Source organism: Aliiroseovarius sp. D2-2, from assembly GCF_055809455.1.
The window spans coordinates 1,539,927-1,597,597 of record NZ_CM147913.1 but is presented as its reverse complement, the minus strand read 5'-3'; the positions used below and the strand labels follow the sequence as shown (position 1 = coordinate 1,597,597).

The window sequence follows — 57,671 nt, the reverse complement described above, 5'->3', positions numbered from 1 at the left end:
TCGCCGCGCGGGCGCGGGTGATCATATCAGCCGCCAGTTGGCGGTCGTCGTCAGTAAGCTCTTTGGCCATCTGTCTGAGTGCTTTCTTGTGTAGGAATGGGATTGGTGCGCCGCTGGGACCGGACATCCCCAAACGTGCGTTTGGCGTGATGCAGACACCGCCGCGCGTGTTCTTCAAAGCCCAGCTCGGTCACGCGGGATTGGTTCGGAAGCTCTACCGAGTAATCCACGGGCGGCATGCGTTCGATGATGCCCGCAAAATCAATGCAGCCCTCGCCGGGATATAGCCGTGCGTCGCGGGCCAGTTGGATCATGCCCTCACGGGTGTCCGCGATGCCGGGCAAGGCGTCAGAGATGTGAAGGAAATTCAGCAGATCACCGGGGACGTGTAGCAGCTCGGCAAGGTCCACGCGGCTGAGGTGCAGATAAAGCGTGTCGACAAGGATGCCCCCGTTTGGCTGATCGGCAGCACGAACGATATCCAGCACCTCATCAAGTGTGCGCAGACGACTGAAGCTTGGGAATTCAAGGTCAACAGAGAGGCCATAAGGGGCCGCGACTTCACATGTCTCGGCATAGCAATCGACGATGAAGTTGCGGTCATCGCGCGTGGGTGTCCAGGCGGACATGATCATTCTGGTTGCGCCCAACTCTCCACCCAGCTCGCAGGCCGCTTCGAAACTTCGCGGATCGCAATCTTCGGTGATGCGGGCAAGCTCGACATCCAGAACCTTCAGGCCCGTGGTCTTCAGCGCTGTCTTGGTGGCCGACACCATCGCTTTGTCGATCGGGCTTTCACGGAATTCACCGGGCACATTCATCTGGATAAAGCGTGGCGAAACAGCATCATACCCTGCACGGGCGGCGATGTAGATCAGTTCGGGTGCAGTCGCATTGATGAGGGTCAGATGCGCAAGGGAATAATACGGAGCGCCGGTTTCGTCGGGCATTTCGGAATTACCTTATGATGTCTGCAATCAGCATTATCATAATATGTATTCTAAAATCTATGATATTTTATATTTTGTCATATTTTGGCAGGTAAGCAGGCGGCATCGGCCCCTTGTTGCGACCCCCTTGCTGCATCTGCTCCCACGCGTGGGATAAAATTCCGACAGAGCGGGACAAGCAAAACAAGCCACGCGACAGCGGTGCAGGAAAGCCGAGTTCGCAGAAAATCACCGCGGTCGCTCCATCAATGTTCATCGCAAGTGGCTTGCGTGCGCTCAGGTTGGCCTGAACCGCCTCACCAATATCGGCATAGCGACCCGAGACCGTGCCTGCCACAGCGGCCTCGCGGACCAGGGCCATCAAGCGGGGCGCGCGGGAATCCACAGGCTTGTGGAACCGATGTCCAAAGCCACTGACGATCTTGCCGTTCTCGGCCCGCCAAGCATCTAGTCCCGATTGCACCGCTACATTCAGGTCCGCCCCGTCTTCCATGCGTGCGTTGATATCGTAGTAAAGTTCGGCACATTGTTCGCCCGCACCGCCATGGACATCGCCCAGCATGTTTACACCGTTCGCCATGGCGTTGTTCAGACCCACGCCACAGGTTGCCGTCATCCGTGCCGCAGCAATCGACGGCGCTTGTGGTCCGTGATCGACACCCGCCACCAACGCAGCCTCAAGCAATGCGGCCTCATTTGCCGATGGCAGTCGCCCAACAGTCATCAGCCAAATCATTTGTGGAAACGACACATTACCGATCAGGTCCTCAATCGGGTGACCGCGAAAGGCAATTTTGCCGGGCTCCATGTCGATAATAGATGTGCGCCACCATGCGCGGATGGCATCTGCGTCGTCGCTCATGCGGCACCTTTGATATTGTGTTTTCTAGCCTGGCTTTGAGACTGCGCAGCCAGCCGGATCGGCGCATTGCGCGCGCCATACCCGGCATATCGGCCCTTGCGCTGGACAATCTCAAAAAAGAACCCATCGAACAAAGTCTGACCGTAAAGCTGGAAATACGCGCCATGTTCGTCTTCGTCGTAAAGGATGTTGTGACGCTGCATATCCGCGGTCATGTCGTCACTTAGGCCAAAGGCGGCCTGCGTGTCAGCGTAGTAGTTTTGCGGCACAGGCAGCCGGCTGAAACCTGATCTCATCAGCTGTGCCGAGGTTTCAAAAATGTCGTCGGTTTGAAACGCAATGTGCTGCACACCTGCGCCAGGCCGCCCGGATAGGAAAGACCCTGCAAGCGTGTCAGCATCAGCAGCCCCGTTCAGGTTCAACCGCACCTCTCCTTCGGGCGTTTCAATCGCCTGAGAGCGTACGATCCCTGAAGGGTCAGCGACATTGACAATGGGCGACTTCGTCATTTCAAACGTTGTCAGATAATACAGCAACCAGCTTTGCATCTCATCATAGCGCATGGTCTGTGCCACATGGTCGATCCGCCGCAAACCAGCTGGCGGTGTAGCCTTTGTTCGGGTGACCGGTTCAAATTCGATATCCCAAACGCGGTGCAGGTCGGATTGTTCGTCGATGAAGTGAATGACGCTTCCTCCAATGCCACGAATGGCAGGGATTTCAAGCTCTCCTAAACCCACCGATTGCGAGAAATCTTGCGTGCCAAGCGCCTTGGCCCGCGCAAGTGTTTCGGCGGCGTTCTGCACCCGCAATCCCATATCGCAAACACAAGGTCCGTGGTCCTTCAAGGCTTGCGCCGCGTGCCCCGCCCCGTCTTGGTTGATCACAATGTTCACCGCGCCCTGTCGCCACAGCGCCACCTGTTTGGACAGGTGCTTGCGTTCACGGCGGAACGCCATAGAATTAAGGACCGCCTCTAGTTCTGTCGCACCATCCTGATCGACTGCGAATTCGATGAATTCAAACCCATTGGCCGGAACTTTGGGGGGCAAGTCGGGGGTGGCGCCCTGCAACAAAGGCTCGCTCTGAGCTGCGTCAGACAGGGCAGTGACCAAAGATCTATAGGCATTTCGTACCGTGTCGGGGCCTTCGGGAACGGCAGCGACAGACCATGGCCCCTCATACCCGGCGCGCGCCAACACTCGGGCAAAACCACCAAGGTTCAGCGTCCCTTGGCCGGGCAACATCGGCGCATTCGGACCATCCCATAGGGCCACGTGAAACACCCCTGCCCCATCCAAGTCGCGCAACCGTGCTGGACGCGACCCGTCACTGAGGACGTGATAGGCATTCAATGCAAGGCCGACAGCCGGATTGTTTTGCGCATTTACAAAATCCTTTACCGCCGTCTCGGCCTCGCGCAATGGGCGCAGCGCAATCCGGACACCCTGCGTTTCCGGCAGGTCAGCCGGCACTTGATCTACAACCTCAAGGATCAACAAATCCGCACCCAATGACTGGGCCATCTTAATCTTGGCAGCGAGGATTGCTGATGTAGCTCCCGAAGCAATCGGCCCCAAAGATGCGATTTTAAGGTCGGCTTCAGAACAAAGGTGGGCGATTTCATCAAGGGGTCCATCAAACTGGGCCACATCTGTCAGGCATAGGTCGATCGCTTCAAATCCAACTTCCGAGATCGCCCGCAGTTTTTCCGCCAAAGCCCCAGGTACTACATGTGTCGGGATAGTCAGCATCAGCCTTGATAGCCAAACATGCGCGGCAGCCAAAGCACCAGATTCGGTGACAGCATCATCACGATCAGAGCGACGATCAGCACGGCAAGGAAGGCCCAGATTTCCGAGATGATTTCGCGCAGCGGGATGTCCGTTACAGCGTTGATCACGAAAAGTAGGATGCCATAGGGGGGCGTGATTAGCCCGATCATCGAGTTCACGACGACCAGCACCCCGAAGTGGACCAGATCAATGCCAAGCGCCTTACACGTCGGGATAAACAGCGGCACGATAACAAGAATGATCGTCGTCGCATCCAACACACACCCCAGCAATAGGATCAAGATGTTGACCATGATCAGGAACATCAGCGGGCTGATATCGGCACCCTCAAGCGATGCAGAAATCGCTTGTGGGATTTGTTCCGTGATCACGATGTAATTTAGGATAAAGGCGCCACCGATGACGATACCAACTGCAGCCGAAGACCGGGCCGAGTCGACAAACACCTGATAAAGCGCCTTGAAGGACAGCGAGCGATAGAACAAGGCGGCCAGAAGCAGTGCATAGAAGGCTGCAACGGCAGCGGCCTCAGTCGGCGTCGTCACGCCCCCGTATATGCCATAAAGCAGGATCACCGGCATCAAAAGCGCAGGGAAAGCATTCGCTGTGACGCCGGGGAGTTTCTTCAGGGGCACGGTTTCTTCGACTTCGAATCCGCGCTTATGGGCAAGGTATCCGTTCATCCCCATCAACACTGCGCCCATGATCAGGCCCGGCAAAATGCCCGCCAGAAACAATGCCCCAATCGAGGCGTTCGAGATCAGCGCGTACAGCACCATTGGGATCGACGGCGGTATGATCGGGCCAATCGTGGCCGAGGCTGCGGTGATGGCCGCAGCATAGCCACGGCTGTATTTGCCGTTTCGCGTCATCATCGAAATGATGATTTTGCCGATGCCCGCAGCGTCCGCGACAGCAGACCCTGACATACCCGAGAAGATGAGCGAGGCGACCACGTTCACATGGCCCATACCGCCCCTGAAACGCCCGACGACGGCAATGCAGAAATTCAGCAATCGGTCGGTGATCGAACCTGCGTTCATGATGTTCGCAGCAACGATGAACAAAGGCACGGCCAACAAGATAGCACTGCCGTAGAAACCTTGTAGGATTTTCTCTCCGGCCAATGCGACATCCAGCCCTGACAGGCCCAGATAGACGACAGACGCCAGCATAATTGAATAGCCTATGGGCGTACCGATCCCGGCAAGCACAAACAGGGTGACAAGAAGAGAAACGAGTTCAAAGCTCATGACTTGGTCTCCTCGGCTGCGGCTTCTTCCTCAAGCACGATCTCTAGTTCGGTCTTGGGTGGGCCGTGGCGGAATGTGGCAACTGCCAGCCATGCATAGCGTGCGGCGACAACGATCATGAACGCGCCATAAACACTAAAAATTGTGCGCATGGGGATTTTGCCACCCGTGAACGGGTTGCGCACAGTCGAGGTTTTTCGGATCTTCATCCAATCAATGTAGTCAAGCGTGGGCAACAGCGTATAAAGCATGCCCGCAACAATCGCGATCGCCGAGATGATCGCAAAGATCGTGCGCGTGCGACGCGACACAGATAGATAGATGATATCGAATTTAACGTGATCCCATTCGCGCACCACGAAAGCGCAGCTAAAGAATATCACCCAGACCCACAGGATCGCGATCAGCTCAAGCGTCCAGCCAAGTGGCTGAATGGTGCCAAGGGCGGGGAATGTTTCCGCGATTCCAAAGTATGAGATGATCTTGGGCGCATAGCGCGACCCGATCTGCAGCAAGAATGTAAAGAATATCGCTGCCAACAATGTGGCAGCGATTGCGTCGGAGATGCGGGAGATCCACTTGAATAGAAATGTCATGATGGATCTCCCCTTCCCAATCCTTAGTTGCCCAGCGCGTTGATCGCGTCCAGCACACCCTCGGGCCAGCTGGTAGCAAATTCAGAACCGACATACTGCGCCTGAACGTGTTTGCGGAAGGCCGCTGTGTCAGGGGAATAAACCTCTACGCCGTTCTCTTCCAGAAACGCTGTCAGGCTGTTTTCCAAGTCCAACTGACGCAGACGACCGACAGAAGCGGCCGCATCGGCAGCCCGCTGAACGGCCAGCTGTTGTTCTGGTGCCATACCATTGAACGCTTCCGCCGAGATCGCGATGTAGTTCAGGTCAACAAGGTGCGATGTCAAAGCGATCTGCTTTGTCACCTCATAGAACTTTTTGTCTACAACGGTCGGCATCGGGTTGTCTTGGCCGTCAATCGCTCCTGTAGACAGGCCTGTATACACTTCAGTGAAGGCCATCGGTGTCGGGGCTGCACCCAGTGCGGCACCCAAGAACTGCCATGCGTCGGTGCCGGGCATGCGAAGGTTCACGCCAGCAAGGTCAGCAGGTGTCTGCACGTCCAGCTCTTCGCGGCTTTGGCGCAGGTTCACGTGGCGTTTGCCCAGATACATCACTGACAGCAGCTTAACACCCAACTCTTCTTCGACCTTGGCCTTAAATGGGGCCATCAAAGGGTCGTTGAATACGCGCACCTGATGGGCAGCGTCTTGATGAACGTAACCGGTGGCAAAGATCGAAAACTCTGGGAAGAACTGTGCCAGTTCCTGTGCAGATGTGATGGACATTTCCAGGTTGCCACGGCTGATCGCGTCCAGCTCGGTGCCTTGGTCGAACAATGTCGCGTTGTAAGATGGTTCGTAGGATGCAAAGCCAGCGACGGCCGGACCAAAGACTTCGGCGAGCGCAACAGACCGTGCATCGGTTTCAGAACCGGATGTGGACATGCGCAGTTGGATTGCGTTGCTGTCAGCAAATGCTGGTGCAGCTGCGAAAGCGCCTGCTGCGACCATTGCGGCCATCGCGACGCGACGAGTGAGTTTCAGTGTCATGTGTGTCCTCCCAGACGTTTTATGCCCCTCTGGGCAGATCATGCGAAGCATTAATGCCTCATTTTTCTCATTTCGCAATACATTTTGCAAAATATCCGATATTTTATTCAGCGGCGTCGATAGTTTTTCTTTGTCCACCGCCTAGTTGAATCTGCTTCTCAGTCTGAGCCGCAGTTTGGATCGCCTCCACAACTTGCAAGGTTTTTAGGCCCTCTTCCCCAGTGACCAAAGGCTCACAACGACCACGGATCACTTCGTCAAAATGGGCGATCTGATTAATCAGAGGGTCGGAAGAACTGACCGGCATCGCCGTTGCCTTGATTGGATTCCACCAACTAGTGCCACCTTCATGTTGCCAAAGCCGCATGTCGGGAATGCTCAGCGCGCCTTCTGACCCACCGATCAGGTAACAGGATTCGTTTGTAGCAGGGTAGATGGGGTATTCCCGTGACGTCAGCTCCCAACTCCAAGGTGACACCACGCTGTCTGAGACCGTGATGGTGCACACAGCACCGCTTTCAAACCGCAACACAGCCGCTGCCACGTCTTCGTTTTCAAAGCCGCGCAAGGAAGGCGCGCTCTGCGCTTGAACAGTGACAACTTCCCCAAGGAAGTGCCGCATCAGGTCAACGTCATGCACAAGATTAACTGAAATCGGCCCCGCACCTGCCTTTTTACGCCACGGTGCGACGTCAAAATAGTCGTCAGGTTTGTAAAACCAGCAGGTCACTTGCGCAGCACGCACCTGCCCGATCGCGCCGTCTTTGATTAAGTCTGCGGCTTTTTGAATGATGGGATTGTGACGGCGGTGATGCCCTACAAGGATAGGAACACCTTTGGTCCGAGCGGCCACAACCAAGTCTTCAGCTTCATCGGCCGACGCCGCCAAAGGCTTTTCGATAAGCACAGGAACACCGTGCTCCACGCAAGCCATCGCACCCTCTACGTGCAACAAAGTGGGGGTAGACAAGATCACACCATCAACATCGACGGCGTCAAACATTGCCTCCATAGAAGCGAAAACAGGAACGGATTGCTCGGTTGGACCTGGCTCTACCACTGCAGCCAGTTCTACGCCTGGCACTTGGCCAATGGCAGCAATGTGGCGCTGGCCAACGAGTCCGGCCCCAACAACTGCCAGTTTTTTTGAATGCCCCATCTGGCCCTCTTCTTTACGTCTTTTGCGCACGCTAGCAGAGTACATCAGATTTGCAATAATATATGATATTTTTTATTTCAGCATATTTTATCTCCCATTGAGGAATATCGGATGATCGTGTTATTCTCTGACCAACTTGAAACCCATAAGGTCTGACATGTCACAATCCGCACCCACCGTTGGGTCCAGCACATATGAACGTATCAAACATGATATTATCTTCGGTGAACTCGCTCCGGGTACAAAACTCAAATTGGACGGGTTGCGCGATCGCTATGCCGCAAGCGTGTCGACCCTGCGTGAGACGCTCAACCGTCTGGCCAGCGAAGGGTTTGTGCAGGCCGCCGAACAACGCGGCTTCTTTGTACGCCCCGTGTCTGCGGAAGATCTGACCGAAATCGCCGAGTTGCGCATCCTTTTGGAATGCTCTGCCTTAGAAACATCGATAGCCTGTGGCGACGCAGACTGGGAAGGCAGTCTTGTTGCTGCCCACCACAAGCTGCACTTGATCGAACAAAAGATGCTCGACGGCGATACCTCGCAAAAAGAACAGTGGAAGCGTTACGACTGGGAATTCCATCAAGCACTCATTCAAGCCTGTAACTCGCAGAATTTGTTGTCGTTGCATGGCACAATCTTCGATAAATACCTGCGCTATCAAATGTTGGTACTGACCTATCGTGGGCAAGAGGCCGTTCAGGAGCACAAGGATATGTTCGATGCGGCCCTTGCGCGGGACATTCCTAAAGCGACAAAGGTCCTGGAAGCGCATATTCGGCTTGGATTGGAACATACCTTGGCCGCCATGGCCAAGCTGTCAGAGTAATCGAAATCGCCTACTCGACCGCAGGTGACGCTCCACCTTCTGTTCCATGACGCCCACCCAACTTCCCTGATCCCTCGCTTTGGTTGCGCAACAGCCATTACCACAGGTGCAGAAAGCGACTTTGTCCGTCCTGACCTTACTCCGATCGCAAGTAAGGTGACGCTGTTTGAGCAATAGTGGTGTTTCCGGGCAGTTTCATCCTCGTCCGTCATAATAAGTCCAATGTATACCTGAGGACAAAGTCGCAGCGTCAAGACGTAGCCGATCTAACCACCAAGATTCACAGATAAGGTGAGTGTGATGTCTGGAGAAACCGCTGGTTCACGTTAGGCACTTAACCTTTCAGTCTGCTCAACGCGCTTGATGGATCTCAGACTTACAAACACAATTGCTTCACGCTTTATGTCCCTTAGATGAGACCGTCAGTGCTCTAAGCAAAATTAGTGCATCCCGTGCAGATAACTCTGCACTTTCTAGCTTAGTCAAAATCAGAGTTCGAATGCCGTCAGAATGCTTGGCGCCAAGCGCAATTGTATCGATGGCTTCGTTCGCAATCATTTCATCGACCAGTGCATTAAATGAGGTATCGGCATTCGCTTGCATGAGCTGCTTCAGCGCCGTGGCCCGCACCCGGCTGTCCTTGTCATTCAGAGCGCCAATTAGCACTTGCTCATCGGACTGACAGCCTATGGCTAAGGCACGTACCAAAGCGTCTTCGTCGTCCGTAAGTGGGCCCAAGTACTCGTGAAGCATAGGATGGCCAGCCGCGATACGTGTCGCAGTCGATCTGATCACGGCCATTCGGTCCATCAACCCTGCTCGAACACGCGGCAGATCTTCTTCATCCACCGCCCCCACTGCCAGCCGTTTTTCGAGCGCGTTGTAAGCAGCATATCTAAGGCTATCTTTGACAGAATTTGTCATCTCTCGGATCGTAATGCCCAGTTCCTTTGATTGGATGGGACCGATCAGGCCCAACGTGGCACAGGCAAGTCCCTGAACAATTTCAGTCGGCCCTTCGATTGGGCGGCGACGTTGTTTGCTTTTGGCCTTTTTGCTCTGGGGACGGTCTGCGACCCTGCTGATCTGGATGGAGGCGAGTGTTGAGTTTTCGGCCACCACGTCATCGGTGCTCACGATTTCGCCAGCCTCGGTGACATGCATTAACGGAACGGCGGCGTCATCATCTGGTTCCGTGACCAAATCGACCTCAGAGGCCTGCTTTTGCCGATCAGGGGCAAAAAGGGCTTCTTCCGCAGCCATGGAAAGGGCTTCAACAGCCGCCGCATCGCCCTTCTCGGCCCGACGCACAAGCTCGGTCAAAGAAATCAGGCGTACTTGCTGCGCCGGATTTGAAAGAAGCGATATCAGACGCTCAGTTGACGATGAATCCGTCAATGTCGCAATTGCTTGCGTAGCAGCAATCCGTGCCTCTAACGGTCGGTCCTCATTACGCACAAGTACGAGAAGCGGATCTGTGCCTTGTTCTGGCACCAAGCGAAGCCAATTGCGCGCGGACGAGACCGCCAGTGAACCCGTGTCCGTAAGCATCCAAGCCTGCATATTCATCCTCAGCGCCTCGCAGAGGTCGTCCGAGAGCGGACAGCTGAGAAGATCTAGTGCAACGGCCTGCACCTCGCTCGAGGGGTCGGACAGCGCAACCACAGCCAAGTCTGGCCGTGCCATTGCAGCGATGGCCAAAGCCTCGCTACGCAACGAAGGCTCAGCATCTTTCAAAGCCAAATAGGCCAGACGATCATCATCCCCAGAAAGTGATTTCAATGCCAGACGTCTCACTTCGGCGTTGTCGTCTCCAAGCAAGAAATTCAGATGCGGCTCCAACGCCTTAGCGTCCAGCTTCGACATCCTCTCAAGCGCACGTTTGCGTGGAAGTCCACCTTCGGTCTGGGCGACCGCCAAGAGCCACACCATACCTTCATCGCCCATACCTGAAAGTGCCTCAAATACCGGTAGGTCAAGGTTCTGGCCAAATTCATCACGGCGTGCATTTAACAGGTCTTGGATCGCCTCCTCTGCGCCCAGCTTTCCCAGCGCTTGGATCGCGGCAACCTGAATTTCAAGCCACTCATCCCACAGACCTGCTTCGTCTTCCCAAGCAATGTCATCTTCACACCGGTCTACGGCAAGTTTGCGCAAAATCGGTATGGATTCTGAATGCTGAAGCTCTGCCAGCAAGGATACAGCCGCCAGTTTCACTTCGCGAACCGGATCACCGATCAAGCTTTCACGGATGATGCCCGCATCCTCAGCTTGCGCGAACAAGGGCAAGACTTCCATCGCATCTGACCGCACGTCTGGATCTTCGTCGTTCAGCGCAGCCAGCAATGCGACGCGGACGCGGTCATCGCCGGGTGCTGTAGCGGCAATCGCACGGATCGCTTCAGTGCGGATCACGTCATTGCCGTTTTCCAAATGGGTCAACAACGTGGGAACCGGATCTGGGCCATCTGTCATCGAAGGGATCACGCGTTTCAGCATATTGGACCTCATTAGGGATAGTTTTGGATTAGGGCCTCGATCCGCAGAGGACAGGGCCGAATTTCCGATGCCCGACACGAATGCCGGACACCGGGGGAGGTATAATTACGCGATGTCGCGCCGTGCGAAGGACATCGAACGGAATTGCGACTTGTAGGGGCTTTCACCCATCTTGCGCACTTTGCCGACACCCATCTTGTAGTTGTAGTTGCCGCTGATCCAGTCGACGACACGGCCAGACAGCGCATTCGCTGGCTGCGACGTGTGAAGGAAGTCCATGTAACCCATGTTATTCTTCACAGCGGGTGTCACCATGGCCACGGCTGTAATCGAGGCTTTTGTCAGCTCGATATGGCCGTTCTCCATCAGCTTGGCGAAGTCGAAATCATCGCCCTCTACGCCCACGATCGTGTCTTTCTGAACCGGGATACGATCCGAAAAGACCTGCACATAGTCGCCGCTTTCAATGCCGTGTTTTTCAGCAAAGTCGGGATGGATTTCGATCCAGTTTTCCGGCCAGCGCTGCACGATATAGGGGCGACGACGGTCGTCATATCCAGACTGCCAACGTTCGTTGATGCGGCCCGACGTGATCCAGATTTCACCATCATCTTCGTGCGGCTTGAGCCATTCCCAATAGGACGAGAACAGATCCCACGGCGCTTTCTGGATGTTGCACTTACCGGTTTGGGTGTTGAAATGCGTCAACTTCTTGTTGAACATATTCTTACCCGTAGGCCCGGTATCTGGCAGCGTACGTGTGGTGTCGTGCAAGCGTTTGGTACCTTGCAGCGATCCATCTTCCAGCATCAAAACAGGGCCCTGAATACCGGTTGTTCCGAACTCGCCCAGTTTCTCGTGCAGGGTTTTGCCTTCGCGTTTTGCAGCCACAAGAACCATGTTGAAGTCCTTGCGTGATCCGCGCGAATGACGTGCGCCCTCTTCGATCACATCGTTCGAGTTCTGCCAGTCGAAACCTTCGTAACCCATCTTCTTCGACAGCTCTGCGATGATCCACCAGTCTGGCTTCGCTTCTCCGGGCGCGTCGTAGAATTTCGGGTAAACGCGCAGACGCCGTTCGCCGTTCGCGCGGGTGAAAGTGTCTTCGCCCCAACCAGAGGCCGGGAAAACGATATCGGCATAACGTGCGCCAATCGGATCAACCAGATAGATGTCCTGGTTCCAAACCACGGTGCCGCCACTGTCAGCACGCGCTTTCAGCGTGTCGATAATCTCTTGCTTGTCGAAAGACATAACCTGATGCGGGTTGCGCACAGTTTGCTCTTCGAACTTGGCTTGCAGAGACTGCGATCCACACATGGCCTGCACCCAAGTGGTGCCGATCACATGCGCAAGGCGCGTATGGCCCGCCATGAAGTAGCGGTCGCAATCCATTGCGCGGCGACGACGGCCCGGAAGCTTCTCAGGCGACTTGTTGCGGGGATAACCTCCGCCACGTAGACCACCACGCTGGTGACCACCAGCGCGACCAATAACCTGACCCGGGCGTCCGCCAGCACCAACAGTAATACCCAAAGCCGAAATCGCTTGAGTGTTGCCAGTGTTGTTGGACCAATAGAAGCCCTTTTCGATCATGATCGAAGTTTTCGGACGGCTGCCATCCTCTTTTGGTTTCGCCATCCATTCCGCAGCAGTGTAGATCTTCTCGACGTCAATCTGAGCGATCTCGGCAGCTTTTGCAGGCTCGGCATAATCCTGTGCCATCAGCCATTCGACCCAATCGTCAAAGCCGTCTGTCTGGAATTTTCCCCAAGTTGTGCGCCACTGCCATGGGGTGTTGCGCGTACCCTGGCCGAAGCCCGAGCTGCTTTCCCACTTGTTGTTGACCCACTTTTCGATCCACTCTTTGTCCTGCCAACCGTTTTCAACGATGACACGGGCAATCGCCAGTACGACTGGAAGGTCGGTGCCGGGCTGAATGTCCAAAACCAGACCGCCATTGGCTTCGGCGAATGCCGTACCGGATGACCGGCGCGGGATCATGAAGATTGCCTTCTGTCCGTTCTGGATCGCCGGCATGATGTAGTCGGTGAACAAGATCGTCTTGGTTTCGTATGGATCTGTGCCGCACATTAGAAGGGTGTCAGCAGACCCCCAATCCTCGTACGCCGGGCCAAAGTTGTCGAAACCCGCATCCCGGAATCCAGGGGTCGAGGTCACGTCAGACGGTGTGTCGTGGAATGTGAAGTTTGCGGTACGGACATTGCCAAGCGCGTATTTCGTGATGGCATATGTATTTTCCATATAGCCATACGAGAAGGTTTTGACGCCGTAAGCATTGGTGCCGTGCTTCTCAAGCACGTGCTTGCCAACTTCGGCTGCAATTTCCAACGCAAAGTCCCAAGTCACAGGCATCAACACGCCGAACATGCGGATCATCGGAGATTTCAAACGATCACGCGTTGGGGTTTGCGGATTGTAAACTTTCTGCGCAAGCGCACCGCCTCGGATCGAGCTATTCCCCAGCGGGTTCACCTCTTCCGCGTCTTTGTCAGGGATGATGACCACATGATGTGGTTCGCCCTTATGCAGCACAATGTTGTGCTGGTTCGGAGCAACCCAAGCACCCAATGGGTTCACAGGGAAGTCTTCACCAAAGGCGTTTTGATCGGCGGTTGGACCGCCGTTCTTTCCGCCACGAACTGGCCAGCGATAGACTTTGTAACCGCACGCAACAATGCAATAATCGCACGCTGTGGGGATTACCTCGGCATCAACCGGCGGCAGGGGGATGGATTCTTCGGGGACATAATATGGTGTGGACATGATGGTTCCTCCTCAACCCTGAAGATTGTCGTAACGGCCGTAAATCAGGCCAAACATGCCGACGGCGTAAATGTCGTCGCCATCTACTTCCAAAAGCACCTGAGGAAGCGATTGATAAGCCTGCCCGGCGATGAAAATACCGTGGCGTGTCAGATCAAACGTGGTCAGGTGAAGCGGGCATGGCCCAAGCGCCTTGTCAGCTGCCTTGTAGGTGCCTTGAAGCGGCCCACCCTGGTGGGTGCAGGTGTAGTTGAACGCAACCACGTCCTGTTCCGGACCAATGCCACCGCCTGCTTTGGTGCCCAGTTTCACCAAGATGCTTTCCGCATACTGGCCTTCATCCGGGTATTCGAACGACATCGGCTCGTCGGTTTTCAACTCGCTGAGTTTACCGATCAGCTTGCGCTCGTATGTCGACACCACAGCGGGCGTTTCAGCCTCGGACATGCCGGGGATGCCAACCATCACAACCGTGGTGGTCAGGCCCGAGGACAGCAGGAACTGTCGGCGGTTCATCAGGCATTTTCGGGTGCCTGCTTTCTGGGCTTCGCCGTTTTCGCCATTGATGGCGGCGGCGATTTTCGGATCAAGATCATTCATATCTTTCGTCCTTCCTTAGTTCGCGGCCACGGGCAGCGGTTGCATGGTGGGAAGCTCGGGTTCATCGATCAGGATTTCGTCACCGGACAGACTTTCAAGGAAGGCAACCAGATCGGCCTTTTCCTCGTCCGAAAGACCCAGGGGTTGGATCAGATCAGTCTTGTTCGCGGCGAATTCGTTTTCGCCACCACCCTGATTGTAGAACTCAACCACATCGGCGAGTGTTTCGATCATGCCGTTGTGCATGTAGGGGAAGGTGTATTTCGTGTAGCGAAGGCTTGGCACACGAAACTTGCCTTTGTCCGACTTCTCTTTCGTGCGGAAATACAGCCCCGGATCGTCCTTGGTGGATCGATACATCTCTTCGGTTGAGCCTTTGGCGAACAGTTCAAAACGGAACGTGATCTGAGCGATCTCATCGTCTTCCCAGCCCGAATAGGGCGGCACGCCTAGGTTATAGTAGGCCTCGTTGGTCAACATCGGACCCGAGTGGCACTGAATACAGCCTGCTTTACCGGCAAACAGCTCCAACCCACGCACCTGGCTTTCGCTCAGCGCCGCGTCGTCTCCGCGCATGTAGTTGTCAAACGGCGTGTCGGTCTGGTTGACCGTGCGCTCAAATGCAGCGATCGCGTCATAGGCGTGGCGGATGTTCGGCCAGTCATCGCCAAATACGTCGTTGAAGCGTTCACGGTATTCGGGAACGAAGGCCAGACGGCTTTCCATCATGTCGTCTTCGCCATTCCCGGCAACACCGCCACGTGCAGCAGACCGCGCTTGGTGTTCAAGCGACCCGGATGAGCCTGCCCAGAACAGTTTGCCGTAATGGGCCGAGTTCACGATTGTTTGTGAATTGCGCCAGTGTGTTGTGCCGGGATAGCCAAAGCTGATCGGTGCCTGAATGGCCCAACCTGCATCGGGTAGGTGACATGCCGAACAGGGCATTGCGTTGTTACCTGACAGAATGGGGTCGAAGAAAAGCATCTTGCCCAGTTCGACCTTCGCATCAGATTGCGGGTTTGACGCCGGGATCGGCGCATCACCAAGTGGGGCCAGCGCGTCAGGGCGTGGCATATCAGCTAGCGCAGGTGTTGCCACCATGGTCAGGCCAACGAGGATTGCGGTTGTGTGTTTCATGATCCGTCTCCTCAATTTGTCGTGTTGCGCCAGTCTTCGATCACTGCGTAATCGAAGTCGTCTTCGCGCCAGACATATGCGTCGATATCGAAGCTTTCGCCTGACATAGCCCTGAGATATTCGACCAAATCGGTCTTCTCTTCAGCGCTTAGATTAAGCGGCATCAAGCGTTCGTCTTTGTTGACGTCGTCACCGCCGCCGGCATCGTAAAAGTCCACGACTTCTTCAAGCGTTCCCATCGTGCCGTTGTGCATATAGGGCGCTGTGTAAGTCAGCTCTCGCAGGGTGGGCGTCAGGAAACTGCGCTTGGTGCCATCGGTATGGGTGCGAATGTATGCGCCCAGATCTTCACGCAAGTTCATGTAGTTCTCGATCCCCATGAACTTGGCGTAAGTCACGAAAGCCGAATGGCGTTCAGGATCGGCCCAGATATCAGGGTTGTTCGGGACACCAGTCACGTGCGGCTGGTCATCTGTGTAGCGCGGGCCGGAATGGCACGACGCACAATTGCCTTTGCCTTCAAATACAGTCTGGCCACGTGTTGCGGCCTCGCTCAGCTCGCCGGTGTCAACAGGTGCGCCGCGCGAGACGATGGTCTTCATGAAGTCCATCAGCGCGTTGCGTGCACCGCCGTTTGACGGCTCAGACATGCCGGCGGCCGCGAACATCTCGACGTAGATGGGATCTTGCTTCATGCGTTCCTGCATGATGCGCATATCCATGTTCATCAGGTAGGTCTCGGTGATCATCTCACGCGCAACGTCGTTCAAATTGGTGCCAAGGCGCCCGTCATGCATCCAAGCCGCGCGATAGCCAACGTTGGCAAGAGTCGGACTGTTGCGAAAATGCATGGCGCCGGTGTAGGCCGCTGACAGCGCTTCGCCATCAGTGAACGCTTTGTCCGGCGCATGGCAAGACGCACAAGCCAGATTGGTGTCGCCTGACAAGCGTGTGTCATAGAACATGCGCTTGCCCAGCTCGGCACGCGCAGCATTCACATCCATCGGCTGGATAGGAACGCTGTCTTGAGCCATGGCTGCGGTGCCCGCAAGCAATGCCCCCATGACGGTGAGAGTTCGGATCATCTTGACCTCCTGTCCGGTCGGTTTGCGTCGAAGCAAAGCGACCATTGCAAAGTGACAAGAGCGTGAAGTTTCGCTGGCTGATGCATCTTCCGCTCTTGCTCGCGCCCCGAACATTTAATTTTCGGGCTTTTCTCAGCAAGAAGCCTAGACCGGAAGCGTGCGACAAGTGTTGCGCGCAGAGTGACGGAGTATTCTAAAGTGTGACGGTTTGTGACGGGCGGTTTGATTCAGGATTTCTGTGCATCCAACGCCGCCCTGATCTTGAAGGCCAAATGTGTCGGATCAACCGGTTTTGCCAAGATGTCAGGTGTAAGACCGACCACGGTGATCGCCGATGGCGCGTACCCTGTGCAAATGATGACGGGCATATCTGGCCGCATTTCACGCACCTTGTTGGCCAACGCCTCGCCGCTAATCTCTGGCATGACCATGTCCGTAACCAACAGGTCAACGCGCCCCGGTTCAGCGGCAATTTTTTCTGCTGCAACCACTGAGGACGTATAGGCCTCGACCCGATATCCCAGCCGCATAAGGAAGCGTCGCCACGTCGCCGCAATTTCGGTTTCATCATCAACGATCATGATCCGCTCTCGACCGCGTGGAACGGGTTCATCGCCGATCTTTGAACCAATTGCCTCGTCGGCGTGGGTCGCAGGCAGGTATATAAAGAAACTGGCACCTTCACCGGGGGCGCTATCCACTTCAATCCGCCCACCCATTTCCTCTATCAGTCCCGCGACGACGACCAACCCAAGCCCTGAGCCCTTGCCCAAAGGTTTGGTCGTAAAGAATGGATCGAAAAGGCGCGCACGCGTTTCCGCAGACATGCCCGGTCCGTCGTCGGTGATGGTCAGACACACCCATCCGTCCTTCCGATTGGTTAGCCCTTCGGGTATTTCATCGACACGCCGCGCAGAGATACCAATCCGACCTTCGTCCGCACCAATGGCTTCTGCTGCATTGCGGGTCAGGTTCATGACGATCTGATGCAGGTGGGTGTGGTCTGCCATAACCATTACGCGATCTGTCGCATCGCAGGTGCTGATCTGCAAAGTCGGTGGCAGAGATGCGCGTAGCAACCGCGAAACTTCGTGAACAACACCGCAGATGTTGACCGGTTGTGGTTGTCCCGGTTCCCTTCGGGCAAAGGTCAACAAACCTCGCACCAGGCTTTGCGCGCGCTTCGCTGCTATCTCGATCTGTTCGATCTCGCCCGCGATATCACTGCCTTCAGGGGCATCCAGCGCTGCCAAATGCGCCGCTCCAACAATTGTGGTCAGAACATTGTTGAAATCATGCGCAATACCGCCGGCCAACAAGCCAACGGCCTCAAGCTTCTGCGCACGGGCTACTTGCTCTCGTGCTTCGCGGCGTTCGGTGATGTCCTCTCCGATACCTATGTAGTTCTGGACAGTTCCGTCGGGTCCGATCAGCGGCAGAATCCGAGTGTCAGCCCAATAGGTCGAGCCATCCCGTTTTCGGTTTCGAAAAACACCCTGCCATTCTTTCCCCGCCGCCAGGGCCGTGCGAAGTTCGCCGTAGCGATCATTGTTTGTATCACCAGATTGAAGAAGCTTGGGTGTCCGCCCTTTAACCTCTTGCTCGCTCCAACCCGTAAGGTCGCGAAAGCGTTTGTTTGCATAAAGTATTTGTGCGGACGTATCTGTGATGATGATAGTGGCCGGGCTTTGCTCGACCACACTTGCCAGCCGCTTTTCATTCGCTTCAGCATCGCGTCGTGCTGTAAGCTCTCCTGACAACTGATGCAGCGTCAGCCCCATATCTCGAAACATCACATACAGCATGAACCCAATGGTTGTTGCCGCCAATACCAAGGCAACAATCGAAACGAAACCAACCTCAATCAGAGCCTGTCCCTGACTGACGGCCGCAAAGATACGGCGGGTCGAGATATTTCGCGCATTGGTCCAGACCGCCTCCAGATCCGCAAGCGCAAGCTTGGCCGCACTGTCATCAATTCGCACCAACGCATCTATTTCCGCAATGCTTCTTCCTTCGTCAACACCACTACGCGCGACCGAGAAATTGCGCGCGTAATCATCGATCGTAGATCGGATCGTACGCAGGGCCTTTTGCTCTACTGCGTTATTACTTTGTTCCAGATACAGCTCTACAACTGCATCAAACTGACGAACTTGCTGTTCTGCCGCGACCAAATAAAGCTCGTCCTGTCTAAGCACATAGTTTTTGAAGTTGTGGATAATCCCGCCATAACCCAAATGCCCGCGGATCGAACTGATCCAAGCCCCTTTTTGTCCGACTTCACCGTTGTAACTGGCCCAGCTCGCTTCAACTTCGCGAAACTGTCGCCGTGTTTCCGTACCTAGAAACAGTCCCAACAGAACAGTGGTTACCAACAGGAAAACCGCTAGAAATCCGATCAAGTAGAACCGGTTTGAGGTCATCGTTTGTTCAGTCATGCGCGGGTACCTTGCGTCTTGAAGTCAGTCCAGCCATGTTAGCGCCAGCGAGATTTGGGGATATGAGATGGATCAAGCAATTCTCATTGTAGACGACGATATGCAGCTAACCTCGTTCTTGTCGAGGTTTCTGAAAAAGCATGGCTACAAGGTGCAAACCGCCAGTTCTGGTGCGCAAGCGCGCGCACTTTTCGATGCCGATAGCATCAAGTTGGTCGTGCTTGACCTAAACTTACCGGATGCGGATGGGTTTGATATTGCTAAAGAAATCCGCGCGCTTGCGCAAACGCCAATTGTGATGCTCACTGCTCGAGATGAAGTTTTTGATCGCATCGTCGGGTTGGAACTCGGAGCCGACGATTATCTGACGAAACCCTATGAACCACGTGAATTATTGGCCCGGATCAAAGCGGTCCTCAGGCGGATGGACGTCTCAAAAGAAGACCCGCCACAACTTGAAAATCACCGCGTTCTTTTCGCGGGGTTGGAATTTGACTTTCAGAAAAGGTCTCTGCACCGTACGTCTGACAACCATGCAATTGCGCTTACTGGAGCCGAGTTTGCCTTGCTAGGCACGCTCGTGAAGAACGCCGGGGAGCCCATAGGTCGCGATCGATTGATGTCAGAGTTATATGGAAATGCTGTCTCGATAACGGACCGAGCCGTGGACGCCCATATGTCGCGTCTGAGACGGAAGATTGACGACGCCAATGTCGAAACATCTCTCATAAGATCCGTTCGTGGGGAGGGCTATGTTTTGGCAGCGAAGGTGGAGTCGTTGTAACGCGCCTCTTGCTTTGCTACCGAGCTTTGGGTTGAACAGCAGCTGGAAGACAAACAAGCTGGCAAGTCTAACAAGATAAATCTTTCAAGGGTCAGCTTAGTAAGTACAGACCAACTGCTTTCCCATATCCCTGTAGATCTTTCCCCTTTCCCTACAAAATCCCGCACAACAGGGAAAACTGCTCCGCCAAAACAGCGCCAGTTAGACAAAGCGGGAAATGGTGGGAATACGCAATGCAAGACACGTCTATGTCGCAGCGTGACACCGGTAAGTCTCTGTAAATAAAAGGGAGAATCCACCCAAACAGGGCAAAAGAGAATTCTAGGAGGTGGATGGCGGAGCGGAAGGGATTCGAACCCTCGAGACGGTCTCCCGCCTACACACTTTCCAGGCGTGCGCCTTCGACCACTCGGCCACCGCTCCGCCGACGTTGTTATTCGGAAGTGCTGCAGGGTTCAAGCCGTGATTACAACTTTTATGGTGTTCTGTTTTCAACCAGTTGCAGGGCAATAGCGTGTAATGAGGAACGGACCTTAGGCATCCGATTAGTCGGCCAGATGAAGCGCTACGCGCCGGTTCATACGGCCCTTCTTTTCGACCTTTCCCAGCCGCACCTGACCAATTTCAGAACACCGCGCCACATGCGTTCCACCACATGGTTGAAGGTCCACCTGCTCGCCTTCAGTCCCGATCCGCACCAGACGCACCCTGCCCGCCCCTTTTGGTGGCTGCACAGACATTGTTTTGACCAATCCCGGGTTGGCTTCCAGCTCGGCATCCGTGATCCAACGTTCTGTGATTTCCAGATCGCGCGAAATCAGTGCGTTCAGCGCATCTTCTACCGCCTGCTTGTCCTCAAGAGGCTCTTCCATTGCAAAATCAAGGCGCGATTTCTCGGCTCCGATCTGACCGCCGGTGACCGGCAGAGGGATCACAACAGACAGCAGATGCAACGCCGTATGCATGCGCATGTGACGCAGTCGTAGATTCCAATCGAGCACTTGTGTCACTTCGGCCCCTACAGCAGGCAACACGCTGCCTTCCGCAGGCACCAGAACGATTTCACCAGCGTCGCCCTTAACCGTGGTTGCGATGTTCATTTCACCACCGGACCAAACAAGTCGACCTTGATCGCCGGGTTGCCCACCCCCGGTCGGATAGAACAAGCTTTTATCCAGCACGACGCCGCCGCGATCCGTGTGGGATAGGACGTTGCCAGCAGCCTCGGTTACATAGGCGTCTTGCAGAAAAAGCGGTTCACTCATCCCCTGTACCCTCGCCATCAGCTTTACCGTCATTCATGTCGTCGACTGTCATTGCATCCCGTCCAAGCGGGGCGCTTTCCCCAGGCGTTGACATCGCGGCGATGGATTTGCTTTGGGCAGACAGCGCCTCTGGATTTCGCAACCAGATGTCGCGCTGTGCAAATGGGATCTCAATCCCTTCTTCAACAAAGCGGCGGGCGATTTCGTGGTTGATCTCGCTTTTCACCGTCAGCATGAAATTGACATCCGACAAGATCGCCCGGATCTCAAAATCCAGACTGTCGGCGCCAAACCCTTGGAAAATAATGGCCGGAGATGGATCCACGGTGACCATTGGATGCGCCTCGGCAATTTCGCGCAGGATGGCTTCGACACGCCGGGTATCGGTTCCATAGGCAACGCCGACCGGAATGATGACGCGTCCAATTGAATTGCCACGGGTGTAGTTGGTGACAACCCCCGCCACCAAATCACTGTTGGGCAGGATCACATCGGACCGGTCGAAGGTTTCGATCCGAGTGGCACGCACCGAGATGTCGCGCACATAGCCCATCTCTCCGTTCACTTCGATCCAATCGCCCTCAGAAATCGGACGCTCGATCAAAAGGATGATGCCGGATACGAAATTCGACACGATGGTTTGAAGGCCAAAGCCGATCCCGACTGACAACGCACCAGCCACAATCGCGATTGAACTTAGATCAATCCCTGCCCCGGTAATCGCCACGATCGCCGCCAAAAAGATACCGACATAGCCGGTGCCTACGGCGATGGCATTCTGCCCACCCTTGTCCATCTTCGTTTTGGGCAGGATCGTGCCACGCAGCGTCGCCTGAATGGCGCGTGTCACTGCATATCCGACAGCAAAGATAACAGCGAAAATCATGAAGGCGTGGGGCGTAATACGTGTATCGCCCATCTGGAAACCGCCAAGGAAGGTTGTCCAAAGCTCGGACAAATCGGTCGACCGCGCGCCCCAAATCAACGCAAGCAACGGCAAAGCTGCAATCGTTAAACCGAAGGTGATCACCACAGGAAGCAGTGCTTCATCTGTGGCATCATCGTCTTTGCGCAACACCGTGGCATAAAGCGACTTGATGAAGTCATGTAAGATTACAAGGATGGCAAGAACAGCAAGCGTCAGTACGGTTGGGAAAAGCATGGCTTGAGCCAATGAAACATACCCAACTGCGGCCGCAACAGGTGCTGCAAACCCGACAATCTCGCAGATCCGACCGATCAACGACATCGTTCGTGTTCGGAAGGTGTTGCCTTCCGCTGCCTGAACACCCCCTAAGTGACGTCGCAACAGGCGGCCGAGTCTTACAAGCAATATGCCACCCGCAACTATCAATGGAAAAACCAAAACTGCCATCGTTGCATCGGAATAGCTGTCATGGCTGCCAATCGCGGTCAGGACGTTTCCAAGGCCCAACAGAACTCCAAGAAACATCACATCGATCCGCGCTTCGGCGCGCAGTGCAGGCGTCGGCAGGTGAATTGCCGAGTTGCCAGCGTCCTGCCCAAACAGGCGTGTTCCAATCCACAAGGCGACAAAGAAAAAGAAACCTGCATCAGGCAATGCATCAATAATGACCTGACCACGAAGCCCAAGCACGCCGGTCAAATGGATGGCCGCAAGTAGCGCGATCAATCCAATCATGGGCGCAATGACTTGCCCTAATGAAATTATGAATCCAACCACGCCGCGCGATGGCCCTTTGCGCAGTTTACGCAAGCGCCCCCCAAGCCGGATCAACCATATCCGAGAGCGCGCCAGAAGCACCAAGCCGAAGCCCAGCAATGTCACAGTCAAAGGAAGATCCGATTGGAAATCACGCCTTTGCGCATCACTGCCCCATGCGTTCTTAACTTCGGACAAAGCATCACCGAAAGTTTTCTTCAACTCGGAAAGAGCCCCTGGCCAAGCTGCTGGGTTGATCGGGGTAGGCCCCAGTTTCAACAACTGATCGGTTTGCCGCCCACGAAGCTCTGAGTCTATCTCTTCGATTAGAATTTCCGCACTGGCAAATGCCTCTTGTGCGTTTTTGACCGGGGCTTGCACTTCAGCAAGAGAGCTGGCCAGTTCTGTACGCCGTTGCGTCACAGCGGCATGTTCGCTGCCGGGGTCTTCCGGTTCGGGCCCCAAAGTGGCCAGCTGCGTCTTCAACGTATTGATACGGATTGAGTTTTCTTCCTGAGCAGACAAGAAAAGTCCGCGCCAGTCGGCGATCTCATCCCTAAGATCACTTAGCGCCTTGTCCGATGCGCGCCCAATCTCAAGCACCCGTTCGCCGCGTTCGGCCACGCGTGACCAAGCCAGGTAATCCGGCGTTCCATCATCACTTAGAATGTATGCTGGAGCGTCTTCAGTTGCCTCGGCATCCTGAGCATGTGTGGTCACAGGAACCATGAGACAGGCAACAAGCAAAAACGCCCTGAAAATCAGATGCGCAGATGCGAGATCCATGCGCAGGCCTATACGCTTTCGCAATCCATTAAGCATCAGCTGTCCTCAAAAACCTCGGGCATAAAGGCAGGGTCGCGATCTAACCAATCCGGAATGGGCAGACCCTTTTCACGCAGGAAAGCGGGATTGAACAATTTCGACTGATATCGCGTGCCATAATCGCAAAGCACGGTCACAATCGTGTGGCCCGGTCCCATTTCGCGCGCCATGCGCATCGCGCCGGCCACGTTGATCCCGGACGATCCGCCCAGACAAAGCCCTTCGTTGCGCAGCAGGTCATAGATCACGGGCAATGCCTCGTCGTCCGGCACCTGAAAGGCCATATCGGGCTTAAACCCTTCAAGGTTGGCGGTGATCCGCCCCTGCCCGATCCCTTCAGTGATCGAACCACCTTCGGCCTTCGCTTCGCCGGTTGCATACAGAGAATAGAGCCCCGACCCCATCGGATCGCTCAGGGCTACTTTCACACCTTTGGGCTGAAGCGCCATGCCGACACCCGCAAGCGTACCACCTGACCCAACTGCGCAGGTGAAACCATCCACGTTGCCGTCTGTTTGTGCCCAAATCTCAGGGCCGGTTCCTTCAATATGCGACTGACGGTTCGCAACATTGTCGAATTGGTTTGCCCAGATTGCACCTGATGGCGCTGTTTCGTTCAGCTTCTCGGCCAAACGACGCGAGTAGTGAACATAGTTGTTTGGGTTTTTGTAAGGAACTGCAGGCACTTGAACCAGTTCGGCCCCAGCCAAGCGGATCATATCCTTCTTCTCTTCGGACTGCGTTTCCGGGATCACGATCACGGTTTTGAAACCCATGGAAGCACCCACCAACGCAAGCCCGATACCGGTGTTCCCGGCCGTCCCTTCGACAATCGTGCCGCCCGGCTTCAACGCACCGCTGGCAACCGCATCACGGATGATAAACAGCGCAGCCCGGTCTTTGACGGACTGGCCCGGGTTCATAAACTCGGCCTTGCCAAGAATCTCACAGCCTGTCGCCTCGGAGGCAGCGTTCAGACGGATCAGGGGCGTGTTGCCCACCGTGGCTTCGAGATCGCGTTTGATGTCCATTTTTGAGCCCCTTGTCACGCATTGTTCCTATCATCTGTAGGACTTGGACATAGGTGGTTCAAGGGCTGAGCTTCACTAATGCGTGCGCAAACCCTGTCGATTTGCAGCCAACCAGTAAGCAGCAAGTATCAGCGGGCCGCAATTGGCCTCGCCCGAGGTGATAAGTTCCATCAAATGCTCAAACGAAATGACGTGGCTGCGGATGTCCTCGGATTCACTTTCAACACCGGCAATCCCCCCGGCAACATCTGACAAATCGCACAACGCGATGAAGGGATAGAAGTATTCGGTGCTGGCACCGGGACTGGGGTAATGCGCAGTCAACGGGATAAGGCGATCCAAGGCCAGGCGCGCTTCTTCCATCGCTTCCCTGCGCGCGCTGTCCTCGGGTGTTTCGCCACCGTCAATGCGCCCCGCAATGGGTTCCAGTAACCAAGGACGCACATCGCCGCGAATATGCGGACCCATACGGAATTGCTCGATCACCAATACGCGGTCGCGCACTGGATCGTATGGCAGCACAATGACGGCATCTCCGCCGACGAAGGCCGCACGATCAACGATGTTGCTCATTTCGCCCGAGTACTTACGGAAGGAGAGCTCTCGCTCTTCCATGGTGAAGTGATTGGCATAGGGACGGCGACGATCGTGAACTTCAATGTCCTGCGGTCCGTAATCCGCCCTTAAAGTTGCAGGCACTGGTTCAGAGCGGGCGCGCACACGGCTGGATGCACGGGTACGGATCATTGAAAAGCGTTGCGCGATCACCTCAGGCGATACCGTGCCGAACAAACCCATGACCTCTTTCGCGGCCTCAACCGTCATTTCGCCATACTGCTGTTCCCAGTCTGCCAGGTTCCAAGGCGCGACCGGGGTCCACAATCCGGGTGCTGGGAAGTAAACCTGCGTCGTAACTGACCTTGCACCACCGTCGATCTTGACCGAGACGTCCTTCAGCGCATAGTCAAATCCGCCTTCATAGAAGTTCAACCGGGCGACATCATCGTCCGACAAGTTTTCCACTAAAAGTCCGTTGACGTCACCTGGATATTCGCTTGAAGCAATCATGGGAAAGGGTTGATTTTTAACCCAATTCACACGGTGACCCTGAAGTTTCGCAGCATGAATGGTGCTGACACTGTCCGGACCAAGAACTATTTGCAACAGTGGGCGATGGCACAAAGTGCCGTAGAAAAACATGGACGTCACGACAATCCCTTTTCGCGTAGTGCCAGCAATTGGCGTGCTAACGCTCTACCCCCATTTTCGGGCGGCGTAAAATGCACATGTTGCCGCAATAAACCCCCCGAGAATAGCAGTGGCGGCGATTTCGGCGGTCGTGAATTCCAATATCATCTCGTACCCAATAGCGAAAATGTCCTGAAGCGCCTGAATCGGACCATCATAGCGGTTGCGCAATGAGTTACTGAGCATCTCGGAAAAGGCAAAAACGAAAAGCGTGCCAAAGACTTGCACGAAAATGGTTGTGCCAGCATTCGCACCGATCGAGCCAAGATCTTTGTCAGCCCGCGGCCCAAGGTAAAACCACCCAACAAATAACCCCACCGCTGCACAAGTTGGCGACAGGTATGACAGGTCCTGACCTTCTGGCATAAGGGGCTTAACCATTTCGGCACACAGCCATCCGATAACAGCCAATATGATAGCGGAAACCAGTTTTGCGGCTGTGGGCATGTGCTTCTCGGGCCTTTCGGGCTGTGCTATTGGTTCGTTCATCGTTACGAGCCGCTTATGGCCATATTATGACGAAAAATACAATATTCTAGCAGGTTTATCCATTACGCCGCGCTACGGTCAATTGTACCACATCACAGCTGCCTGAATGAAACGCGGCCGCGCAGGACGTTAGATAGAAATTCCACATCCGCCGAAACCTGTCATCAAAGCCCATGGTTGCGATCCGCCCCCAACTTCCATTGAAGCGTTCAAACCAGCGCCGCAACGTGACCGAGTAACTTTCACCGAATGTTATCTGATTCCGTGTATCCAGTCCTGCGCGCGCCACCTCGTCCTGCAAAACAGATTTCGACGGCAGCATCCCACCGGGAAATATATATTTCTGTATGAAATCAACGCCCTTACGATAGGCCGCAAAACGACGTTCGGCAATGGTAATGATCTGAAGCGTGGCTTTCGCCCCCGGTTTCAGGCATGACTTCACGGTCTCAAAATACGTAGGCCAGTATTTCTCGCCGACAGCTTCGAACATCTCAATCGAAGCGATCCCATCATATTGCCCGGTTTCGTCGCGATAGTCCTGAAGCTTGATCTCGACCAAATCAGACAGACCTGCGCGTCGCAGACGCTCAACCGCGAAATCATGTTGCTCCTGACTGATGGTCAGGCCCGTGACCCGGATTCCTTTTCGCGCTGCGTGTTCGGCGAAACCACCCCAGCCGCATCCGATCTCAAGCACATGGTCGCCGGGGCCAACACCCATTTCATCAATCATCGAGGCGTATTTTTCTTCCTGTGCCCTCTCAAGGCTTTCCTGCCCGGTGCGGAACAAGGCCGAGGAATACGTCATCGTATCATCAAGCCACATCCCATAAAAATCGTTCCCAAGATCGTAGTGATGCGAGATGTTTTTCTTGGCCTGTTTCTTTGTATTTGCTCGCATAACATGACGCAGACGCTCATAGGCGCGCAGGAAAATCTGACCAGGAAAGCCGTCATAGACCATGTCATTGTCGTCCTGAACAAGGTCCAGAAAGGTTTGAAGGTCAGGTGTCGTCCAGTCGCCTTCTATGTAGGCATCGCAAAATCCAAGATCGCCTTCCCGGATCAGACGCGAAAACACATCTGGATCGTGGACATGAAGCTCTGCCACATATCCCGGCTCTGGACCTTCCGCGCGAAAGCGACGCCCATCAGGCATCACAAAGTCCAAACGTCCTTTGTTCATGCGTTTCGCAACAGCAAAAACCTGTGTGAAATAGCGTGGCAGGTCATCTTGATTTATTGTGTCAGTAAGGATCATGTCGCCCCCCAGAAACACGTTCATATCTGATGAAAGGCTATGTCGACCTAGGCCGCGCTGGCAAGATGGCAGCTTTGCAGCTGCGGAAAACCGCTTTGCAGATGCAGTATTCTGAAGGGGGCTGCTGCGGTGAAACCAACGTCCCACCGCAGCAAAAAGGCTGTAATTGGATTGCGGATCAGAGCACCTGATCCATCGCCTCCATCAGCTTTGTGACTTCATCTGCCGAGGTATAGTGCGTGAAGCTGACACGCAAAACGCCGTGGTTCGGATCAACGCCCTGCGCTTCAAGCGCGCGGACGGCATAGAAATCACCACCGCCCGTCATGATCCCCAAAGGTGCCAGCTGCTCTGCCAGTTCACCCCCGGCATGTTCGGACACCAAAGCCACAGTCGGTGCCCTTTGCGCAGCTTGGTCCGGACCGATCAAACGCACCGAGTTTTTGGCAGACACATAATCCAGCAAAGGCTGCAAAAGCTTGACCTCATGGGCGCGCATCAGATCATGCGCCCCAGCTGCCAATTGGGCCGCATTGCCAGTGATCCCGTGATGTTTGGCCAGCGCCTCCATGTAATCCGCCATGCCGGCCGAAGCTGCGATCTGAGCATGATCCGGTCCCGCTGGCGTGAAACGTTTGTAAAGGCTGTCCGCGTTGAAATAGTGCCCCTGATTGGGAAGCGCTTCGCCCAGCGCGCGGCGGATCACCATAATTCCCTGATGCGGACCATAGGTCTTGTAGGCAGAAAACATATATATATCAGAACCTAAAGTGTCGACATTCACAAACCCATGTGGGGCATAGCTGACCCCGTCTACGCAGGTAAATGCCCCGGCGGCCCGTGCTTTTGCGCAAATCGCAGCGACGTCATTGATCTCGCCCACCACGTTTGAGCAATGGGGGAAGCAGACGAGTTTCACCTTCCCGTCGGCTAGCAATTTGTCCAGTGAAGCAATATCCAAATGGCCTGTATCAGGATCAATCTGCCACTCACGGACTTCAATACCTTCATCCGCAAGCCGTCGCCACGGGCCGGAATTTGCCTCGTGATCTTGATTGGTTACGACAATGGCCGACCCTTTGGGCAGATACTGACGGAAAGCTTGCGCCAAAACATAGGTATTTTGCGTGGTTGAGGGTCCGAAGGACAGCTCGTCCGTTTCAACCCCCATCATTGCGGCCAGACGCGTCCGGGCTTCGTCCATTTCCTCGCCCGCCAGACGGGATGCGTCATAGGGGCCATAAGGCTGAACTTTGCGCTGCGTGTAATAACGGTTCAGTCGATTGATCACTTGGGCACACGTATAAGATCCGCCTGCGTTCTCAAAAAACGCCTGCCCTTGTAGCGCGGGTTCCGAAAATGCCGGAAACTGCGCGCGCACCCAGTTGATGTCCAGTTCTGCCATGGTTGGCTCCTTCAGCTTGCGTTGAGGGGGATTCGAAACAGCCCCCTGATCTGGCAGGTCTTCCAGCCAGTCAGCAGGTGCTGACAGCCCCGGCGGGGCGGGACATCTTTTTGTGCAATGCACGGGCGAAGCGGTCAAGCAAATGCTTTAGCTGCGATGGGTGTGATGAAGGTCAGATAGCTCTGGATCATCCGGCCAGCGTTTGTACGCAGCGTCCAACAGGTCACCGGGGTGGTAATCCCCTTCGGCCATTGGATCGCTGCGAAGCACATCAAGCGCGAAGGGCTTCAACTCGTCGGCGCCGATATCCTGCGCGATCATGATGCGCAGGTCTTCGGTGGTAAACTGCCCAAGGGGTTTCTTACGCAGCGACGCACAGGTCGCCTCAAGATATGACGCGCAGCACGGCGTTCCCCAGTGCTGCCCGTCAATCTCTTCCAGCGTCTTGTTGGCGAGGGACGCTGTTGAGCGTCCCTCTTCTTTCTTAGGCATTCACATCCACCACGACACGACCTTTGACACCCCCTTTTAGGATATCAGCCCCAAGTCCGGGAAGGTCTTGCAGTGTCGCAGGCGTGATCATCGCCTCAAGCTTGTCCATCGGCAGGTCTTTGGCGATGCGCTGCCAAGCCCGCACGCGGTTGTCATAAGGCTGCATGACGCTATCGATGCCCAGAAGGTTCACACCGCGCAGAAGGAACGGGATGACTGTGGCAGGAAGCCCAGCGCCACCGGCAAGCCCCACGGCAGAGACCGATGCCCCGTATTTCATCTGCCCCAACACGCGCGCCAGCATATCGCCGCCCACAGCGTCTACACATCCAGCCCATGTTTCGGCTTCCAAAGGACGTTTCGTGGTCTCGTTCAGCTCTTCCCTTGCGACGATGGTGGTTGCGCCCAGTGATTTCAGATAATCCGCCTGATCAGGGCGACCTGTGACGGCAGCCACCTCATAGCCAAGGTTCGCAAGAATGGCCGTGGCGACCGAGCCAACACCACCTGCAGCCCCGGTGACCAGCACTGGACCTTGCCCCGGCTTCAAACCGTGATCTTCCAGCGCCATGACGGCCAGCATCGAGGTGAAGCCCGCTGTGCCCACGGCCATTGCTTGACGCGTTGTCAGGCCATCCGGTAAGGGCACCAACTTGTCCGCTGAGATACGCGCTTTCTGGGCGTATCCGCCCCATGTCGCCTCGCCCACGCGCCAGCCGGTCAACACGACCTTGTCACCGGGCTTGTAGCGGTCGTCGTCCGATGCCTCGACCGTGCCGGCATAATCGATCCCCGGCACGTGGGGATAGTTGCGCACAAGCCCGCCGCCTTTGGCCGACAGGCACAGCCCGTCTTTGTAGTTCACTGTCGAATACTCGACCGCAACAGTCACATTGCCTTCGGGCAGCGCGTCTTCACCGATCTCTTTGATCGCCGCAGACGCAAGCCCCTCGTCGTTTTGTTCCATTACCAGTGCTTTAAACATCGTCGTCTCCTCAAATCCAGAAAGTGTCATAAACGGTCGCCGCACGCGGCCCGTCTGGCGTCAGCACATCAAGCTCGGTGCCCGTGGCCCAATGGGTCATGCGCACCATGCCGATCGCGACACCGGTGTTAAAATCAGGGGAATTCGCGGCCGAGGTCACTTGCCCCACCTGTTGATCCCCAACCATAAGCGGCCAAGCCCGATCACAAGGAGGAACTGCACGCCCGTCTGCCGTGTGGATCTCAATCGCGCGCACCTGTTGCACTGGGCCTTCCTTGGCCACACGCAACAGCGCATCACGTCCGACACAGCCCAGTGCGCTTTGCGTGGAACAAAAACGTCCCAGCCCAGCCTCATGCGGAGTGTTGTCGCGGGTCATGTCATTTCCATAGCTCAGCAGTCCGCCTTCGACCCGTTCAATGCCATTCGGGCAACCGGCATGAACATCCATGTCTTTGCCAGCTTCCATCAAGGCATTCCAAAGCGGCATGGCGATGTCACTGCCGTCGACGTAGATCTCGAACCCGCCTTGCTTGGAGTAGCCAGAGCGCGCAACCACAAGGCTACGCCCCTGAAACTCCAGCTTCTTGTACCGGAAAAATCTGATGTCACGCACAGCATCGCCAAAGACCGCAGCGGCAAGATCATCTGCCTTGGGTCCTTGAATGGCCAGTGGTGACACGTCGGGTTCGTCCACCAGAACATCCAAACGGAAGCCGTAGACCAGCCCTTTCACCCAAAACAGCAGATCACTGTCCGCGATTGAAATCCAATAGCGGTTTTCATCCAGCCTGACAGCAACAGGGTCATTCAACATCCCACCGGTCTCATCAACCATGGGGACATAGAAACACTGACCGTCCTGCATTTTCGACAGGTCACGCGGGGTGAGCATCTGCATCAAACGACCAGCATCAGGGCCGCGTACTTCAACCTGTCGTTCGCACGACACGTCCCAGATCTGAACGGCGTCTTTCAGATGGCGGTAATCTTCTTCCACCGACCGAAAAACGGTCGGTAGAAGCATGTGGTTGTATACCGTGTAGCCCTTTACGCCTGCGGCTTCGACGCCCGCAGAGAAAGGGGTACGCCGCAAGCGGCGGGACGGAGATATCAAGGCCATGGGTCGCGCTCCCGTGGGGTCCTCCGGCCGCGTTAGCGACCGGGGCCTTTCCAATCGATTTGGCAGATTTCAGCGGACTTGCCGTCGAAATCCCAAACACGGCCAAACGCCCGCACTTTGGCCACATTGGCTTTGGCGACGGTGATGTCCGGGCCCATCCAGTAGTTGGTGTTGGTGATCACCTGATCGGCGCCGCCTTTACCTGGTACTGGTTCAACCTCGCCCTTGATGGCTTTGCCGACGATCAGGCGGCGTTTGTTGCCTTCAGTCTCGAACGTCACGGGCGCGCGTTCGGCACCAAGGAATTCGCTGACCAGCATTTTGAACAGACCGGTGGTGCCTTTGGCCGCCCCGGTGAAGATGTGGCACAAAGCTTCGAATGCAGCATCATTGGCGCGGTCGTCGATGTAAGCAGCCGCTTTCCAGTTGCCACGCCCCATTCGGCCGGGAATTTCCAGCAAAAGTCCGACGTTCAGACCCGACAGGTCCTCGCCGCCGTAGTTGCCTTCGTCAATGCGGATGCCCGCCCAACCCATACAGTAGCCCTCGGTCGGGGGGTGGTCGCCAAGGCTGACCACGCAGGGGCAAAAGACCGTGCAGTTACAGTTGAGGATGAGTTCCCCTTTGATGGCCCATTCGACCTGACCTATTTGCGATCCGTCCATGTTATCCTCCCTGGACAAGTGCCAAAGCCCCACCCGCAATCAGGGCCCAGCCCAAGGGGCGGGTCAGAAAGCGGCCAAGTTCCGGCAGTTTTTCAAAAATCATGATGAGTGTGGCGAGCCCCATGAAGGCGAGGTTCATAACCCCACCCACAAAGCCCAAAAGCATCAGCGCCCAGCAGCAGCCAAGGCAAATTGCGCCCAAGCGCAGGCCAAGGGCTGCGTCGTTCCAGCGTGTTTCACGCCAGTATTGCATAAAGAATGCCATCGGCTGACGGCATTGGTTCAGGCAGCTGTCCTTAAGGGATGAGAACTGATAGGCCCCTGCCCCAATCAACAGCATCCCGGTCAGCCACGGCGAGACGCTTTGGCCAAGCGGCGACAACAGCCCCGCCCGGAAAAGCACCAGTTGCCCAGCGGCGGCGATCGCGGCAAAACCCAACCAGATCACCAGATAGCCCGCGATCAGCTCAAGAAACCCGCGTTTGCTCCCCGCGCCCGAGGCAATCAGATCGTCATAGGTGGCAAAGGTGGGAAGCGCGGTTGGGGCCATCATTGCGGCGGACATCACGGCCCACATGGCAAAAAGCCCCAGAAACCCTGCCTTGTCAGGCTCGACCACGCAAAGCGAGCGCCAAAAGTCCGCGCCATAAATCCGCGACATTTCCAAGGCGTCCGGCGGCAAAGCCATCGCATAAAGCATCACCCACCCCACAAGGATCAAGCCAAAGAGCGCCAGCCAATGCGGCGCGCTCATCGTGCGAATCCTTGACGAAAGGGTCATGTTGCCTCCAATTTGCGAGTCGGAATGATAATGTCTGACAATTGCCGTTTGGGCAAGTAAATGTCTGACAATTGGGGAGTGACGCAGCGTGAAAACGGATCTGGACGAAACTCAGGACCTGTCAACACAGATCGCCGAGGCGATCCGCGACGCGATCATTTCCGGCGATCTGATCGTGGATCAACGCCTGCCGTCCGAGGCAGAACTTTGTGACAAGTTTGGCGTCGGGCGATCGACGGTGCGTGAGGCGCTGAAACGCTTGGCCGCCCAAAACCTGATCCGCACCCAGCGCGGGGCCTCTGGCGGGGCGTTTGTGAACCGGATGTCGTTTGAAGAAGCGTATGGCCAGCAGATCACAACCTCGACCCTGCTTCTATCGATGAACGAGGTCGACTTTGAGACCGCCTGCGAGGCGCGATACGCGCTGGAACGTTCCTGCGCGCCCCTGTCAGCCCAACGCCGCACCGCAGATCATCTTGCCACCATGCGCGCCGAGATCCATCGCCAAGGCCAGCCCGGCCTGACGGACGAAGCCTTCTGCGCCTCGGACGTGGCCTTCCACCGGGCATTGGTGGATGGGGCTGGAAACCCGGTGCTATCGTATCAGCTGGCTGGCGCGGTTGAGGCGATGCAGCCCCTGATGAACATGATCACCTACACGCAGAGGGATCGGGATCGGATCGTTGGGCTGCATACGCGGCTTGCGGATGCGATTGAGGGGCAGGATGGAGCTGGGGCTGAGAAAACACTGACGGAGCTAGCGGAGTATACGGTCGAGTTGGGGAGACGCAGAGCGTCGGAACGGTAAAAACATCAGATCACAAAGGGTTTTGACCCACGTTATTTTGATATGCAGCTCCCGAATGCTCAAATCAATCAAACCTGTAGAACGGTTTAGAGCCAATGATATTCAAAGAAACAGCAGCGCTTATCGGATTGGTGCTAATCGCGGTTCTCGGACACGACGTGGCAAACTACAACGGAGTTTGCCTTAAAGAACTGCGGAGACTTTCTGATGAAGAGCTAGTTTCCCTTTCGCAGCGCAATGCCTTTCGATCTTATCGGTCGAAAGTCGATTGGCAGTTAGTAAATCAGCGACTTGGAGAAAGCGCAGTTGTGCTATCCAATTTCGATGAGTTCATTTCCTTGAACTCGGATTGTTGTAGCGTGGTCCGCGAGGATCACAAAGTCTGGAGACCGGAACTCGAGATCCCATCAATGCCCCGACAAAAAGGGCGCGCTCGATATTGGGTATACAGCGAATACTCCCTACCAGATGGGAGCATGGATACCCGTCTAGATGTAATTTCAAACTGTGGGGAAATCCGCCCAAATTGGTGGTAAAGAACAGATCAAGAGGCCATCGTGGACGCAATCCCTCTTCAAGTCCTTACATATGCAATGTCCCCTCGGGGTATACGGACATAAACGCTCACGTATAAAGCAACCCACATCAAAAAAGGTTTGCGACTTTAAAGAAGACGAAACGATAGAAAGCCCGAACCAGAACCCCTTACCTGCGGTAGGTCACTTTGGTTGGCGCAATATAGGCTTGCCGCTCTTCTTCCGCGATGCCATCTGCGACACGGAAGATTTCTGTCTGTATGGAAGCCCCAACGAGCACCTGCAAAACAAACACAAAGGCTTGGTACATCGACAGTGCCAAGGAAAAAGGCACCGGTCCCAATGTCTCGGGAATGTCGCGCCCCCAAAAGATGAATACTGGAATGTTGGCTATTATCATCGCAACGAGGATGGCCAGGGTGACCAAAAACGACACAACAACCAACGGGCCGGCGATAGGCCCCGTTTTCATCAAAGCGTCGAAGAACCCGGTGCTGCTTTCGCTGACTGCAACATGGGGCAAAACATAACCAAGTCGATGCGCCAGATAGACCGTGATGTAGATCGACAAAGCACCTGCCATGATCAATCCAAGGGTTACTGTTTGGTTCTCGGAACTGAATGGATCATCACTGATTGCTTGGCTTGCTTGCCCCAATCCGTTGGCTCCACCCAATGCCATTGCAACAATGCTGCTGAAGACAAAAAACGTCATAAGTAGAACGACACTGGTGATCAGTGACAAGAGGAACCATTTAATAAGATAGGTGGAGTACACCGACGCCTGGGCGTTTTGTCGAAAGGGGTCCAGATTTTCGGCCAGCATATATCTATGCCACGGCACGGCCACGCCAGGTAAAACCAACCAGCTTACAATCCATGTGGCGATGGCCCAGATCGGCGTATTGCCCTCTGCGTACCAAACAAGCCCCCCCAGCAGGACGACCCAAGGAACGCAAATCATCAATGTTTTTCTAAAGTTCCGAAAAATCTCAGAAATCCCTGAAAAAAATAGGGAAAAGCCTGCAGAAATCATATTTTACCTATAATCGAATTTTTTCTTACTACCCTTTTCAATTAACCTACCCGAGCCTATATATGCAATGTCCCTTCGGGGACTATGGACATAAACGCGCTCGCAATAAGCGGATCGGACCCGGGGGCGGTACCCGGCGTCTCCACCAAACATCCTTCATTTGGGGATCATGGGGACGAAATAGGATCGACGGACGTCTAAAGGGGTTAGCTTTGTTTCGGTGAGTTACCACCGTTATCGGTACATTTAAGCTAGTTGCAAATGACAACAAAGCTCCGGCAATGGCTCTGGCTGCGTAAGCAGTTCGGGTCGCCGAAACTAAGTCCTTACGCCTAGCAGCGTTTGGCGGGGTTCGCAGGCACCTGGCAACAGAAGCCTGCACTTCCATTTCATCTGCGCTTCAAGACCTTGACCCCTGCCCCTTGGGTCTGGCACAACTTGCCTATGGGGTTCGCGTGACCACCCCGTGAGGCCACGGCTCAAGGTTCGCATCCATCACCAAACTTGTTTGAAGGATGCCCAGCCATGCCTGCATTTACCGAAATTTCACCAGCAAAACTGATGCGTCTGATCGGAACGCCCGATGGGCCGATCTTGATTGACGTCTCGATTGACGATGACTTTGACGCCGACCCGTTTCTGGTGCCCGGTGCTGTCCGCCACAAGCATACTGACATAATGACCCTTCTGCCCGGCCTGACTGGGCGCACGGTCGTCACGATCTGCCAGAAAGGTGGCAAGCTTAGCCATGGCGCTGCGGCAATGCTGCGAGACGCCGGGCTGAACGCCGAGGTTCTGGCGGGCGGCAACTATGCGTGGCGCGATGCCAAACTGCCGCGTGTGCCTGCCGCGTCGATCCCGCCCAAACAGAACGGGGCAACGCTTTGGGTCACCCGTCACCGCCCCAAGATCGACCGGATCGCCTGCCCGTGGCTGATCCGCCGGTTTGTCGACCCGTCCGCGCGATTCCTGTTTGTGCCGCCTGCGCAAGTGCTTGATGTGGCTGCCCGTTATGACGCGACCCCATTCGATATCGAGGGCACGTTTTGGTCCCATCGCGGACCAAAGTGCAGCTTTGACACGATGATTGAAGAGTTCGCGCTGGCCACCCCTGCCCTATCCCGTTTGGCAAATGTCGTGCGCGCGGCGGATACCAACAGGCTTGCTGATGTACCCGAGGCTGCGGGGCTACTGGCGCTTTCGGTCGGGCTATCGCGCCAATACAAAAACGATTCAGAACAGCTGGACGCCGCGCTTCCCTTTTATGATGCGCTCTATCGTTGGGCGCGCGATGGCGCAGACGAAACCCACGACTGGCCTGACAACCGGGGCGCAAAATGACACCTCCCAACTTGTCCGACCTGACCCGAGTATTCACCCGCATTGGCCTGATGTCCTTTGGCGGGCCGGCTGCGCAGATCGCGGTCATGCACAAAGAGCTGGTGGAAGACCGCCCGTGGATGAGCGAGGATCAATTCCTGCGCGCCCTGTCCTTCTGCATGCTGCTTCCGGGGCCAGAGGCGATGCAGCTTTGCACCTATTCAGGCTGGCGCTTACGAGGCGTGATCGGAGGACTGATCGCGGGGCTTCTGTTCGTCTTGCCGGGTGCCGCTGTGATGTTTGCCTTGGTGCTGGCATACGCGCTTTGGGGGGGCATCCCTGCGGTTGAGGCGTTGTTTCTTGGCATCAAAGCCACTGTGGTCGTCGTCGTCATCCAGGCCCTTTTGAAATTGGGTAGAAAAACACTGAAACGACCGCTGCATTGGCTTATCGCTATCGCGGCCTTCAGCGCCTTATACCTGTTTGGTCTTCCCTTCCCGCTTGTGATCATCACCGCCGCCCTATTCGGAGCAATGCGCGCATCAGGTCATGCGCCCCATGACCCACGCCCCAAACGGCCCGCCAGCAACACCGCAGCAACCATCGCAACGTGGAGCGCATTGTGGTTTGCACCGATTGCTCTTGCCTATTTGCTCGGCGCGGATTTTCTGGTCGAGATCGGGCTTTTCTTCTCGAAACTTGCGGTCGTCAGCTTTGGGGGAGCATACGCGGTCCTTGCCTATATGGCGCAGGCGGCCGTGGAATCCGAAGGATGGATCAGTGCGGGCCAGATGGTTGACGGGCTGGGACTGGCAGAAACCACGCCAGGTCCATTGATCCTTGTCACGCAATTCGTCGGGTTCATGGCGGGGTATAATCTGGCAGGTGTCGGGCTGGCCCTTTCCGCGGGCCTCATGACACTCTGGGCCACCTTTGTCCCTTGCTTTCTTTGGATATTCACAGCAGCGCCCCATGTGGAATGGCTGACCAGCCAACCCAGATTGGACGCCGCCCTGCGCGCCATCACCGCCGCCATCGTCGGGGTTATCGCCAACCTGATGTTGTGGTTCGCAATCACGGTGTTCTTTTCACAAACACGCCCTATCTGGGATGGGTTGCCCGGATTGCGTCCCGTCCTGTCATCCGTTGATCTGACCGCCGTCGTTCTATGCGCAATCTCAGCCCTGCTGCTGACCCGCCTTTCGCTTCCGCTTACCCTGTTACTGATGGCACTGGCCGGATTAAGCAGCAATCTTCTGTTCGGTTGATCACTTCATATCTTCCCTTCTAAACGCACTGCGCCTATTCTGATCCAAACCGCAGGAGGTCCCGTCCCATGTCAGACAATTCCGACCAGATCGACTATGGAAATCTGATGCATGACGCCATGCGTGGTCTGATCCGCAAATTGCTTGACGATGTGGCGCGCGATGGACTTCCGGGGCAGCACCATTTCTTCATTAATTTCGACACAAATCACGAGGATGTCGAGATTGCGGACTGGATGCTTGACCGTTTTCCAGACGATATGACCATCGTTTTACAGCATTGGTTTGATAACCTCGATGTGCGCGAAGATGGCTTTTCCGTTACCCTGAACTTTGGCGACCAGCCGGAAACACTCTACGTTCCATATGATGCCATTCGCACCTTTGTGGATCCATCCGTCGAATTTGGTCTGCGGTTCGAAATGCAGGAAGAACACCACCCTGATCTGCATTTGGCTGGTGACGACGATCTACTGCCCGAAGAAGAGCAGCCGGTTTCCGATCCCGAGCATGACGAGGCCGAGGCGGCATTCGCGGAAAATGTAGAGGAAGAGCATCAAGACGCCGAAATCGTCAGCTTGGACAGCTTCCGCAAGTAAGCACGATCGACTGGTACGATAACTCAAAGTTTCCCACCAACGTTAGCGGTATCCCACGGTATACAGCATTGAACTTTGCGCCCAGTTCGCTATGAAGAACGCGGTATTTTTGACAAAGGCGCAAAGACATGACCCAGACCCGCACCGAATCCGACAGCTTTGGCCCACTTGAGGTTCCCGCCGACAAGTATTGGGGCGCGCAAACGCAGCGCTCTCTGATGAACTTCCCAATTGGCTGGGAAAAACAGCCCGTCGCCATCGTGCGCGCGCTGGGTGTGATCAAGCAAGCATGTGCCGAGGCCAACAAGGCCGCCGGTGACATGGACCCGAAAATCGCGGATGCCGTCATTCAAGCCGCAAGCGAAGTGGTTGCGGGCAAGTTCGACGACAACTTCCCGCTGGTTGTCTGGCAGACCGGTTCTGGCACGCAGTCGAACATGAACTCGAACGAAGTGATCGCCAATCGTGCGATTGAAATCATGGGCGGCGTGATTGGCTCGAAAGACCCAGTGCACCCGAATGATCACTGCAACATGGGTCAATCTTCGAACGACACCTTCCCGACTGCGATGCACATTGCCACCGCCATGATGGTGCGTGACGTGCTGCTGCCCGGACTTGAGAAGCTTCTGAAAGGCCTTGAAGCCAAAGAAGAAGAGTTCAAAGACATCATCAAGATCGGCCGCACCCATACTCAGGACGCGACTCCGCTGACACTGGGTCAGGAATTCTCGGGCTATGCCCACATGGTCCGCCAAGGCATTGAACGTGTGAAGCTGGCCCTGCCCGGCATCTATGAACTGGCGCAAGGCGGCACCGCTGTTGGCACCGGGCTGAACACCAAGAAAGGCTGGGGCGAAACCGTTGCGGCCAACATGGCCCGCATCACCGACCTGCCCTTCGTGACAGCGCCGAACAAGTTCGAAGCGCTTGCTGCCCATGATGCTATGGTCTTTATGTCGGGCGCCTTGGCCACAGTTGCAGGCTCTTGCTATAAAATTGCCAACGACATCCGTTTCTTGGGCTCCGGTCCCCGTTCGGGTCTGGGCGAGCTGATCTTGCCGGAAAACGAGCCGGGATCATCGATCATGCCGGGCAAAGTGAACCCCACGCAGGCCGAGGCGCTGACACAGGTCGCCGCCCACGTGATGGGCAACAACGCCGCGATGAGTTTTGCGGGCTCGCAAGGTCACTTTGAACTCAACGTCTATAACCCGATGATGAGCTACAACCTGCTGCAGTCGATCCAACTTCTGGGCGACGCGACAGACAGCTTCACCGAGCGTATGTTGAACGGCATCCAAGCCAATGAGCCGCGCATCGACAAACTGATGAAAGAAAGCCTGATGCTGGTCACCGCTCTGGCCCCCACCATCGGGTACGACAACGCGACCAAAGTGGCCAAGACCGCCCACAAGAACGGCACCACCCTGAAGGAAGAAGCCATCGCGCTTGGTTTCGTGGACGACAAGACCTTTGACGAGGTTGTGCGTCCAGAACAGATGATCGGCCCTAAGGACTGATGGAAAAGCCGGTCAACCTGAACCGGTATCGAAAAGAAAAAGCGCGGGCCGACAAAAAGGCCCGTGCTGACCAAAACGCTCTGAAATACGGGCGCACCAAGGCACAAGTGAAGGCCGAGAATGCTGACGCGTCACGTGCCAGGTCTCATGTTGATGGTCACGAGTTGGATCAAGAAAAATGAGCAGGCCCGAAAAACACTCACTTACTCTTCACGGACACCGCACGTCCGTCTCTCTGGAACCCGAGTTCTGGAAAGTTTTTCAAGACATCGCAAAAGCACGCGGCCTTCCGCTGAATGCTTTGGCTGCAGAAATTGACAATGAACGCGGCGTTGACCGTGGTCTGGCATCGGCCATCCGGGTCTACGTTCTGGAATACACCCAGAACCCAAAAGGCACCTAAGCGTTACGTGTCTTAGTTCCGCAGTGCCGCACGAATGCGAGCAGCACGATGCCGTTCGCGCAGTTCACGCGGTGAAAGCTCTTCGGCATCTTGCCCTTGTTGCAGGACATCTTGGAAGAGACCTTCCAGTTCTTCTCTCGACAAATTCTCTTGGTTTTCGGCATCGTCAGCGCGTACGCCGAAAATACGCCATGCAGGAAGCGACATACGGTACCCCCCCCTTTTTGGAGCAGTTAGATTGGCAGCTATAGGCATCATCACATTCCCCAATGTGTTTCCCCTGATTGAATACATATTGGACAAGTTGACGTTTCGGTAAACGGGGAAAAGCAGCGCTTCTGTCACCAAAAAGCTTGGCAACCTTGCAAGCTTTTGATTTTCAGTCGATTTAATCGACATTCCGTGGGGTAATGGTCAGCCAAATTCCATCTTTTCCACGCACGGTCAGATGCGCCACAGGCATCGCAGGCCGGGTTTTCACCAGTTCAAACCGGTAAGATCGCACCAGCATGGACAGGATCAACGGGCCTTCGATCATGGCAAAACCGGACCCTGGACAAACCCTTTGCCCTGCCGAAAAGGGAATGTAGGCGTTGCGCAAGCATTCCTTGCCGTTCTGCGTTTGAAACCGATCAGGATCAAATCCATCAGGGTTGTCCCACAGGCGTTCATGGCGATGCAGGTGCCATGGGCTTAGAACGATCTGGCTACCTGCAGGGACGTCGCGTGCCCGAAAGTGTTCAGGGCATTGCGCTTCGCGCACCATCATGGGCACTGGTGGATAGAGCCGCATCGTTTCACGAAACACATCGCGCGAGACGCGCAGCTTTGACATGACCGAGAAATAGACTTTCTCGGGGTCAATCTCGGCAAGTGCCTCTGTAGCAACACGATCCTGCCAGTCGGGATAAAGCGCCAAAAGATAGAGCGCCCAAGCCAGTGAAGACGCACTTGTTTCGTGACCTGCCAAGAAGAAGATGGCCACCTGATCCACCATCTCATCCGTGTCGAAACACACACCCGTTTCCGGATCCGGCGTGGTCATGATCTTGGTGGCCAGATCATCCGGAGCATCCCCGTCTTGGATGGCGCGCATACGATCCTGTGTCAGCTGTTCAATCAGTTCACGGATCACCTTGGCGGTGCGTTTGGTGTCACGCTTGTGAAAGCGGGGAAACCACTTTGGCAAAGGCAAGAATGCACCCAAGTTCAGAACGGGCTGAGTGCGTTGATGGTCTTTGAACTCTTCAAACACTCGGCCTGCGACCTCGTGCTCGATAGGGATCGAGAAAAGCGTGCGGAAAATCACGTCGGCCGCCGCATGGCTGGTGTGGCTTTCGATCTCAACCGGGTTTCCGTCTGCATGCGTAGCAAGGCGCGCGACGACGGCGTTTGCTGCATCCCACATGGCAGGAAAGACTTCACGCAGCCGACCGCCTTCAAAGGCCGGATCGATGATGCGACGTTGGCGTTTCCAAACCTCACCATTGGTGACAAAAACCGAGTTTCTAAGCAGCGGGGCCAGCCCTTCGCGGATACGGTCAGATTTTGGGAAGTCATCAGGGCGTTGTTTCAGAACCAGGTCGATCAGCTCGGGATCATTACACATATAGCTTCGGAAGAACGGCGTGCGAAACTCTGCCATCCATGCATGATAAAGCCGCGCCGGCTGGGCCGACAGGATGTCCTTGCGAAAAAGCTTCGCATAGCGCCACAGCGACACGCGACCCGGTCGCGAGGGTGGTTTGGGGGGCATAGGATCCGTCATGGCACCAGAGATGTGTATTTCGACGCGCTGACGTCTATGCGGCTTTTCGATGGGGCCCGGTCGCGATACCGATCGCGCAAGGTTTGCGGGCCCGCTGTGATCTGAAAGTAGTCATAATCTCTGGGTTGGTCGAAAGCGCAGAGGTATTGGAAATGCAGCCTGAAAAAGCGCCAACGCAGCTGCGCCCAGCGTTTGGGCGACAGCGTCTGACTAAACGCAGCCGAAAACACAAGCGGCCAGCGCTTGCCCTTGTCCGGGGCAGCCCCAGATACCGTCACGGGATCACACAATGCAAAAGCACAGCCATCCCCCGGCGCGGTCACATCAACCCACGCAATTTGATCTTGTTGTGACAGCCGGTTCAAATCCCGCCGAAGCCGTCCGGCTTTGGGTAGGAAACTGACCATTGGTACCACCTGTCCAAGGGTCAGGAAGTTCAGTTGAGGCCCCGACGCGGGCACCCTGCCCTGCACCAGAAGGTCGGACAGGATCGACACCCCAAGATGTGCGCCAGAGCTGTGTCCGACCACCAAAACCTCGTCCACGTCGGTCGCAAGGGCCGTGGCAATCTGGTTGCCAAACTCCGCCATGCGCGCCTCAAGCTCCGGCGGGTTCGCACCTTTGGTTGCGGCGGAATAGCTGTAGTCATGCATCAGGTAGTAAATGAACAGCTTGTTGTCGACTTTGCGAAACCAGATCAGAAGGGCAGCTATAACAGCCAGCGTTGTAACCCAACCCAAAATGCGGCCAAGAAGCGGAGAGACCCCACCAATCGCCCATTGCACTAGCCCCCCAATGATCAGCCCGACAACAACCGCCAACAGCAACTGCAAGATCAGGGCAACCACGGGATAAAGCGCAGCAATCACGGGGCCCTTACGAAGCCACATCAAGCGTCGAAGTGTGCCAGTGCTGATATAGATTCCAAGCCGTGCGCAACATCATCAGATAAGTCTGTGGGATATTGCGCTCCATGCTGCTGCGCACGATGTCGGACCAGACCAACACATCAAATTCGGCTTCAGTCTCATTCCCATCAATGCGGCCAAGGACCTGCCAGCCATATGTGGCGGTGCCTTGGCGGCCAATCAAATCTATCTCGTAACCTGATATCTCTGCCTGCGCGGCCCCTTCCGAACGATAAAGTTCACGATAACGGCGCGGAGGAATGGGGTCATAGCCCGGAATGTAGAACACCCGGCGGCGACGTACGTTGATTGTGCTGTCGGCGTAATTGGTCATCTGCCCGGCCTGTACTTTTTGTCAGGTTAGACCGGATTGGTCAGGGAAATAACCCCCAGCGGACAGATTTTGCACCCGTGCTTAACCCAGCGTCGCGATGGCCGGAAACATCTCTAACAGCCAGTAAGAGAAACGGGAAAAGCCGCCCGTCAGCATCAGAAGACCGATGGTCCACAAAAGCAACCCCATGATGCGCTCGATCCGCTCCATGTTGCGTTTCATGAACGCCATAAGCCCGCCCAGACGCGAGAAGAACGCAGCAAACAACAGGAAGGGAATGCCCAACCCAATCGCATATACGGCCAGCAACGCCGTGCCGCGCGCGACAGATCCTTCACCCGCAGCCAACGCCAGGATCGCGCCCAACTGCGGCCCGATGCAGGGTGTCCACCCGAAAGCGAATGCCAATCCAAGAAGATACGCCCCAAACGCGCTGCCACCTTGATCGCCAGCATCCAGTCGCGCTTCGCGGTTCAGAAACGGGATCGAGATCACGCCCAGGAAATGCGCCCCGAACACCATGACAACCACGCCTGCAATTCCCGCAAATAGGGATTGGTTTTGCAAAAACACTGCCCCGAAGGCGGATGCCGCGAAGCCCAGAAACAAAAAGACCGTCGACAGTCCCAGCACAAAGAACATGGCGGCCAACAGCACTTTGCCGCGACCCGCGCCACGTTCGTTCATTTCAGACATGCTGATCCCGGACATATAGGCCAGATAAGGTGGCACGATCGGCAAAACACAGGGGCTTAGAAAGCTTAAAACCCCCGCGATAAAGGCGATGATCAGGGCAGGCGCAAGGCTTGCGTCGATGAGTTCTATTCCAAACATATCTTCCACATAGCGCGGGTTTCAGGCGACGTCACCTGCTGCGTTGTCACATCTACGCGACAAGTTGCGATGTGACCAAGGATGGACAGGGCAATGCGCAGATACTATTGAACATTATGACCTATGATGACGATCTAGATGCGATTGGGCTTTTATGCCCCCTGCCCGTGTTGAAGGCACGCAAGCGGCTGAAATCGCTTGAGAAGGGTCAAGTCCTTAGGCTTCAGGCAACCGATCCGGCTGCTGTGATTGATGTCCCGCATTTCTGTGCTGAACAAGGACACGAGCTTGTGGGGCAGGATGATCAATCCGCCCCGGATGGCGTGACCTTTTATTTCATCAAACACGGTTAAACGAAAAAAGCCGGGCATGTTGCCCGGCTTTTGTTTTTGCTTGCTGTCAGATTAGCGGTTCAGCGACCACCACCCTTTACGCTTCGGCTTTGGCGGCTCATCTGACTTCACCTCTGCTGCCGGAGCAGGCTCGGCAACCGCGACGGCTGCGACTGGTTCAGCAACTGGCGCAGGGTTGGCTTTGGGCGCTTCAGCCGGGGCACTTTCGGCCTCGGCTGCAACGGGTTCGGCCTTCTTGCGCGGAGCGCGTTTGCGCGCAGGTTTCTTAGGCTTTTCTTCTTCCGCAGTAGCCTCTGGGGCTTCGGCAGGAGCTTCTGAGGCCTCTTCCACCTTGGGCTTCTTCGCACGGCTTGCACGCTTACGCTTGGGCTTTTCTTCGGTCGCCTCGTCCGACGCTTCAGGCTTAGCTTCTTCAGATGCCTCAGCCTCAGCTGCTTTTGCCTCTTCCTCGGCCTTCGCCTTGGAAGTCCGACGCTTACGCACAGGCTTCTTGGGCTTCTCGTCCTCGGCAGGGGCTTCGGCCTCTACGGCCTCGGTCGCTACTGCGTCTGCACCCTCAGCATCAGCTGCAACCTCGTCGGTCTTCTTCTTGCGAGACCGCGTGGCGCGTTTGCGCTTGGGCTTTTCTTCCGTAGCTTCTTCGGCAGCATCCTTAGGTGCTTCATCAGCTTCAGAAGCATCATCAGCTTTCGCATCCCCTTCCGAAGCGGCCTGTTCAGCCTCTCCGTTCTCGGACTGCTCAGCATCTTGCTGCTCATCCCCGCCGCGACCCCGACGACGACGACGGCGACGACGGCGCTTCTTGGGCTTATCTTCGCCCTCAGCAGCTGCCGGCACTTCATCCGCGCTGTCTTCCGCGATCACTTCCGCGTCTTCCACATCATCGATGTCAGCCATGATTGACGCATCAACAGACACAACGGGGGCCGCTTCTGGCACCACACGCGTGGCGGTCTTGAACTTCTCGATCGTGTAATCTGGTGAGATCAGGAAAGGATCAGCTTCGATCCGAACCGACATGCCATAGCGTGCCTCGATCTGCGCGATATGCTCGCGTTTGTTGTTCATCAGGAAGTTTACGATACCCACAGGGGCCTTCACCAGAACCTCGCGTGAACGACGGCGCACGCCCTCTTCTTCCAGCTGACGCAGGATGTTCAAAGCAAGGTTGTCATCCGAGCGGATAAGACCAGTACCGTGGCAATGGTTACAAGGCTGGGTCGTTGCCTCGATCATGCCAGGACGCAGACGCTGACGCGACATTTCCATCAAGCCGAAGCCCGAGATACGGCCCACCTGAATGCGGGCCCGGTCGGTCTTGAGCTTGTCTTTCATCCGCTTTTCAACGGCGTTGTTGTTGCGACGTTCATCCATATCGATGAAATCGATCACGATCAGACCGGCAAGGTCGCGCAGACGCAACTGACGTGCCACTTCTTCAGCGGCCTCAAGGTTGGTCTTCGTCGCGGTATCCTCGATCGAGCCTTCTTTGGTGGCCCGACCCGAGTTCACGTCGATCGCCACAAGGGCTTCCGTCACGCCGATCACGATGTACCCGCCAGATTTCAACTGCACCGTCGGGTTAAACATTCCCGACAGATAGCTTTCGACCTGATAGCGCGCAAAAAGCGGCATGGCATCTGTATAGTGCTTCACGTTCTTAGCGTGGGACGGCATGATCATCTTCATGAAGTCCTTGGCCACGCGATAACCGGCTTCGCCTTCAACAAACACTTCATCGATTTCACGCGAATACAGATCGCGGATGGTGCGTTTGATCAGGTTGCCTTCTTCATAAATCTTGGCCGGAGCGATGGATTCCAGCGTCAGCTCGCGGATCTGCTCCCACAGGCGCTGTAAATATTCATAGTCGCGCTTGATCTCGGTCTTGGTACGCTTGGCACCAGCAGTCCGCACGATCAGCCCTGCCCCGTTAGGGACATCAATCTCGGTTGCGATTTCTTTCAGCTTTTTGCGGTCGGCGGCGTTGGTGATCTTGCGGCTGATCCCACCACCACGTGCGGTGTTGGGCATCAATACGCAGTAACGACCCGCCAAAGACAGGTATGTGGTCAGGGCAGCGCCCTTGTTGCCACGTTCTTCTTTTACGACCTGTACCAGAAGGATCTGGCGCACTTTGACCACTTCTTGGATCTTATAACGCTTGGGACGCGGCTTGCGACGCGGACGGATGTCCTCGTTGGAATCGTCATCTGCAACGCGTTCGATCTGGTCGTCCTTCTCGGACGCTTCCAGTGGTGCGTCTTCGTCGTCATCACTGTCGTCATCATTCTCGGAAGATGTCGCTTCAGCGTCTGACTTGGCGTCCTTTGCAGGGGCTTCTTCACCAGCATCTTCACCTGCTTCAGCTTTGCCTGCATCCTCGGCGGGCGCGGCTTCAGCATCGGCCAAGTTTTCATCCGCGGGCTCTTCAACTGGGGTTTCAGCCACCAGATCCATGGGCGAATGGCCCTCGGTTTCATCTGATCCAGCATCGTCCAGATCAATCACGTCCATCCCACTGGTGGCTTGATCGATCTCTTTGGTCGCGACGGCATCATCCGACTTGGTCTCTTCGGCCTTAGAGCGGGACCGCGAACGACGGCGACGACGTGTTTTGGGCTTGTCTTCCTCGGCGGCCAATGCTTCCGCATAGGCGCGCTCTTCTTCCAAAAGCGCTTCACGATCAGCCACCGGGATTTGATAGTAGTCCGGGTGAATTTCCGAGAAGGCCAAGAACCCATGGCGATTTCCGCCATAGTCTACGAACGCGGCTTGAAGCGAAGGCTCAACCCGTGTGACTTTTGCCAGATAAATATTGCCTGCTAGTTGGCGTTTGTTCTCAGATTCAAAGTCAAATTCCTCGACCTTGTTTCCGTCAACCACCACAACCCGAGTTTCCTCGGCGTGGGTGGCGTCGATAAGCATCTTCTTTGCCATTGTGTCTTTCTGCACCCGGATCGCCGCACCCGTCCCGGAGGACGCGCAACGTGATAGAGGTGACTTGTAAGGGCGAGCAGATGCGGGGGATGAGACAACAGATCGAGGGGCATTTGCCCCTTTCTGTTTACTTGCTCTGTCCTCACACGCATCATCGCGTTTTTTCTCCGGCCTCGCCTATCCTCTCCGGTCAAACCGGCGGTTCGTGCGAAACCCATTTATTTACCCCCCTTTGCAGCGCAAAGAGTGGGCGCATCAACCGACACCGGGGCAAGTTTGATAAAACCTACTGCCGGGTCATCAATTTCCGGCTTCGGCGGCCAGTCCGTCTTGCGGCTGCGTCCCGAAGCGCTTTTAACCTGTCATGATGTGGTCTGCGGCTTTTCAGTACCGGCATCCGTCGCCATGACAGCGAAACTCTCTGAACGGGGCGTGTTTCAACTTACGCCTCCGTTTCCTGAACATAAGTGCTGCACCCATGAAATGACAATGGGCAAAATGCTTTTCACTGCAGAAGTTTTTCCTACCGGCCAATGTATAGCGGCGACAAATCACTCTATTTCAGGTTGTTTTTCTAGGCTGGGGCGCTTCGGTTTATCCCAGTACCTGGCTTAAAACCGAAACGCTTTAATAGAGCCCGCCCGAGGAAAGCGAGCCAAAATCAGCTTTCCCAGGCACCACAACGGTTTTACCTGTCGAGGTTTTAACCTTTGCAGAGTTCTCTGAAGCGTTATCGAACAACGGAAGGTTAGCCCCCATCGCAAAACCACCATCGAACATGACACCGAACAACGGTTCCTCACCGTCACGGAAGTATTCTGCCACCACGTGATCGCCACTTGCATTATTGGGCAAGCGCGCACCAGAGAAACGGTCGATCTTAATGAAATGCCCGCCTTTTGGCACTTTGAAGTCTCCGCCGCCCAGTTCTTTGATGGCTTCCTTCATGAAGCGATTGAACACCGGGCCACACATCCCGCCACCCGACGCACCGGGCATCGTGCGCGGACGATCATAACCAATGTAGCAACCCGCCACGATGTTTGAGGTGAAGCCAACAAACCAAACGTCACGTCCGTCGTTTGTCGTTCCAGTTTTACCGGCGGTTGGAACCGGCAGGTTCACAGTCCGGCTGGCTGTACCACGCTGAACAACGCCCCGCATCATCGACGTCAGCTGATAAGCTGTGATCGCATCCATCACACGCTCGCGATTGCTGTCGATCGTGGGCTCTGCACCGGATGTCAGCACAGGATCATCACAGTTCACACAGTCACGGCGATCGTGGCGGTAAACGGTTTTCCCCCATCGGTCTTGCACGCGGTCGACCAATGTCGGCTCAACCCGTTCGCCACCATTTGCAAACATCGCATAGGCCGCTACCATCTTGAAAAGAGTGGTTTCTTCCGACCCCAATGCGTTTGCAAGGAAGGGGTTCATACGTTCGTAAACACCAAAGCGTTCTGCATATCCTGCAACCGTATCCATCCCAATTTCCTGTGCCAAACGCACCGTCATCAGGTTTCGCGATTGCTCGATCCCGGTCCGCAAAGGTGTCGGACCATAAAACTTGTTCGACGCATTCTTAGGGCGCCAAATCTCGCCCCCGGAAACGACTTCAATCGGCGCATCGATCACAATCGTTGCAGGTGAGAACCCGCTGTCCAAAGCTGCTGCATAAACAAAAGGCTTAAAGCTTGATCCCGGCTGTCGTTGGGCCTGTGTCGCACGGTTGTAGACCGAGTGCTGATAACTAAACCCGCCCTGCATCGCCAAAACACGTCCGGTATTCACGTCCATGGCCATAAAACCGCCCTGCACTTCCGGAATCTGACGCAATGTCCAGCGGATAAAGCTGCCATCATCATCTTTCACCATGCGGCGGACATGCACGACTTCGCCCAGCTGTAGCAGATCGCCTGCCACGCGGGCTTTGCGGCCCAGATTTCCATCTTCGTTCAAGCGGCGTGCCCAGGTGACGTCTTTGGCCGGGATCCAATGCCCGTCTTCATCTTCGTCAACACCCTCGATCCCAATACGGGCATCATTTCCGCCAAGCTCAAGCACGACGGCCGGGTACCACCCTGCCACATCGCGCGGGAACTTCGTCTCGGCCAAGGCAGCGCGCCAACTGGCTTCGTCCACCAATGCGCCGTCAGGTAGCGTGACACCGGTTGGGCGCCAGACACCACGGCTCCTGTCAAACTTCTCAAGCCCATTGCGAAGGCTGGCCGCTGCGACTTCTTGCAGGTGCGGGTGCTCTGTCGCGCGAATGGTCAGACCGCCGGTGAAAAATTCTTCTTCCCCGAAGTCGATGCTAAGCTGGCGACGGATCTCATCCGTGAAGTAATCCCTGTTTGGCAACGCGGTGCGGAACCCTTCGAAGTCACCGTTTTGCACGGATCGAAGCGGCAATGCGACTTCGGCTTCGTACACGGCCTTATCCAAATAGCCGTTTTGATACATCTCACGCAGCACATAGTCGCGACGTCCAAGGGCAACTTCTTTGTTGCGCACCGGATGAAGGCGGGCGGGCTTTTTGGGAAGGGTCGCCAGATACGCGGCCTCGTGCGGCTCCAATTCATCCAGCGTTTTGTTGAAATAGGTCTGGGCCGCGGCGGTCACGCCGTACGAGTTCTGACCCAAGAAAATCTCGTTCAGATACAGCGCCAGAATATCATCCTTGGACAGAGTGTTTTCCAGTCGCACCGACAAGATCAGCTCTTTGATCTTACGTTCGGCAGAACGTTCTGAGCTGAGCAGGAAGTTTTTCACAACCTGCTGCGGGATCGTCGACGCCCCACGCAAAGCACCTCCGCGTGCTGCCTCAATCCCGGCGGCGGCGATGCCGCGTGGGTCAAAGCCCGCGTGATTGTAGAAATTTTTATCCTCGGCCGAGATGAAAGCATGCTTCACCAAATCCGGAATTTCATCCGCCGGTGCGAACAAACGACGTTCACGCGCAAATTCATCCATCAGCTGGCCTTCACCGGAATAAACCCGGCTGATCGTCGCGGGCGTATAGTTTGCCAACTGCTCGTGACTAGGCAAGTCCCTAGAATACATCCAGAAAACGCCACCCACAACAAGTGCAGCCATTAAAATCGCAAGGGTGATGCCCGTGAAGGCGGCACCAAATATACCAAGGACGAATCTAATCACGCCTGAAGCTCCTAAGGAAAGTCCTCCTCCCTATAAAGGGACGCTCTGGCCGGGTCAAAACCCCCCAAGGGGGAAAATAGGCCAGTTTCCACCAATGCGCAGACATCATAGCGGTCTAACTTGGCCGCATTCCCCCTTCTTAAGTGGCCCTATTCCCGTGTCAGGTTCACCGCCAAGCTTCTATAAAACCAAGCTTCTATAAAACAAGGAGATACCAGTGCAGCGTTGGGCCGTCATATTCACAGACAAACCTGAGATGAACAACATTCGTGCCAACACGAAGACGCGCGACGCCCATGTGGCCTTTGCTTTGGCCCACCCCGAGCTTGTCATCGGCGGGGGCCTGAAGCCAAGTCCAGAAGCCAATTTCTGTGGTGCGCTCTGGATTGTTGACGCTGACACCCGCGACGCGGTCGAAGCGCTCATTAAAGAAGATCCGTTCTTTGTGCCTGCCTATCGCAGCTATCAGATCTTCACATGGGGCAAGATTTTAGAAGATCAATCCGCAATTCTATAAGCCCACGCGCAAGGACAAAAACAGCAGTAGATTGCAACCACCCCACGCACCGCCTATGTCTTGAGGAACAAATATTCGGAGGTTTCATGTTTTCCACCCTACCCCCACAAATTCTGCGAGATGCAACTGCCGGTACAGGGGATAACCCCTTCGGAGATCTGCCGGAATGGGATCTGTCTGATCTCTACACCTCGCAAGACGCGCCAGAGCTTGAGCGTGACCTGAAATGGCTTGAAACGGCATGTGCTGATTTCGCCCAGACCTATCAGGGGAAACTGGCGGGGCTGGATGCTGCTGGCATGTTGGACTGCGTGAATGCCTACGAAAAAATTGACCTGATCGGTGGACGCATCATGTCTTTCGCCGGTCTGCGGTATTACCAGCAGACAACGGATGCCGATCGCGCGCAATTTTTCCAAAACTGTCAGGAACAGATCACCGTATTCACAGCGCCTTTGGTGTTCTTCTCGCTCGAAGTGAACCGGATAGATGACGCAGTGCTGGACGGTTGGTTCGCCGACAACGCAGACCTTGCGCGCTACAAACCCATCTTTGACCGGCTACGTGCCATGCGCCCGTATCAGCTGTCAGATGAACTGGAACAGTTCATGCATGACAAATCTTCGGTCGGGGCGTCGGCTTGGAACACGCTGTTTGATGAAACCGTTGCAGGGTTGATGTTCACGGTGAATGGGGAAGAGCGCGGGCTTGAAGCCACAGCAAACCTTTTGACTGAAAAAGATCGCGACACCCGCCAAGCCGCATCAGAAGAGATCGCCCGCGTGCTGGGCGAGAACGTCAAGATTTTCGCGCGCGTTCACAACACTTTGGCCAAAGAAAAGGCCATCGAGGATACGTGGCGCAACATGCCCAGCCCGCAGACCGGGCGGCATCTGTCCAACCACGTAGAGCCAGAAGTGGTCGAGGCGTTGCGAAACGCTGTGGTCGACGCCTACCCGCGCCTGTCGCACCGGTATTACGAGCTTAAGCGCAAGTGGCTGGGGCTTGACCGGATGCAGGTCTGGGACCGTAATGCGCCGCTGCCAATGGAAGATGACGCACTGGTCAGCTGGCCTGAAGCCGAAAAGATCGTCATGGACGCCTATGCCGACTTTGATCCCCGTATGGCTAAGATCGCCGCGCCCTTCTTCTCAAAGGGTTGGATTGATGCGGGCGTGAAACCCGGCAAAGCACCGGGGGCATTTGCCCATCCGACCGTCACAGATGTCCATCCCTATGTGATGTTGAACTATCTGGGCAAACCGCGTGACGTGATGACCTTGGCGCATGAATTGGGCCACGGTGTGCATCAGGTTCTGGCTGCCAAGCAGGGCGAGATGCTGTCATCAACACCGCTGACACTTGCCGAAACCGCCTCCGTCTTTGGTGAAATGCTAACCTTCCGCAAATTGCTGTCCGAAGCGAAAACGCCCGCGGAAAAGAAGGTCATGTTGGCAGGCAAAGTCGAGGACATGATCAACACAGTCGTGCGCCAGATCGCGTTTTATGACTTCGAATGCAAACTGCACGCAGCCCGCGCAGAAGGTGAATTGACACCCGATGACATCAACGCGTTGTGGATGTCAGTACAGGCACAAAGCCTTGGCGAAGCCTTTGATTTCATGGATGGATACGAGACTTTCTGGTCCTACATCCCCCACTTTGTCCATTCGCCCTTCTACGTCTACGCCTATGCGTTTGGCGACGGCTTGGTGAACGCGCTGTACGCTGTCTACGAAGAAGGCGAAGCGGATTTCCAGCAAAAGTATTTCGAGATGCTGGAAGCCGGCGGATCGAAGCACCACAAAGAACTTCTGGCCCCGTTTGGGCTTGATGCATCCGACCCGAATTTCTGGGCCAAAGGTCTGGGAATGATCGAAGGATTTATCGACGAGCTGGAAGCGATGGAAGACTAATTTAAGCAACCGATGGCTGACACACCTCAGCCATCGGTTGAATTTCGCCAACCGAGCACACTCAACAAAGTGTTATTCGACTAAAACTTGAACTAAAGTTACAATTCGCAATGTGATTTGCGCATATTGGCTGAACGCCAATGTGTTTTTGTAACTGGTATTTAAGATTATGGCCGATCCGTTCTTCTCTGAGCTTAAGTATCTCGGTGGTCCGCCTCAGGATTTCATCGAAATTCAAGTTGATGGCGGATACGACGTCACAAACCTTGTCGTTACCATTTACAACGCTAATGGTACTATTCGTACAACGAACCCGCTTGCTGGACTGACGCCGACAAATGTTGCTGGCAAAGATGTCTATATCATCGACAATTCGGTCGGCACATTTACCGGTTTGGGTAAAACCAACGCGGTTTCGCTTTCCGAAAGCGGCACGGTCTATTCTTTCGTATCATTCGATGACAACGCAGCAACCGTTTCGGCAACTCAGGGCCCTGCGTCCGGAATGACCTCAACCGATATTGGTCAAGCAGGTGCTGGATCTTCGCTTGTCTCGACGACTGGGGACGTAACGAGCTACACTGTCAACACTTCCCCTACCCCCGGCAGCATACCGTGCCTTACAAGCGGAACACTTGTGACTACCGTCCAAGGTATCGTTCCCGTCGAAGACCTCAGAGCCGGTACACTGGTCGAAACCTTCGGCGGCTCTCATCAGCCCGTCGCCCATATTCTTCACAGACATATCACGGACGCAGACCTTAAAGCGAATTCTCGGCTTTTCCCGGTGCGCATCTGCAAGGGCGCGCTTGGTCAGGGTCTGCCAACGCGCGACCTTCTGGTATCGCGGCAACATAGAATGCTGGTGACGTCCCCGATCGTGAAACGCATGTTCGACGTCTCGGAAGTTCTTATCGCGGCCATCAAACTGACGGACTTGCCCGGCATTTATGTTGATACCTCAGTCTCCAGCGTCACGTACTTTCATATCGTCATGGAGGAACACGAGGTCTTATTTGCTGAAGGCGCACCGACAGAAAGCCTTCTTCTTGGCCCAGAAGCGATCAAATCGCTTCCGCCCGCTTCGTTGCAAGAACTGCACGAGATTTTTCCCGATGAGATGGACAAGTTTGAACCGTCGTCGGCATGCCTAATCCCAGCCAACAAACGCCAAGTCAGACTTGTTGCGCGCCATGCGCAAAACAATCGGGCTTTGCTGTCATCTTACAAAATGCTTGGCTGATCATTCTGGGCAGAACATCCCCCGCCCCGCCGCTATTTCAATTGGCTGTCTTTTGAACCACGCCGATTGAAGCCGGGGCGCGTTTTGAACGCCGCATCCCGCTCACGCACGCAATCGATGCATAGCTTTACACCCGGCAAGGCTTCGCGACGGGCCTGAGGGATCTCTCTTCGCATTCCGCACAATGGGTAAAGCTTTCGCCCACGGGTTTGCTTTCGGCCTTCATGCGGGCCAATTCGTCCGAGACCGAAGCTTCAATCTGTTCGCTTACAGCGCCATCGCGCGCCCATCCACCAGCCATGGTTCCTCCGTCACTGCTTGGAAAGCATGACCTTAATCACGAGTACTGGCAAGATGTCAGCGGGTGGCCGCAACTTTCACAGGGGCGGTTTCGCCAGTGATCACGGGCTGACGCGTGCCGCCTTTTGGCGTATCGTCACGCGTCTCCATCCGCATGATAACAAAGGCAAACTGCACCCCGGCAAAAACAATACCGTTGAACATGAACAGCATCAGCACAGCGATCCACCCCATGTCAGAGGTCGAGATCAGATGCCAAAGATTCCCAACGTTGGTGTACAGCAATGCCGCCACGAAGGCTGCGGACAAGCCGAAGCCTACAAGAACGTTTTGAATGTAAACACGGACGAGTTTTGGCATGGTCATTTTCCTAACTGTACAACCACATAGTATTCCTTTGTATTGGAATACAAAAGCGTCCACGTCGTCGCAGCGCTGGCCTTGGAACTCAAACCTTGGTGTTTAGTCCGATTTGCTCAAACTTTCGTCCGACCACAACCACCTGGAAAACGCTACATCCTGTTGGAACCGTTGGCGTGTGGTATTGCGTTCTTCACCATCTGCGAAAGATCTGATCCCCGAAAACAAGGACACACCCAGTCCTGCTCGGCTTCCTGATAGATCATAGCCCAGCGCTTCGAGCATTGTTGGGTAGACATCAATCAGGGTACCGGATTTTGCTACAACAGAGCGCGGTTCATCTTCGCCAAGGAACATAACAGTGTTTCGGCGCGAGAAAGTTCTAAGTAGTGGGGTGGCGCTGACCATGGGATGCGCAAGGTGGTCGGACATAACGACAAATAGCGTTGCAGGATCAACAACTTCGCGCGCGCTATTGATAAAGTTACGGGCCAGATGACCGGTGCATTTCACCGCAGGTAGAACATCGGACACTGAGTCAGACATTCCGTTTTCCCGGCACTCTTCAGCCAGATAACCACGTGGGCCATGCGGACCGATGGTGAACAAAGACAACGCATAAGGTCGATCTGTATCCTCGAGCTGGCGAAGGCGCTCCAATCCTGCTTTGAAAACTTCGCTGTCGTGATATCCCCATGCCCCCTTATCCTTAGCTCCCACATTCTTCAAATATCGAACGTCCAGAATTCGATCATAGGAATGGCTGCGCAAGAAAGCCTCGAACCCCCCAAATACAGCATGTGCTCCTAGCAACATCTCAATCTGATACCCTTCGAGGGACAAAAGATCCCCCAAACAAACCCGATCTGCCATGAACGCTTGATCTGCGTTATCCATCCGAAAACTTGGTCGAACACCACGCGGCACCGTCGGATAACCGCATTGGGAAGCCACAAGCCCGGCCACGCTCCACCCGGTCATGGGCATTTGCCCAACACTTGTGAACGTTGTGGCGGACTCACGAAGTGAAGCGACCGGATCATAGACATCCCCGAACACCTCGTTTTCATATGTAGATTCAAGGCCTTCTAAATAGACGATCACCAGATTGCGTGGTTGTGCGGGTGTCCCAATGACGACCGGATCTGCCGCAAAGGGCCGAATGGGCTCCAACCCGCCGTGCACGTAAAATGCAACCTTATCCCATGTATAAGCGGAAACTGGGTTCAGAACGGCAAGCACGAGCGCTCCTGCCAACAGCAAAACACTGGCATGCCGTGTCAGCGTCAAAAAAATGAAAATGCTGTGCAAATACACAAAAATCAGCACTGAAGCAGCGGCAAGGATCACCCAAGTTTCGCTTGGAATACCCTTTGTGATATCTTCAGACAAATGAAACACGAATGCATTCACTGTCACATCGCCAAAATACTGTCTGACTACCAACCACGGAAAATATAGTGCTGCAAGTGTCCAGAAAATGACACGTACCTTTGCATCAGCGCGCATCTCTGATCTTGGGCGTGTCCAAAGAACGATCAAGTATGTCAGGAAAGCTGCAAGTGCGACAACGATCATACCTTGGCGTTCATAGACCCCGTGGAAAACGATTGCCCATGTCGCGAGTGCAAAGGTGGCGCACAGCGTGGCCAGAAAAAAAATGTTCGAAAAAGAGGTAACTTGAAGGCGAGAAGGCATTGCAAAACAAATGAAAAAAAGTTGCTTTTCACTATTCCAGCAAAACACCCCCGTCAACCCTATGGGGATTATTGAGCATCAATATGCCACCCTAGGTTCAATTTCAGCAAACTAAGAAACACCACATTCTTTGCGGATGCTTGCCAGCTGAAAACACTCCAAGTGTACTTCAGAACGCTTCGGGCTTTGCCTCGCGGGCCATGTGGTCCAAAACGGCGTTCGAGAACTTTGCCTCGTCCCCTTCGGGAAAGAACGCACGGGCCACATCGACATATTCCGTGATCACCACTTTGGGTGGGGCGTCACCTTCAATCAGCTCAGCGCCTGCAGCACGGAACAGTGCGCGCAGGGTGGGATCGATACGCGCGATGGGCCATTTCGCCACAAGTGCGCGATCGGTCATCTGGTCGATTTTTGCCTGATGGTTCACCGCATCGCCCACCACTTTGCGGAACAGGCGGCTGTCGCCCTCTGCCATCGTGTGGTTGTCGAACTCTTCACCAAAACGATGATCTTCGAACTCGACCATGACGCGGTCCATCGTCTGGCCTGCTGCTTCCATCTGAAACAGCGCCTGCACCGCGAAAAGGCGGGCTGCAGATTTCATCTGGCGTTTCTGATTGCCGGAAAGCGTCATGCGATTGGGGTATCCTTCGTGTCACCGGCAAGTTTGATCGAATCCGTAAGTGTTTTGAACCCGACGCCCTTGCTTGAAGACGCCCATTTGCGCGAAAGCGCGACCAGATGCAAGGCCGCAGCGGCTGCCCCGCCGCCTTTATTTT

General features: G+C 55.3%; 49 protein-coding genes, 1 tRNA gene, 1 other RNA gene and 2 pseudogenes (2 of these 53 cut by a window edge). 14 read left to right on the top strand and 39 right to left on the bottom strand.

What is annotated here, in order from left to right; genetic code table 11:
- The 8 genes from AC0L6A_RS07890 to AC0L6A_RS07855 form a co-directional block, all read right to left on the bottom strand.
- A protein-coding gene (locus tag AC0L6A_RS07890; RefSeq protein ID WP_473293313.1) for an aldehyde dehydrogenase family protein crosses the window boundary here: on the bottom strand, positions 1-70 show its 5' end (the start). It extends 1,340 nt beyond the left edge of the window; only the first 70 of its 1,410 coding nucleotides appear in the window; the start codon lies at positions 68-70; the stop codon falls past the left edge of the window.
- Positions 51-950: a sugar phosphate isomerase/epimerase family protein gene (locus AC0L6A_RS07885; protein ID WP_473293311.1), complete on the bottom strand. Its 900-nt coding sequence runs from the start codon at positions 948-950 to the stop codon at positions 51-53. The genes AC0L6A_RS07890 and AC0L6A_RS07885 overlap by 20 nt, the downstream gene beginning before the upstream one ends.
- 67 nt (positions 951-1,017) lie before the next feature.
- Positions 1,018-1,812 (bottom strand): citryl-CoA lyase, encoded by a 795-nt coding sequence (locus AC0L6A_RS07880; protein ID WP_473293310.1) that lies wholly within the window; start codon positions 1,810-1,812, stop codon positions 1,018-1,020.
- Positions 1,809-3,566: a bifunctional sugar phosphate isomerase/epimerase/4-hydroxyphenylpyruvate dioxygenase family protein gene (locus tag AC0L6A_RS07875; RefSeq protein WP_473293309.1), complete on the bottom strand. Its 1,758-nt coding sequence runs from the start codon at positions 3,564-3,566 to the stop codon at positions 1,809-1,811. The genes AC0L6A_RS07880 and AC0L6A_RS07875 overlap by 4 nt, the downstream gene beginning before the upstream one ends.
- Positions 3,566-4,861, bottom strand: coding sequence for a TRAP transporter large permease (locus tag AC0L6A_RS07870; protein WP_473293307.1), 1,296 nt, complete (start codon positions 4,859-4,861; stop codon positions 3,566-3,568). The genes AC0L6A_RS07875 and AC0L6A_RS07870 overlap by 1 nt, the downstream gene beginning before the upstream one ends.
- Complete coding sequence (locus AC0L6A_RS07865; RefSeq protein WP_473293306.1) at positions 4,858-5,457, bottom strand: TRAP transporter small permease; 600 nt, start codon at positions 5,455-5,457, stop codon at positions 4,858-4,860. Before AC0L6A_RS07865 ends, AC0L6A_RS07870 begins: the two co-directional genes overlap by 4 nt.
- Positions 5,458-5,480: 23 nt before the next feature.
- A complete protein-coding gene (gene dctP, locus AC0L6A_RS07860) occupies positions 5,481-6,488 on the bottom strand; it encodes a TRAP transporter substrate-binding protein DctP (RefSeq protein ID WP_473293304.1) in 1,008 nt (335 codons plus the stop codon).
- 103 nt (positions 6,489-6,591) lie between these two features.
- Positions 6,592-7,647, bottom strand: coding sequence for a Gfo/Idh/MocA family protein (locus tag AC0L6A_RS07855; RefSeq protein WP_473293302.1), 1,056 nt, complete (start codon positions 7,645-7,647; stop codon positions 6,592-6,594).
- Positions 7,648-7,804: 157 nt separating this feature from the next.
- Between AC0L6A_RS07855 and AC0L6A_RS07850 the strand changes: the two genes are divergently transcribed.
- A complete protein-coding gene (locus tag AC0L6A_RS07850; protein WP_473293300.1) occupies positions 7,805-8,473 on the top strand; it encodes a GntR family transcriptional regulator in 669 nt (222 codons plus the stop codon).
- 393 nt (positions 8,474-8,866) lie between these two features.
- On the opposite strand, the gene AC0L6A_RS07845 is transcribed toward AC0L6A_RS07850, so the two are convergent.
- From AC0L6A_RS07845 to AC0L6A_RS07820, 6 genes are all read right to left on the bottom strand, one after another.
- On the bottom strand, positions 8,867-10,972 hold the full coding sequence (locus AC0L6A_RS07845) for a HEAT repeat domain-containing protein (protein ID WP_473293298.1): 2,106 nt from the start codon (positions 10,970-10,972) through the stop codon (positions 8,867-8,869).
- Positions 10,973-11,077: 105 nt separating this feature from the next.
- Positions 11,078-13,759: an arsenate reductase (azurin) large subunit gene (locus tag AC0L6A_RS07840; protein WP_473293297.1), complete on the bottom strand. Its 2,682-nt coding sequence runs from the start codon at positions 13,757-13,759 to the stop codon at positions 11,078-11,080.
- A gap of 12 nt (positions 13,760-13,771) precedes the next feature.
- Complete coding sequence (locus tag AC0L6A_RS07835) at positions 13,772-14,359, bottom strand: arsenate reductase (azurin) small subunit (RefSeq protein WP_473293296.1); 588 nt, start codon at positions 14,357-14,359, stop codon at positions 13,772-13,774.
- Between the two features lie 15 nt (positions 14,360-14,374).
- Positions 14,375-15,496 carry a cytochrome-c peroxidase gene (locus AC0L6A_RS07830; protein ID WP_473293294.1) on the bottom strand — a complete coding sequence of 374 codons (1,122 nt, stop codon included), beginning with the start codon at positions 15,494-15,496 and terminating at the stop codon, positions 14,375-14,377.
- Positions 15,497-15,507: 11 nt separating this feature from the next.
- Positions 15,508-16,581 (bottom strand): cytochrome-c peroxidase, encoded by a 1,074-nt coding sequence (locus AC0L6A_RS07825; RefSeq protein ID WP_473293293.1) that lies wholly within the window; start codon positions 16,579-16,581, stop codon positions 15,508-15,510.
- 227 nt (positions 16,582-16,808) lie between these two features.
- A complete protein-coding gene (locus AC0L6A_RS07820; RefSeq protein WP_473293292.1) occupies positions 16,809-19,022 on the bottom strand; it encodes a hybrid sensor histidine kinase/response regulator in 2,214 nt (737 codons plus the stop codon).
- 67 nt (positions 19,023-19,089) lie between these two features.
- Between AC0L6A_RS07820 and AC0L6A_RS07815 the strand changes: the two genes are divergently transcribed.
- Entirely contained in the window at positions 19,090-19,806 is a 717-nt protein-coding gene (locus AC0L6A_RS07815) for a response regulator (RefSeq protein WP_473293291.1), read from the top strand.
- Between the two features lie 333 nt (positions 19,807-20,139).
- On the opposite strand, the gene AC0L6A_RS07810 is transcribed toward AC0L6A_RS07815, so the two are convergent.
- The 13 genes from AC0L6A_RS07810 to AC0L6A_RS07750 form a co-directional block, all read right to left on the bottom strand.
- Positions 20,140-20,229 (bottom strand) — tRNA-Ser (locus tag AC0L6A_RS07810).
- A 122-nt stretch (positions 20,230-20,351) separates the two neighbouring features.
- Complete coding sequence (locus AC0L6A_RS07805; protein WP_473293290.1) at positions 20,352-21,071, bottom strand: alanyl-tRNA editing protein; 720 nt, start codon at positions 21,069-21,071, stop codon at positions 20,352-20,354.
- Entirely contained in the window at positions 21,064-23,541 is a 2,478-nt protein-coding gene (locus AC0L6A_RS07800; RefSeq protein WP_473293288.1) for a DUF3772 domain-containing protein, read from the bottom strand. Before AC0L6A_RS07800 ends, AC0L6A_RS07805 begins: the two co-directional genes overlap by 8 nt.
- A 35-nt stretch (positions 23,542-23,576) precedes the next feature.
- On the bottom strand, positions 23,577-24,611 hold the full coding sequence (locus AC0L6A_RS07795; protein ID WP_473293286.1) for a cysteine synthase A: 1,035 nt from the start codon (positions 24,609-24,611) through the stop codon (positions 23,577-23,579).
- A gap of 75 nt (positions 24,612-24,686) precedes the next feature.
- Positions 24,687-25,811, bottom strand: a complete 1,125-nt coding sequence (locus AC0L6A_RS07790) for a gamma-glutamylcyclotransferase (RefSeq protein WP_473293421.1) — start codon at positions 25,809-25,811, stop codon at positions 24,687-24,689.
- A gap of 54 nt (positions 25,812-25,865) precedes the next feature.
- Positions 25,866-26,348 carry a TrgA family protein gene (locus AC0L6A_RS07785; protein ID WP_473293285.1) on the bottom strand — a complete coding sequence of 161 codons (483 nt, stop codon included), beginning with the start codon at positions 26,346-26,348 and terminating at the stop codon, positions 25,866-25,868.
- 55 nt (positions 26,349-26,403) lie between these two features.
- Positions 26,404-27,612 (bottom strand): class I SAM-dependent methyltransferase, encoded by a 1,209-nt coding sequence (locus AC0L6A_RS07780; RefSeq protein WP_473293284.1) that lies wholly within the window; start codon positions 27,610-27,612, stop codon positions 26,404-26,406.
- A 178-nt stretch (positions 27,613-27,790) separates the two neighbouring features.
- A complete protein-coding gene (locus AC0L6A_RS07775; RefSeq protein ID WP_473293282.1) occupies positions 27,791-29,017 on the bottom strand; it encodes an aminotransferase class V-fold PLP-dependent enzyme in 1,227 nt (408 codons plus the stop codon).
- Between the two features lie 147 nt (positions 29,018-29,164).
- Positions 29,165-29,509 (bottom strand): contact-dependent growth inhibition system immunity protein, encoded by a 345-nt coding sequence (locus AC0L6A_RS07770; protein WP_473293281.1) that lies wholly within the window; start codon positions 29,507-29,509, stop codon positions 29,165-29,167.
- Positions 29,502-30,494 (bottom strand): acryloyl-CoA reductase, encoded by a 993-nt coding sequence (gene acuI, locus AC0L6A_RS07765; RefSeq protein ID WP_473293280.1) that lies wholly within the window; start codon positions 30,492-30,494, stop codon positions 29,502-29,504. The genes AC0L6A_RS07770 and acuI overlap by 8 nt, the downstream gene beginning before the upstream one ends.
- Before the next feature lie 10 nt (positions 30,495-30,504).
- Positions 30,505-31,617, bottom strand: coding sequence for a dimethylsulfoniopropionate demethylase (locus tag AC0L6A_RS07760; RefSeq protein ID WP_473293278.1), 1,113 nt, complete (start codon positions 31,615-31,617; stop codon positions 30,505-30,507).
- A 32-nt stretch (positions 31,618-31,649) separates the two neighbouring features.
- Entirely contained in the window at positions 31,650-32,282 is a 633-nt protein-coding gene (locus AC0L6A_RS07755; RefSeq protein ID WP_473293276.1) for a DUF1326 domain-containing protein, read from the bottom strand.
- Between the two features lies 1 nt (position 32,283).
- Entirely contained in the window at positions 32,284-33,036 is a 753-nt protein-coding gene (locus tag AC0L6A_RS07750; protein ID WP_473293275.1) for a DUF2182 domain-containing protein, read from the bottom strand.
- Positions 33,037-33,151: 115 nt separating this feature from the next.
- Here AC0L6A_RS07750 and AC0L6A_RS07745 point away from each other — a divergent pair, with 115 nt between their 5' ends.
- Positions 33,152-33,871 carry a FadR/GntR family transcriptional regulator gene (locus tag AC0L6A_RS07745; protein WP_473293274.1) on the top strand — a complete coding sequence of 240 codons (720 nt, stop codon included), beginning with the start codon at positions 33,152-33,154 and terminating at the stop codon, positions 33,869-33,871.
- 705 nt (positions 33,872-34,576) lie between these two features.
- Here AC0L6A_RS07745 and AC0L6A_RS07740 read toward each other — a convergent pair.
- The gene (locus AC0L6A_RS07740; RefSeq protein ID WP_473293272.1) at positions 34,577-35,443 is read right to left on the bottom strand and encodes a hypothetical protein; all 867 of its coding nucleotides are present in this window, start codon (positions 35,441-35,443) and stop codon (positions 34,577-34,579) included.
- Between the two features lie 30 nt (positions 35,444-35,473).
- On the opposite strand from AC0L6A_RS07740, the gene ssrA reads away from it, so the two are divergent.
- From ssrA to AC0L6A_RS07705, 7 genes are all read left to right on the top strand, one after another.
- Positions 35,474-35,826, top strand: a transfer-messenger RNA (tmRNA) gene (ssrA, locus tag AC0L6A_RS07735).
- Between the two features lie 142 nt (positions 35,827-35,968).
- Entirely contained in the window at positions 35,969-36,784 is an 816-nt protein-coding gene (locus AC0L6A_RS07730; RefSeq protein ID WP_473293271.1) for a chromate resistance protein ChrB domain-containing protein, read from the top strand.
- A complete protein-coding gene (chrA, locus tag AC0L6A_RS07725; RefSeq protein WP_473293269.1) occupies positions 36,781-38,031 on the top strand; it encodes a chromate efflux transporter in 1,251 nt (416 codons plus the stop codon). The genes AC0L6A_RS07730 and chrA overlap by 4 nt, the downstream gene beginning before the upstream one ends.
- A gap of 68 nt (positions 38,032-38,099) precedes the next feature.
- Complete coding sequence (locus AC0L6A_RS07720; RefSeq protein WP_473293268.1) at positions 38,100-38,630, top strand: SspB family protein; 531 nt, start codon at positions 38,100-38,102, stop codon at positions 38,628-38,630.
- Between the two features lie 128 nt (positions 38,631-38,758).
- Entirely contained in the window at positions 38,759-40,153 is a 1,395-nt protein-coding gene (fumC, locus tag AC0L6A_RS07715) for a class II fumarate hydratase (protein WP_473293267.1), read from the top strand.
- Positions 40,153-40,335 carry a DUF4169 family protein gene (locus AC0L6A_RS07710; RefSeq protein WP_473293265.1) on the top strand — a complete coding sequence of 61 codons (183 nt, stop codon included), beginning with the start codon at positions 40,153-40,155 and terminating at the stop codon, positions 40,333-40,335. The genes fumC and AC0L6A_RS07710 overlap by 1 nt, the downstream gene beginning before the upstream one ends.
- Positions 40,332-40,556: a ribbon-helix-helix domain-containing protein gene (locus tag AC0L6A_RS07705; RefSeq protein WP_473293264.1), complete on the top strand. Its 225-nt coding sequence runs from the start codon at positions 40,332-40,334 to the stop codon at positions 40,554-40,556. Before AC0L6A_RS07710 ends, AC0L6A_RS07705 begins: the two co-directional genes overlap by 4 nt.
- Before the next feature lie 12 nt (positions 40,557-40,568).
- Here the strand turns inward: AC0L6A_RS07705 and AC0L6A_RS07700 are convergent, their stop codons facing one another.
- From AC0L6A_RS07700 to AC0L6A_RS07685, 4 genes and pseudogenes are all read right to left on the bottom strand, one after another.
- The gene (locus AC0L6A_RS07700; protein ID WP_473293263.1) at positions 40,569-40,955 is read right to left on the bottom strand and encodes a hypothetical protein; all 387 of its coding nucleotides are present in this window, start codon (positions 40,953-40,955) and stop codon (positions 40,569-40,571) included.
- Positions 40,945-42,312 (bottom strand): cytochrome P450, encoded by a 1,368-nt coding sequence (locus tag AC0L6A_RS07695; protein ID WP_473293262.1) that lies wholly within the window; start codon positions 42,310-42,312, stop codon positions 40,945-40,947. The genes AC0L6A_RS07700 and AC0L6A_RS07695 overlap by 11 nt, the downstream gene beginning before the upstream one ends.
- An 8-nt stretch (positions 42,313-42,320) precedes the next feature.
- Positions 42,321-43,566 (bottom strand): annotated as a pseudogene (locus tag AC0L6A_RS07690) (hypothetical protein).
- An 81-nt stretch (positions 43,567-43,647) separates the two neighbouring features.
- Entirely contained in the window at positions 43,648-44,400 is a 753-nt protein-coding gene (locus AC0L6A_RS07685; RefSeq protein WP_473293260.1) for a cytochrome c biogenesis CcdA family protein, read from the bottom strand.
- Positions 44,401-44,516: 116 nt separating this feature from the next.
- Between AC0L6A_RS07685 and AC0L6A_RS07680 the strand changes: the two genes are divergently transcribed.
- Positions 44,517-44,753, top strand: coding sequence for a sulfurtransferase TusA family protein (locus AC0L6A_RS07680; protein WP_473293419.1), 237 nt, complete (start codon positions 44,517-44,519; stop codon positions 44,751-44,753).
- A gap of 51 nt (positions 44,754-44,804) precedes the next feature.
- Here AC0L6A_RS07680 and AC0L6A_RS07675 read toward each other — a convergent pair whose 3' ends face one another.
- Positions 44,805-47,693, bottom strand: a complete 2,889-nt coding sequence (locus AC0L6A_RS07675; protein WP_473293258.1) for an Rne/Rng family ribonuclease — start codon at positions 47,691-47,693, stop codon at positions 44,805-44,807.
- A gap of 627 nt (positions 47,694-48,320) precedes the next feature.
- The gene (locus tag AC0L6A_RS07670; protein ID WP_473293256.1) at positions 48,321-50,855 is read right to left on the bottom strand and encodes a penicillin-binding protein 1A; all 2,535 of its coding nucleotides are present in this window, start codon (positions 50,853-50,855) and stop codon (positions 48,321-48,323) included.
- Positions 50,856-51,072: 217 nt separating this feature from the next.
- On the opposite strand from AC0L6A_RS07670, the gene AC0L6A_RS07665 reads away from it, so the two are divergent.
- The 3 genes from AC0L6A_RS07665 (at position 51,073) to AC0L6A_RS07655 (ending at position 54,531) form a co-directional block, all read left to right on the top strand.
- Entirely contained in the window at positions 51,073-51,372 is a 300-nt protein-coding gene (locus AC0L6A_RS07665; protein ID WP_473293254.1) for a YciI family protein, read from the top strand.
- Positions 51,373-51,458: 86 nt separating this feature from the next.
- Positions 51,459-53,288, top strand: coding sequence for a M3 family oligoendopeptidase (locus tag AC0L6A_RS07660; protein WP_473293253.1), 1,830 nt, complete (start codon positions 51,459-51,461; stop codon positions 53,286-53,288).
- Between the two features lie 169 nt (positions 53,289-53,457).
- On the top strand, positions 53,458-54,531 hold the full coding sequence (locus AC0L6A_RS07655; RefSeq protein ID WP_473293252.1) for a Hint domain-containing protein: 1,074 nt from the start codon (positions 53,458-53,460) through the stop codon (positions 54,529-54,531).
- A gap of 32 nt (positions 54,532-54,563) precedes the next feature.
- Here the strand turns inward: AC0L6A_RS07655 and AC0L6A_RS07650 are convergent.
- The 5 genes and pseudogenes from AC0L6A_RS07650 to AC0L6A_RS07630 all read right to left on the bottom strand — a co-directional run.
- Positions 54,564-54,832: pseudogene (locus AC0L6A_RS07650) on the bottom strand (DksA/TraR family C4-type zinc finger protein).
- Between the two features lie 56 nt (positions 54,833-54,888).
- Positions 54,889-55,191 carry a hypothetical protein gene (locus AC0L6A_RS07645; RefSeq protein ID WP_473293250.1) on the bottom strand — a complete coding sequence of 101 codons (303 nt, stop codon included), beginning with the start codon at positions 55,189-55,191 and terminating at the stop codon, positions 54,889-54,891.
- A 102-nt stretch (positions 55,192-55,293) separates the two neighbouring features.
- Positions 55,294-56,769, bottom strand: a complete 1,476-nt coding sequence (locus AC0L6A_RS07640; RefSeq protein WP_473293249.1) for a sulfatase-like hydrolase/transferase — start codon at positions 56,767-56,769, stop codon at positions 55,294-55,296.
- Positions 56,770-57,058: 289 nt separating this feature from the next.
- Entirely contained in the window at positions 57,059-57,526 is a 468-nt protein-coding gene (nusB, locus tag AC0L6A_RS07635; protein WP_473293248.1) for a transcription antitermination factor NusB, read from the bottom strand.
- A protein-coding gene (locus AC0L6A_RS07630; protein WP_473293246.1) for a 6,7-dimethyl-8-ribityllumazine synthase crosses the window boundary here: on the bottom strand, positions 57,523-57,671 show its 3' end. The gene runs 403 nt beyond the window's last position; 149 of the gene's 552 nt are visible here — the last part of the coding sequence; its start codon lies beyond the right edge, outside the window — the gene reads right to left on this strand; it ends in the stop codon at positions 57,523-57,525. The genes nusB and AC0L6A_RS07630 overlap by 4 nt, the downstream gene beginning before the upstream one ends.

Coding starts and splice junctions, on each gene's coding strand:
- AC0L6A_RS07840 (WP_473293297.1), bottom strand. CDS start 13,759: ATGTCCACACCATATTATGTCCCCGAAGAATCCATCCCCCTGCCGCCG.
- AC0L6A_RS07675 (WP_473293258.1), bottom strand. CDS start 47,693: ATGGCAAAGAAGATGCTTATCGACGCCACCCACGCCGAGGAAACTCGG.
- dctP (WP_473293304.1), bottom strand. CDS start 6,488: ATGACACTGAAACTCACTCGTCGCGTCGCGATGGCCGCAATGGTCGCA.
- AC0L6A_RS07705 (WP_473293264.1), top strand. CDS start 40,332: ATGAGCAGGCCCGAAAAACACTCACTTACTCTTCACGGACACCGCACG.
- AC0L6A_RS07750 (WP_473293275.1), bottom strand. CDS start 33,036: ATGAGCGCGCCGCATTGGCTGGCGCTCTTTGGCTTGATCCTTGTGGGG.
- AC0L6A_RS07770 (WP_473293281.1), bottom strand. CDS start 29,509: ATGCCTAAGAAAGAAGAGGGACGCTCAACAGCGTCCCTCGCCAACAAG.
- AC0L6A_RS07695 (WP_473293262.1), bottom strand. CDS start 42,312: ATGCCCCCCAAACCACCCTCGCGACCGGGTCGCGTGTCGCTGTGGCGC.
- AC0L6A_RS07850 (WP_473293300.1), top strand. CDS start 7,805: ATGTCACAATCCGCACCCACCGTTGGGTCCAGCACATATGAACGTATC.
- AC0L6A_RS07645 (WP_473293250.1), bottom strand. CDS start 55,191: ATGCCAAAACTCGTCCGTGTTTACATTCAAAACGTTCTTGTAGGCTTC.
- AC0L6A_RS07680 (WP_473293419.1), top strand. CDS start 44,517: ATGACCTATGATGACGATCTAGATGCGATTGGGCTTTTATGCCCCCTG.
- chrA (WP_473293269.1), top strand. CDS start 36,781: ATGACACCTCCCAACTTGTCCGACCTGACCCGAGTATTCACCCGCATT.
- AC0L6A_RS07805 (WP_473293290.1), bottom strand. CDS start 21,071: ATGAGTGAACCGCTTTTTCTGCAAGACGCCTATGTAACCGAGGCTGCT.
- AC0L6A_RS07780 (WP_473293284.1), bottom strand. CDS start 27,612: ATGATCCTTACTGACACAATAAATCAAGATGACCTGCCACGCTATTTC.
- AC0L6A_RS07730 (WP_473293271.1), top strand. CDS start 35,969: ATGCCTGCATTTACCGAAATTTCACCAGCAAAACTGATGCGTCTGATC.
- AC0L6A_RS07795 (WP_473293286.1), bottom strand. CDS start 24,611: ATGGACATCAAACGCGATCTCGAAGCCACGGTGGGCAACACGCCCCTG.
- AC0L6A_RS07760 (WP_473293278.1), bottom strand. CDS start 31,617: ATGGCCTTGATATCTCCGTCCCGCCGCTTGCGGCGTACCCCTTTCTCT.
- acuI (WP_473293280.1), bottom strand. CDS start 30,494: ATGTTTAAAGCACTGGTAATGGAACAAAACGACGAGGGGCTTGCGTCT.
- AC0L6A_RS07710 (WP_473293265.1), top strand. CDS start 40,153: ATGGAAAAGCCGGTCAACCTGAACCGGTATCGAAAAGAAAAAGCGCGG.
- AC0L6A_RS07875 (WP_473293309.1), bottom strand. CDS start 3,566: ATGCTGACTATCCCGACACATGTAGTACCTGGGGCTTTGGCGGAAAAA.
- AC0L6A_RS07800 (WP_473293288.1), bottom strand. CDS start 23,541: ATGGATCTCGCATCTGCGCATCTGATTTTCAGGGCGTTTTTGCTTGTT.
- AC0L6A_RS07815 (WP_473293291.1), top strand. CDS start 19,090: ATGGATCAAGCAATTCTCATTGTAGACGACGATATGCAGCTAACCTCG.
- AC0L6A_RS07685 (WP_473293260.1), bottom strand. CDS start 44,400: ATGTTTGGAATAGAACTCATCGACGCAAGCCTTGCGCCTGCCCTGATC.
- AC0L6A_RS07640 (WP_473293249.1), bottom strand. CDS start 56,769: ATGATCGTTGTCGCACTTGCAGCTTTCCTGACATACTTGATCGTTCTT.
- AC0L6A_RS07820 (WP_473293292.1), bottom strand. CDS start 19,022: ATGACTGAACAAACGATGACCTCAAACCGGTTCTACTTGATCGGATTT.
- AC0L6A_RS07870 (WP_473293307.1), bottom strand. CDS start 4,861: ATGAGCTTTGAACTCGTTTCTCTTCTTGTCACCCTGTTTGTGCTTGCC.
- AC0L6A_RS07845 (WP_473293298.1), bottom strand. CDS start 10,972: ATGCTGAAACGCGTGATCCCTTCGATGACAGATGGCCCAGATCCGGTT.
- AC0L6A_RS07775 (WP_473293282.1), bottom strand. CDS start 29,017: ATGGCAGAACTGGACATCAACTGGGTGCGCGCGCAGTTTCCGGCATTT.
- AC0L6A_RS07700 (WP_473293263.1), bottom strand. CDS start 40,955: ATGTCGATTAAATCGACTGAAAATCAAAAGCTTGCAAGGTTGCCAAGC.
- AC0L6A_RS07830 (WP_473293294.1), bottom strand. CDS start 15,496: ATGAAACACACAACCGCAATCCTCGTTGGCCTGACCATGGTGGCAACA.
- AC0L6A_RS07720 (WP_473293268.1), top strand. CDS start 38,100: ATGTCAGACAATTCCGACCAGATCGACTATGGAAATCTGATGCATGAC.
- AC0L6A_RS07790 (WP_473293421.1), bottom strand. CDS start 25,811: ATGTTTTTCTACGGCACTTTGTGCCATCGCCCACTGTTGCAAATAGTT.
- AC0L6A_RS07660 (WP_473293253.1), top strand. CDS start 51,459: ATGTTTTCCACCCTACCCCCACAAATTCTGCGAGATGCAACTGCCGGT.
- AC0L6A_RS07855 (WP_473293302.1), bottom strand. CDS start 7,647: ATGGGGCATTCAAAAAAACTGGCAGTTGTTGGGGCCGGACTCGTTGGC.
- AC0L6A_RS07880 (WP_473293310.1), bottom strand. CDS start 1,812: ATGAGCGACGACGCAGATGCCATCCGCGCATGGTGGCGCACATCTATT.
- AC0L6A_RS07885 (WP_473293311.1), bottom strand. CDS start 950: ATGCCCGACGAAACCGGCGCTCCGTATTATTCCCTTGCGCATCTGACC.
- AC0L6A_RS07865 (WP_473293306.1), bottom strand. CDS start 5,457: ATGACATTTCTATTCAAGTGGATCTCCCGCATCTCCGACGCAATCGCT.
- fumC (WP_473293267.1), top strand. CDS start 38,759: ATGACCCAGACCCGCACCGAATCCGACAGCTTTGGCCCACTTGAGGTT.
- nusB (WP_473293248.1), bottom strand. CDS start 57,526: ATGACGCTTTCCGGCAATCAGAAACGCCAGATGAAATCTGCAGCCCGC.
- AC0L6A_RS07825 (WP_473293293.1), bottom strand. CDS start 16,581: ATGATCCGAACTCTCACCGTCATGGGGGCATTGCTTGCGGGCACCGCA.
- AC0L6A_RS07740 (WP_473293272.1), bottom strand. CDS start 35,443: ATGATTTCTGCAGGCTTTTCCCTATTTTTTTCAGGGATTTCTGAGATT.
- AC0L6A_RS07785 (WP_473293285.1), bottom strand. CDS start 26,348: ATGAACGAACCAATAGCACAGCCCGAAAGGCCCGAGAAGCACATGCCC.
- AC0L6A_RS07655 (WP_473293252.1), top strand. CDS start 53,458: ATGGCCGATCCGTTCTTCTCTGAGCTTAAGTATCTCGGTGGTCCGCCT.
- AC0L6A_RS07755 (WP_473293276.1), bottom strand. CDS start 32,282: ATGGACGGATCGCAAATAGGTCAGGTCGAATGGGCCATCAAAGGGGAA.
- AC0L6A_RS07835 (WP_473293296.1), bottom strand. CDS start 14,359: ATGAATGATCTTGATCCGAAAATCGCCGCCGCCATCAATGGCGAAAAC.